The 56,044-nt window shown below is 54.2% G+C and carries 59 protein-coding genes and 2 pseudogenes (1 of these 61 cut by a window edge); 25 read left to right on the forward strand and 36 right to left on the reverse strand.

What is annotated here, in order from left to right; genetic code table 11:
* Window positions 1-72: 72 nt before the first annotated feature.
* From purB to rluE, 5 genes are read right to left on the reverse strand one after another with little or no spacing between them, the layout of a single operon-like run.
* On the reverse strand, window positions 73-1,443 hold the full coding sequence (gene purB / locus KI228_RS09400; RefSeq protein ID WP_044327682.1) for an adenylosuccinate lyase: 1,371 nt from the start codon (window positions 1,441-1,443) through the stop codon (window positions 73-75).
* Between the two features lie 3 nt (window positions 1,444-1,446).
* Window positions 1,447-2,088, reverse strand: a complete 642-nt coding sequence (hflD, locus tag KI228_RS09405) for a high frequency lysogenization protein HflD (protein WP_042320078.1) — start codon at window positions 2,086-2,088, stop codon at window positions 1,447-1,449.
* 36 nt (window positions 2,089-2,124) lie between these two features.
* A complete protein-coding gene (gene mnmA / locus KI228_RS09410; RefSeq protein ID WP_044254911.1) occupies window positions 2,125-3,231 on the reverse strand; it encodes a tRNA 2-thiouridine(34) synthase MnmA in 1,107 nt (368 codons plus the stop codon).
* Between the two features lie 54 nt (window positions 3,232-3,285).
* On the reverse strand, window positions 3,286-3,747 hold the full coding sequence (locus KI228_RS09415) for an NUDIX hydrolase (protein ID WP_044265517.1): 462 nt from the start codon (window positions 3,745-3,747) through the stop codon (window positions 3,286-3,288).
* A 3-nt stretch (window positions 3,748-3,750) separates the two neighbouring features.
* Window positions 3,751-4,416 (reverse strand): 23S rRNA pseudouridine(2457) synthase RluE, encoded by a 666-nt coding sequence (gene rluE / locus KI228_RS09420; RefSeq protein ID WP_061070223.1) that lies wholly within the window; start codon window positions 4,414-4,416, stop codon window positions 3,751-3,753.
* Between the two features lie 171 nt (window positions 4,417-4,587).
* Between rluE and icd the strand changes: the two genes are divergently transcribed.
* A complete protein-coding gene (gene icd, locus KI228_RS09425; RefSeq protein ID WP_043000943.1) occupies window positions 4,588-5,838 on the forward strand; it encodes an NADP-dependent isocitrate dehydrogenase in 1,251 nt (416 codons plus the stop codon).
* A 471-nt stretch (window positions 5,839-6,309) separates the two neighbouring features.
* Entirely contained in the window at window positions 6,310-6,675 is a 366-nt protein-coding gene (locus KI228_RS24580; RefSeq protein ID WP_224267577.1) for a hypothetical protein, read from the forward strand.
* A gap of 43 nt (window positions 6,676-6,718) precedes the next feature.
* Here the strand turns inward: KI228_RS24580 and KI228_RS09440 are convergent, their stop codons facing one another.
* On the reverse strand, window positions 6,719-7,450 hold the full coding sequence (locus KI228_RS09440) for a MerR family transcriptional regulator (protein ID WP_061070222.1): 732 nt from the start codon (window positions 7,448-7,450) through the stop codon (window positions 6,719-6,721).
* Between the two features lie 221 nt (window positions 7,451-7,671).
* A complete protein-coding gene (locus KI228_RS09445) occupies window positions 7,672-8,892 on the reverse strand; it encodes a diguanylate phosphodiesterase (protein WP_043000941.1) in 1,221 nt (406 codons plus the stop codon).
* Window positions 8,893-9,216: 324 nt separating this feature from the next.
* Between KI228_RS09445 and ycgZ the strand changes: the two genes are divergently transcribed.
* The 3 genes from ycgZ (at window position 9,217) to KI228_RS09460 (ending at window position 10,140) form a co-directional block, all read left to right on the forward strand.
* Window positions 9,217-9,456: a regulatory protein YcgZ gene (gene ycgZ / locus KI228_RS09450; protein WP_043000940.1), complete on the forward strand. Its 240-nt coding sequence runs from the start codon at window positions 9,217-9,219 to the stop codon at window positions 9,454-9,456.
* Between the two features lie 70 nt (window positions 9,457-9,526).
* Window positions 9,527-9,832, forward strand: a complete 306-nt coding sequence (locus tag KI228_RS09455; RefSeq protein ID WP_061070221.1) for a hypothetical protein — start codon at window positions 9,527-9,529, stop codon at window positions 9,830-9,832.
* 41 nt (window positions 9,833-9,873) lie between these two features.
* The gene (locus KI228_RS09460; protein WP_043001947.1) at window positions 9,874-10,140 is read left to right on the forward strand and encodes a biofilm development regulator YmgB/AriR family protein; all 267 of its coding nucleotides are present in this window, start codon (window positions 9,874-9,876) and stop codon (window positions 10,138-10,140) included.
* A 543-nt stretch (window positions 10,141-10,683) separates the two neighbouring features.
* Here the strand turns inward: KI228_RS09460 and KI228_RS09465 are convergent.
* Both KI228_RS09465 and fdhF read right to left on the reverse strand, forming a co-directional pair.
* Window positions 10,684-10,889: pseudogene (locus KI228_RS09465) on the reverse strand (site-specific integrase); the annotation flags it as partial.
* A 113-nt stretch (window positions 10,890-11,002) separates the two neighbouring features.
* On the reverse strand, window positions 11,003-13,150 hold the full coding sequence (fdhF, locus tag KI228_RS09470; RefSeq protein WP_061070219.1) for a formate dehydrogenase subunit alpha: 2,148 nt from the start codon (window positions 13,148-13,150) through the stop codon (window positions 11,003-11,005).
* A 462-nt stretch (window positions 13,151-13,612) separates the two neighbouring features.
* Between fdhF and KI228_RS09475 the strand changes: the two genes are divergently transcribed.
* On the forward strand, window positions 13,613-13,861 hold the full coding sequence (locus tag KI228_RS09475) for a GlsB/YeaQ/YmgE family stress response membrane protein (RefSeq protein WP_043000937.1): 249 nt from the start codon (window positions 13,613-13,615) through the stop codon (window positions 13,859-13,861).
* A gap of 62 nt (window positions 13,862-13,923) precedes the next feature.
* Here the strand turns inward: KI228_RS09475 and yoaJ are convergent, their stop codons facing one another.
* Both yoaJ and KI228_RS09485 read right to left on the reverse strand, forming a co-directional pair.
* The gene (gene yoaJ / locus KI228_RS09480; RefSeq protein ID WP_086513017.1) at window positions 13,924-13,998 is read right to left on the reverse strand and encodes a protein YoaJ; all 75 of its coding nucleotides are present in this window, start codon (window positions 13,996-13,998) and stop codon (window positions 13,924-13,926) included.
* A gap of 3 nt (window positions 13,999-14,001) precedes the next feature.
* Window positions 14,002-14,100: a YoaK family small membrane protein gene (locus tag KI228_RS09485; RefSeq protein WP_042287604.1), complete on the reverse strand. Its 99-nt coding sequence runs from the start codon at window positions 14,098-14,100 to the stop codon at window positions 14,002-14,004.
* A gap of 188 nt (window positions 14,101-14,288) precedes the next feature.
* Here KI228_RS09485 and KI228_RS09490 point away from each other — a divergent pair, with 188 nt between their 5' ends.
* Window positions 14,289-14,600 carry a hypothetical protein gene (locus tag KI228_RS09490; RefSeq protein ID WP_044254899.1) on the forward strand — a complete coding sequence of 104 codons (312 nt, stop codon included), beginning with the start codon at window positions 14,289-14,291 and terminating at the stop codon, window positions 14,598-14,600.
* On the opposite strand, the gene KI228_RS09495 is transcribed toward KI228_RS09490, so the two are convergent.
* Together KI228_RS09495 and KI228_RS09500 are read right to left on the reverse strand one after the other, a co-directional pair.
* Entirely contained in the window at window positions 14,586-14,933 is a 348-nt protein-coding gene (locus KI228_RS09495; protein ID WP_043000934.1) for a DUF488 domain-containing protein, read from the reverse strand. The genes KI228_RS09490 and KI228_RS09495 overlap by 15 nt on opposite strands.
* Complete coding sequence (locus KI228_RS09500) at window positions 14,917-15,426, reverse strand: 2-thiouracil desulfurase family protein (protein ID WP_044265507.1); 510 nt, start codon at window positions 15,424-15,426, stop codon at window positions 14,917-14,919. The genes KI228_RS09495 and KI228_RS09500 overlap by 17 nt, the downstream gene beginning before the upstream one ends.
* 154 nt (window positions 15,427-15,580) lie before the next feature.
* On the opposite strand from KI228_RS09500, the gene KI228_RS09505 reads away from it, so the two are divergent.
* On the forward strand, window positions 15,581-16,288 hold the full coding sequence (locus KI228_RS09505; RefSeq protein WP_044254889.1) for a CTP synthase C-terminal region-related (seleno)protein: 708 nt from the start codon (window positions 15,581-15,583) through the stop codon (window positions 16,286-16,288).
* 35 nt (window positions 16,289-16,323) lie between these two features.
* Here the strand turns inward: KI228_RS09505 and KI228_RS09510 are convergent, their stop codons facing one another.
* Entirely contained in the window at window positions 16,324-17,505 is a 1,182-nt protein-coding gene (locus tag KI228_RS09510; RefSeq protein ID WP_141227502.1) for a CynX/NimT family MFS transporter, read from the reverse strand.
* Window positions 17,506-17,604: 99 nt separating this feature from the next.
* Between KI228_RS09510 and KI228_RS09515 the strand changes: the two genes are divergently transcribed.
* Window positions 17,605-18,399, forward strand: a complete 795-nt coding sequence (locus KI228_RS09515) for an AraC family transcriptional regulator (protein WP_061070215.1) — start codon at window positions 17,605-17,607, stop codon at window positions 18,397-18,399.
* Here the strand turns inward: KI228_RS09515 and KI228_RS09520 are convergent.
* A complete protein-coding gene (locus KI228_RS09520) occupies window positions 18,380-18,826 on the reverse strand; it encodes a DUF441 domain-containing protein (protein WP_043000929.1) in 447 nt (148 codons plus the stop codon). The two genes, KI228_RS09515 and KI228_RS09520, sit on opposite strands and share 20 nt — an antisense overlap.
* Before the next feature lie 204 nt (window positions 18,827-19,030).
* On the opposite strand from KI228_RS09520, the gene yoaI reads away from it, so the two are divergent.
* Window positions 19,031-19,135 (forward strand): small membrane protein YoaI, encoded by a 105-nt coding sequence (gene yoaI / locus KI228_RS09525; RefSeq protein ID WP_086512617.1) that lies wholly within the window; start codon window positions 19,031-19,033, stop codon window positions 19,133-19,135.
* Window positions 19,136-19,139: 4 nt separating this feature from the next.
* Here yoaI and KI228_RS09530 read toward each other — a convergent pair whose 3' ends face one another.
* From KI228_RS09530 to yeaG, 4 genes are all read right to left on the reverse strand, one after another.
* Window positions 19,140-19,643 carry a YbaK/prolyl-tRNA synthetase associated domain-containing protein gene (locus KI228_RS09530; RefSeq protein ID WP_043000928.1) on the reverse strand — a complete coding sequence of 168 codons (504 nt, stop codon included), beginning with the start codon at window positions 19,641-19,643 and terminating at the stop codon, window positions 19,140-19,142.
* 40 nt (window positions 19,644-19,683) lie between these two features.
* Window positions 19,684-21,174: a diguanylate cyclase DgcJ gene (gene dgcJ, locus KI228_RS09535; RefSeq protein WP_061070684.1), complete on the reverse strand. Its 1,491-nt coding sequence runs from the start codon at window positions 21,172-21,174 to the stop codon at window positions 19,684-19,686.
* Window positions 21,175-21,311: 137 nt separating this feature from the next.
* Complete coding sequence (locus KI228_RS09540) at window positions 21,312-22,595, reverse strand: YeaH/YhbH family protein (protein WP_061070214.1); 1,284 nt, start codon at window positions 22,593-22,595, stop codon at window positions 21,312-21,314.
* Between the two features lie 205 nt (window positions 22,596-22,800).
* Window positions 22,801-24,735 carry a protein kinase YeaG gene (yeaG, locus tag KI228_RS09545; RefSeq protein ID WP_061070213.1) on the reverse strand — a complete coding sequence of 645 codons (1,935 nt, stop codon included), beginning with the start codon at window positions 24,733-24,735 and terminating at the stop codon, window positions 22,801-22,803.
* A 444-nt stretch (window positions 24,736-25,179) separates the two neighbouring features.
* Between yeaG and KI228_RS09550 the strand changes: the two genes are divergently transcribed.
* Window positions 25,180-25,926, forward strand: a complete 747-nt coding sequence (locus KI228_RS09550; RefSeq protein WP_141227503.1) for a MipA/OmpV family protein — start codon at window positions 25,180-25,182, stop codon at window positions 25,924-25,926.
* A gap of 60 nt (window positions 25,927-25,986) precedes the next feature.
* On the opposite strand, the gene KI228_RS09555 is transcribed toward KI228_RS09550, so the two are convergent.
* Window positions 25,987-26,490: a YqhG/Tai3 family protein gene (locus KI228_RS09555; RefSeq protein WP_061070212.1), complete on the reverse strand. Its 504-nt coding sequence runs from the start codon at window positions 26,488-26,490 to the stop codon at window positions 25,987-25,989.
* Window positions 26,490-26,843, reverse strand: a pseudogene (locus KI228_RS09560) (hypothetical protein). Before KI228_RS09560 ends, KI228_RS09555 begins: the two are co-directional and overlap by 1 nt.
* Window positions 26,844-27,093: 250 nt before the next feature.
* Here KI228_RS09560 and KI228_RS09565 point away from each other — a divergent pair.
* Window positions 27,094-27,948: an aldo/keto reductase gene (locus tag KI228_RS09565; RefSeq protein WP_061070211.1), complete on the forward strand. Its 855-nt coding sequence runs from the start codon at window positions 27,094-27,096 to the stop codon at window positions 27,946-27,948.
* Window positions 27,949-28,054: 106 nt separating this feature from the next.
* Here the strand turns inward: KI228_RS09565 and KI228_RS09570 are convergent, their stop codons facing one another.
* Window positions 28,055-28,939: a D-hexose-6-phosphate mutarotase gene (locus KI228_RS09570; RefSeq protein ID WP_061070210.1), complete on the reverse strand. Its 885-nt coding sequence runs from the start codon at window positions 28,937-28,939 to the stop codon at window positions 28,055-28,057.
* A gap of 85 nt (window positions 28,940-29,024) precedes the next feature.
* Window positions 29,025-30,020, reverse strand: coding sequence for a glyceraldehyde-3-phosphate dehydrogenase (gene gapA / locus KI228_RS09575; protein ID WP_043000921.1), 996 nt, complete (start codon window positions 30,018-30,020; stop codon window positions 29,025-29,027).
* A 343-nt stretch (window positions 30,021-30,363) separates the two neighbouring features.
* On the opposite strand from gapA, the gene msrB reads away from it, so the two are divergent.
* Both msrB and KI228_RS09585 read left to right on the forward strand, forming a co-directional pair.
* Window positions 30,364-30,777: a peptide-methionine (R)-S-oxide reductase MsrB gene (msrB, locus tag KI228_RS09580; RefSeq protein WP_043000920.1), complete on the forward strand. Its 414-nt coding sequence runs from the start codon at window positions 30,364-30,366 to the stop codon at window positions 30,775-30,777.
* A 41-nt stretch (window positions 30,778-30,818) separates the two neighbouring features.
* Window positions 30,819-31,094 (forward strand): YeaC family protein, encoded by a 276-nt coding sequence (locus tag KI228_RS09585; RefSeq protein ID WP_043000919.1) that lies wholly within the window; start codon window positions 30,819-30,821, stop codon window positions 31,092-31,094.
* 54 nt (window positions 31,095-31,148) lie between these two features.
* Here KI228_RS09585 and yajD read toward each other — a convergent pair whose 3' ends face one another.
* From yajD to sppA, 5 genes are all read right to left on the reverse strand, one after another.
* Window positions 31,149-31,493 carry an HNH nuclease YajD gene (gene yajD, locus KI228_RS09590; protein WP_042319478.1) on the reverse strand — a complete coding sequence of 115 codons (345 nt, stop codon included), beginning with the start codon at window positions 31,491-31,493 and terminating at the stop codon, window positions 31,149-31,151.
* 164 nt (window positions 31,494-31,657) lie between these two features.
* On the reverse strand, window positions 31,658-32,911 hold the full coding sequence (gene chiD / locus KI228_RS09595) for a chitinase ChiD (protein WP_141227504.1): 1,254 nt from the start codon (window positions 32,909-32,911) through the stop codon (window positions 31,658-31,660).
* Window positions 32,912-33,094: 183 nt separating this feature from the next.
* Entirely contained in the window at window positions 33,095-33,736 is a 642-nt protein-coding gene (pncA, locus tag KI228_RS09600; protein WP_061070207.1) for a bifunctional nicotinamidase/pyrazinamidase, read from the reverse strand.
* A gap of 10 nt (window positions 33,737-33,746) precedes the next feature.
* Complete coding sequence (gene ansA / locus KI228_RS09605) at window positions 33,747-34,763, reverse strand: asparaginase (RefSeq protein ID WP_043000916.1); 1,017 nt, start codon at window positions 34,761-34,763, stop codon at window positions 33,747-33,749.
* A gap of 56 nt (window positions 34,764-34,819) precedes the next feature.
* The gene (gene sppA, locus KI228_RS09610; RefSeq protein WP_061070206.1) at window positions 34,820-36,676 is read right to left on the reverse strand and encodes a signal peptide peptidase SppA; all 1,857 of its coding nucleotides are present in this window, start codon (window positions 36,674-36,676) and stop codon (window positions 34,820-34,822) included.
* A 165-nt stretch (window positions 36,677-36,841) separates the two neighbouring features.
* Here sppA and KI228_RS09615 point away from each other — a divergent pair, with 165 nt between their 5' ends.
* From KI228_RS09615 to topB, 3 genes are all read left to right on the forward strand, one after another.
* A complete protein-coding gene (locus KI228_RS09615; protein WP_043000914.1) occupies window positions 36,842-37,393 on the forward strand; it encodes an NAD(P)H nitroreductase in 552 nt (183 codons plus the stop codon).
* A 116-nt stretch (window positions 37,394-37,509) separates the two neighbouring features.
* Entirely contained in the window at window positions 37,510-38,553 is a 1,044-nt protein-coding gene (gene selD, locus KI228_RS09620; RefSeq protein WP_043000913.1) for a selenide, water dikinase SelD, read from the forward strand.
* Between the two features lie 4 nt (window positions 38,554-38,557).
* Window positions 38,558-40,501, forward strand: a complete 1,944-nt coding sequence (topB, locus tag KI228_RS09625; protein WP_061070205.1) for a DNA topoisomerase III — start codon at window positions 38,558-38,560, stop codon at window positions 40,499-40,501.
* A gap of 16 nt (window positions 40,502-40,517) precedes the next feature.
* Here topB and gdhA read toward each other — a convergent pair whose 3' ends face one another.
* Complete coding sequence (gene gdhA / locus KI228_RS09630) at window positions 40,518-41,861, reverse strand: NADP-specific glutamate dehydrogenase (protein ID WP_043000911.1); 1,344 nt, start codon at window positions 41,859-41,861, stop codon at window positions 40,518-40,520.
* Between the two features lie 252 nt (window positions 41,862-42,113).
* Here gdhA and KI228_RS09635 point away from each other — a divergent pair, with 252 nt between their 5' ends.
* Window positions 42,114-42,374: a YnjH family protein gene (locus KI228_RS09635; RefSeq protein ID WP_172961335.1), complete on the forward strand. Its 261-nt coding sequence runs from the start codon at window positions 42,114-42,116 to the stop codon at window positions 42,372-42,374.
* Here KI228_RS09635 and KI228_RS09640 read toward each other — a convergent pair.
* Complete coding sequence (locus KI228_RS09640; protein ID WP_071888401.1) at window positions 42,334-42,747, reverse strand: pyrimidine (deoxy)nucleoside triphosphate diphosphatase; 414 nt, start codon at window positions 42,745-42,747, stop codon at window positions 42,334-42,336. The two genes, KI228_RS09635 and KI228_RS09640, sit on opposite strands and share 41 nt — an antisense overlap.
* A gap of 78 nt (window positions 42,748-42,825) precedes the next feature.
* On the opposite strand from KI228_RS09640, the gene KI228_RS09645 reads away from it, so the two are divergent.
* Together KI228_RS09645 and KI228_RS09650 are read left to right on the forward strand one after the other, a co-directional pair.
* Window positions 42,826-43,395, forward strand: coding sequence for a carboxymuconolactone decarboxylase family protein (locus KI228_RS09645; RefSeq protein ID WP_044254855.1), 570 nt, complete (start codon window positions 42,826-42,828; stop codon window positions 43,393-43,395).
* Window positions 43,388-44,005, forward strand: a complete 618-nt coding sequence (locus KI228_RS09650; RefSeq protein WP_061070203.1) for a CDP-alcohol phosphatidyltransferase family protein — start codon at window positions 43,388-43,390, stop codon at window positions 44,003-44,005. The genes KI228_RS09645 and KI228_RS09650 overlap by 8 nt, the downstream gene beginning before the upstream one ends.
* A gap of 39 nt (window positions 44,006-44,044) precedes the next feature.
* On the opposite strand, the gene KI228_RS09655 is transcribed toward KI228_RS09650, so the two are convergent.
* The 6 genes from KI228_RS09655 to xthA all read right to left on the reverse strand — a co-directional run bounded on the left by KI228_RS09655 (window position 44,045) and on the right by xthA (window position 50,236).
* On the reverse strand, window positions 44,045-45,352 hold the full coding sequence (locus tag KI228_RS09655) for a rhodanese-like domain-containing protein (RefSeq protein WP_054176627.1): 1,308 nt from the start codon (window positions 45,350-45,352) through the stop codon (window positions 44,045-44,047).
* An 87-nt stretch (window positions 45,353-45,439) separates the two neighbouring features.
* On the reverse strand, window positions 45,440-46,072 hold the full coding sequence (locus KI228_RS09660) for an ATP-binding cassette domain-containing protein (RefSeq protein ID WP_061070202.1): 633 nt from the start codon (window positions 46,070-46,072) through the stop codon (window positions 45,440-45,442).
* Window positions 46,072-47,607, reverse strand: a complete 1,536-nt coding sequence (locus tag KI228_RS09665; protein ID WP_061070201.1) for an ABC transporter permease family protein — start codon at window positions 47,605-47,607, stop codon at window positions 46,072-46,074. The genes KI228_RS09660 and KI228_RS09665 overlap by 1 nt, the downstream gene beginning before the upstream one ends.
* Window positions 47,580-48,743 carry an ABC transporter substrate-binding protein gene (locus KI228_RS09670; RefSeq protein WP_044254841.1) on the reverse strand — a complete coding sequence of 388 codons (1,164 nt, stop codon included), beginning with the start codon at window positions 48,741-48,743 and terminating at the stop codon, window positions 47,580-47,582. Before KI228_RS09670 ends, KI228_RS09665 begins: the two co-directional genes overlap by 28 nt.
* A gap of 2 nt (window positions 48,744-48,745) precedes the next feature.
* Window positions 48,746-49,420 (reverse strand): TVP38/TMEM64 family protein, encoded by a 675-nt coding sequence (locus KI228_RS09675; RefSeq protein WP_044254837.1) that lies wholly within the window; start codon window positions 49,418-49,420, stop codon window positions 48,746-48,748.
* 9 nt (window positions 49,421-49,429) lie between these two features.
* Complete coding sequence (xthA, locus tag KI228_RS09680) at window positions 49,430-50,236, reverse strand: exodeoxyribonuclease III (RefSeq protein ID WP_061070683.1); 807 nt, start codon at window positions 50,234-50,236, stop codon at window positions 49,430-49,432.
* Between the two features lie 445 nt (window positions 50,237-50,681).
* Here xthA and astC point away from each other — a divergent pair, with 445 nt between their 5' ends.
* The 5 genes in view from astC to astE are tightly spaced (each overlapping or abutting the next) and all read left to right on the forward strand, a layout consistent with a single transcriptional unit that may run on beyond the window.
* Window positions 50,682-51,902 (forward strand): succinylornithine/acetylornithine transaminase, encoded by a 1,221-nt coding sequence (gene astC, locus KI228_RS09685; RefSeq protein WP_061070200.1) that lies wholly within the window; start codon window positions 50,682-50,684, stop codon window positions 51,900-51,902.
* The gene (astA, locus tag KI228_RS09690) at window positions 51,899-52,933 is read left to right on the forward strand and encodes an arginine N-succinyltransferase (RefSeq protein WP_043000900.1); all 1,035 of its coding nucleotides are present in this window, start codon (window positions 51,899-51,901) and stop codon (window positions 52,931-52,933) included. Before astC ends, astA begins: the two co-directional genes overlap by 4 nt.
* Window positions 52,930-54,408: a succinylglutamate-semialdehyde dehydrogenase gene (astD, locus tag KI228_RS09695; protein ID WP_043000899.1), complete on the forward strand. Its 1,479-nt coding sequence runs from the start codon at window positions 52,930-52,932 to the stop codon at window positions 54,406-54,408. Before astA ends, astD begins: the two co-directional genes overlap by 4 nt.
* Window positions 54,405-55,748: an N-succinylarginine dihydrolase gene (astB, locus tag KI228_RS09700; protein ID WP_141227506.1), complete on the forward strand. Its 1,344-nt coding sequence runs from the start codon at window positions 54,405-54,407 to the stop codon at window positions 55,746-55,748. The genes astD and astB overlap by 4 nt, the downstream gene beginning before the upstream one ends.
* On the forward strand, window positions 55,741-56,044 hold the 5' portion of the coding sequence (gene astE / locus KI228_RS09705; protein WP_061070198.1) for a succinylglutamate desuccinylase. Its footprint extends 665 nt past the window's final position; the window shows 304 of its 969 coding nt (coding positions 1-304); the start codon lies at window positions 55,741-55,743; the stop codon falls past the right edge of the window. The genes astB and astE overlap by 8 nt, the downstream gene beginning before the upstream one ends.

Here is a 56,044-nt window from a genome sequence, read left to right on the forward strand (position 1 = left end):
GGGACGTGCCGGGGGGGGGCGCGAGCCATGCGCGAAAGTCGGCCCGGTGACGTCGTGTCACCGGGCAAGTGATTATTTCAGCTCATCCACCATGGCGATGGCTCGACCAATATAATTGGCCGGAGTCATGGCTTTCAGGCGGGTTTTCTCGTCATCCGGCAGCGGCAGGCTGTCGATGAATTGCTTCATGCCTTCCGCGTCGACACGTTTTCCACGGGTTAACTCTTTCAGCTTTTCGTACGGCTTTTCAATACCGTAACGACGCATCACGGTCTGAATCGGCTCTGCCAGTACTTCCCAGTTATGATCCAGTTCGTCCAGCAGATGGTCGCGGTTCACTTCCAGCTTGCTTACCCCTTTCAACGTGGACTGGTAGGCGATCAGCGCATAGCCGATACCCACACCCAGGTTACGCAGAACGGTGGAGTCCGTCAGATCGCGCTGCCAGCGGGAAACCGGCAGTTTGCTCGCCAGATGTTGCAATACCGCATTAGACAGACCCAGGTTGCCCTCGGAGTTTTCGAAGTCGATTGGGTTCACTTTGTGCGGCATGGTGGAAGAACCAATCTCACCGGCAATGGTTTTCTGTTTGAAGTGGTTCAGCGCGATGTAGCCCCAGACGTCACGATCGAAATCGATCAAAATGGTGTTAAAGCGGGCGATGCAGTCAAACAGTTCGGCAATGTAGTCGTGCGGCTCGATCTGTGTGGTGTACGGGTTCCACTGGATACCCAGCGAGGTGACGAACTCTTCGCTGAACTGATGCCAGTCTACTTCCGGGTAAGCGGCGATGTGGGCGTTATAGTTGCCGACGGCACCGTTGATTTTACCGAGAATTTCCACCTGATTAAGCTGGCGGAACTGACGCTCCATACGATAAGCGACGTTGGCCATCTCTTTACCCAGCGTTGACGGCGTAGCCGGTTGGCCGTGGGTACGGGAGAGCAGGGGAATGTCGCGATACTGTACGGACAGATCTTTGACCGCGTCGATCAGTTGACGCCAGTAAGGCAGCACCACTTCATCGCGGGCGGTTTTCAGCATCAGCGCGTGAGACAGGTTATTGATGTCTTCCGAGGTGCACGCAAAGTGAATGAATTCGGATACTGCATGCAGTTCCGGCACATTCGCCACTTTTTCTTTCAGGAAATACTCAACCGCCTTGACGTCGTGGTTGGTGGTGCGCTCGATAGTTTTAATACGCGCGGCATCTTCTTCATTGAAGTTCGCGACGATAGCGTCGAGGAAACCGATTGCGTCGGCAGCAAAAGCAGGAACTTCCTTGATCGCTGCGTGCGCGGCCAGTTTTTGCAGCCAGCGTACTTCAACCTGTACGCGGTATTTCAGCAAACCGTATTCGCTGAAAATCCCGCGCAGCGCGCTGACTTTATCGCCGTAGCGTCCATCGACAGGGGAAACGGCGGTCAGTGAGGATAATTCCATAGATCACAACTCCGGGGTTAAATGAGCAAGAATTTGTTTTGCCTGAGTGGTCAGGCGATTACGAGAAAACATGAGCTGCAGACGTCCACCGCCAACCTGGTGCCAGAGCACGGCAGCGCGAATGCCGGCCAGAAGCGAGGCGCGAACCTTGGCCTGTACCTGCGGGCTCTGCAATACAGCAGGGGAACCGGTCACCTGAATGCGCGGACCGAGCGGGCTGATGACATCGACATAAATTCCGGCCATCGCGCTCATCAGCGTTTCGGATTGCAGATCAAAGTGATCGAGCTGGCGTTGCAGGCCGTTGATCCGCTCGCCCAGTGTATCCAGAGCACCTTTGGCGGCGGTGAGTTTACGCTCGAGTACCATCAGACTTAGCGTGTAGCGGGTCAATTCCGCGTTCAGCCCCTGACGGCTGCTGGCATTCAGTACGCCGAGCAGGGTTTCCAGGCCGAGACGCAGATTCGCCTCGCTGCCGCCGAACACGCCCAGCGTTGAGCTGGGGTTCATATCGATAACGCTGTTCAGTGAGACGTGGAGCGCATCGGCATCACAATGTCCCTGGTGCGCCAGTTGTTGCACCAGGCGTGCAGACTGGCAGATCCCAGCCAGTGCGAGGGTGATGTCATAATAATTCTTTGCCACGGTCACTGCTTCCTTGTATCAGTCTGTTAAGAATAATTATACCGGCAGGGGCAGTCGCTGCTCGATAATACCGCCGCCGAGGCACACTTCGCCGTTATAGAAGACCGCTGACTGGCCCGGCGTGACGGCGGCAACCGGCTCGTCAAACATCACTTCTACGCGTTCGGCGTCCAGCGCTTTGACGGTGCACGGAATATCAGTCTGGCGGTAGCGGGTTTTCACTGTGCAACGCATTGTGCCGGTGAACGGCAGGCGATCAACCCAGTGTAGTTGCTGCGCAATCAGGCCGACGGACATCAGACGCGGATGCTCATGACCCTGAGCGACCACCAGAATGTTGTTCTCAACGTCTTTATCCACCACATACCACGGATCTTCCGTGCCTTCTTTGGTGCCACCGATGCCAAGACCTTTACGCTGACCTAGCGTGTGGTACATCAGCCCCTGATGCTGACCAATCTCTTCGCCGTCCACGGTAATGATTTTACCCGGCTGTGCTGGCAGATAACGGCCCAGAAATTCGCGGAACTTACGTTCGCCGATAAAGCAAATGCCGGTAGAATCTTTTTTCTTCGCGGTAACCAGTCCCAGGTCTTCGGCAATTTTGCGCACCTGCGGTTTTTCCAGTTCGCCGACCGGGAACAGACTTTGTGCGATCTGCTCATGGCCCAGCGTGTAGAGGAAGTAGCTCTGATCTTTATTGCTATCTAAGCCGCGAAGCAGGCGACTTTTGCCGTCGACATCTGCCCGGCGGACATAATGCCCGGTAGCGATATAATCAGCGCCCAGATCTTCTGCAGCGAACTCCAGGAAGGCTTTAAATTTGATCTCTTTATTGCACAGAATATCCGGATTCGGCGTACGGCCAGCTTTGTACTCTTCAAGGAAGAGCTCAAAGACGTTATCCCAGTATTCTGCGGCAAAGTTTACGGTATGCAGTTCAATGCCGAGCTTGTCGCAAACGGCCTGAGCGTCAGCCAGATCGGCGGCCGCTGTGCAATATTCCTCACCGTCGTCCTCTTCCCAGTTCTTCATGAACAGGCCTTCTACCTGATAACCCTGTTGTTGCAACAGCCAGGCGGAAACGGAGGAATCGACACCGCCGGACATGCCGACGATCACTTTTTTTGGGCTTTCTGACATTGGAATACTCACGACATTGAACTTCAAGGCGGCGTATTCTATCACGCACCCCTTTTAGTTGACACCCTCTGTAAACGGCCAGTTAAATGCGCCGATCGTCTCCAGTGGGTAACGCACGCCGTTTTGATAGCAACGAACACTTTCGGCAACCAGCGGAGAACGCAGGTTTGGGGCGGTAAGGATGGTGTCGGCGCTCACCCACCGGCAGCAGTCGATATCGCTGTCATGGGGTTCGGTGTCGCACATATTGGCAAGTTCAATCGAAAACAGGAAACGCAAAAACGGCGTATTGTCCGGCGCAATCCACTGATGCATGCGAATGAAGTGCTGAGGCTGCGCCTGGATGCCGGTCTCTTCCCACAGTTCACGCGTGGCGGCCTGGACTAACGTTTCGTCGGCTTCCAGATGTCCGGCGGGCTGGTTCCACAGCGCTTTACCGTTGATGGTCTCTTCAACGATTAAAAACTTATCCTCTGCATGGACGATGCAGGCGACCGTGACGTGCGGTTTGAACATGATTTATCCTTTCTTTTGATCAGTGACATCGCGCCATTCACCGTTGCTCAGGTTTCCCAGGGTGTAATCACCCATCGCATAGCGGATCAGGCGCAGTGTGGGGAAGCCAACGTGCGCGGTCATTCTCCGCACCTGGCGGTTACGCCCTTCATATAAGGTCACTTTCAGCCAGGCGGTGGGGATGCTTTTACGTTCGCGAATCGGCGGATTGCGCGGCCACAGCCACTCAGGTTCCTCGACGATCTCAACTCCTGCGGGCAGGGTAGGACCATCGTTCAGCGTCACGCCATTGCGCAACGCTTCCAGCGCTTCCACTGTCGGTTCGCCTTCCACCTGTACATAGTAAATTTTCCCGGTGCGCTTGCCGGGTTGTGTCAGACGCGCCTGCAATGCGCCGTCATTGGTGAGCACCAGCAACCCTTCGCTGTCTCTGTCGAGACGACCTGCGGCATATACGCCCTGCACAGGAATAAAATCTTTTAACGTGCGGCGTCCGGCCTCGTCGGTAAATTGTGGCAAAACATCGTAAGGTTTATTGAACAAAACCACGCGTTTTGGCTGGTTTTCTTTCCGGGGCTTAGTGACTTGTCGTTGGCTGAATCGCTCAACCCGGTGATTTCTAAAAGAAGTTTTTTGCATGGTATTTTCAGATCTTATCAATTGCCGCATTATAGCCTAATAACGAGTGTCTTTCATGGCAGCGAACATTAGGGTAGTATTGACATGCTCATTACAAAACATTAACAAAAAATTGCTCTAACGCAGTCGTGCAGCAGGACGCAAAGGCACATGCAGCGCGATGACAGACGAGCAAACCAGAAGCGCTCGAAGGAGAGGTGAATGGAAAGCAAAGTAGTTGTTCCGGCGGAAGGTAAGAAGATCACCCTGCAAAACGGCAAACTCAACGTTCCTGAGAATCCGATTATCCCGTTTATCGAAGGCGACGGTATCGGTGTTGACGTAACCCCTGCCATGCTGAAAGTGGTCGATGCCGCTGTCGAGAAAGCCTATAAAGGCGAGCGTAAAATCTCCTGGATGGAAATTTACACCGGTGAGAAATCTACCCAGGTATACGGCCAGGACGTCTGGCTGCCAGCTGAAACCCTGGATCTGATTCGTGACTACCGCGTGGCGATTAAAGGCCCGCTGACTACCCCAGTCGGTGGCGGTATTCGCTCTCTGAACGTTGCGCTGCGTCAGGAACTTGACCTGTACGTCTGCCTGCGTCCTGTTCGTTACTATCAGGGCACTCCAAGCCCGGTTAAACATCCGGAACTGACCGACATGGTTATCTTCCGTGAAAACTCAGAAGACATTTACGCCGGTATTGAGTGGAAAGCGGATTCTGCAGATGCGGAAAAAGTGATCAAATTCCTGCGTGAAGAGATGGGCGTGAAGAAAATTCGCTTCCCTGAACACTGCGGTATCGGTATCAAACCATGCTCCGAAGAAGGGACCAAGCGTCTGGTTCGCGCGGCGATCGAATATGCAATCACTAACGACCGTGACTCTCTGACCCTGGTGCATAAAGGCAACATCATGAAGTTCACCGAAGGCGCGTTCAAAGACTGGGGTTACCAGTTAGCGCGTGACGAATTCGGCGCTGAACTGATCGATGGCGGCCCGTGGATGAAAATCAAGAATCCAAATACCGGCAAAGAGATCGTGGTCAAAGATGTGATCGCTGATGCGTTCCTGCAACAGATCCTGCTGCGCCCGGCGGAATACGATGTGATTGCCTGTATGAACCTGAACGGTGACTACATTTCTGACGCCCTGGCAGCACAGGTAGGCGGTATTGGTATCGCCCCTGGCGCTAACATCGGTGACGAGTGTGCGCTGTTTGAAGCAACGCACGGTACGGCGCCGAAATATGCCGGCCAGGACAAAGTGAACCCGGGCTCTATCATCCTGTCCGCTGAGATGATGCTGCGCCACATGCAGTGGTTCGAAGCCGCAGACCTGATTGTTAAAGGTATGGAAGGCGCGATCGCCGCGAAGACCGTGACCTATGACTTCGAACGTCTGATGGAAGGCGCTAAACTGCTGAAATGTTCAGAGTTTGGTGACGCGATCATCGCGAATATGTAATAGCGGAAATTGTTAAATCTATTAACGGGAGCGTAACGCTCTCGTTGTTTTTTATTAGTCTGCTAACGGTTATCAAAATTTTATCAAAACTAGTTATCAAAACCCCCTGGTAGTTTGGGGGAGGCTGGTCGATCAGATGACAGCTCCACTGCCCGGTTCCCATTAGGCATTTCTCAGTTTTGGTGGTGGATGCTCGTTAATAGTTAGGTCCGTTCTGTGCCAGGTGCGGACGTCTTAATGTTTGTTCAGCTAACACAAGTTGAGCGTTTCATAATGATATCTCTTTGCGGATCAGCCCAACCTGGAAGATATGTTCACCCACTTCGGTAAACCCAACCTTACGGTAAAAAGAGATGGCATTACGCATTTTACCTTTTCGGGCGAACTACATGGTCGTCTCTCATCATTTGAGGTGTTCGCGCGGTCAAGATCCCTGGCGTCCCGGATAGCCCTGCTGCAGCGACTGAGCGGGTGAATGCGTTACGTCAACATCTGCGCGCTGGCGTAACCATCGCTATCAGTGGCGATACGTATGCGGGGCTGGGATTAAATGCCGGTTGTGAGGTCTGGTACTCCGTATGTGGTGGGGCTGTTCCTGAAATGGCGAAACAAATCACTGAAGCTACGGCGGCAAACGCTCATCAACGCGTTATTGCCCATGTACAAGGGCGCTTGAGCCGAAGTCATTTCCCCGCAGGACTGGCAGTCTGTCGTCCTTTTGAAACCAGGCAGGAGATCGGTCATCTTCGCATGTTTGAAACAACAACTTTAGGCCGTTTTTCGCTCATAAGGAACAATCCTGCTCATCTCTCCCACATTAAGGAGATTGGAGTATGAACAGCGTCACTCAGGGTGAGATCATGGACGAACGGTGATGGCATCAGGGATGGTGAAAGACCAGCGAATAACCCTGCTCGTGCCAATGCTGAAGCAATTCCTGCTGGCGGCGGGTCGGTTCGATGCCGGTCCAGACAAACAACTGTTGTCCAGGAAAGAGTTCCGGACGTGGAGAATCCAGCGGTTCAGCCAGTACGGCGATGTGCCAGCCTTGCTGAGACAAACGCCAGGCTTCCAGCCACAGACGTGCGCGGTCTTCGGTATCCCAGCCAATCAACAACGCATCTTTGCCTGCTTTTTTGCGGGCTTCGGACATACAGGCGGTCACAAATTCAATCAGCACGCCATCAAGCAAGCTGCACATGATGCGGGCTGTATTATGGTCGAGGTTAAGGCGTTGGCGTACGGGAACGAAAATGTGATCGATAAGATCGTCTGAAGTATGCTCACGGGCAAGAGCACCGATTTTGGCCCGTAACCTGTCCGGATGAGCAAAACGCAGCACGCCCATCATTTCTTCCTGCAAAGTGGTCCAGTCATTATGGGTTGCCACAGTGCTTTGTTCCAGCAACACTTTGACCTTGCTTACCGGCACACCGCTTTTAATCCATCGCTTGATCTCTTCAATGCGCTGGATATCGTCTTCATCAAACTGACGATGGCCGCCTTCGCTGCGCCGGGGCTTTAACAATCCATAGCGCCGTTGCCAGGCGCGCAGGGTAACGGGGTTGATACCGCATCGTTCAGCGACATCGCCTATGCTGTAAAATCCCATAGTGTCCCTCATACGTGGACCGAATCGTTCCTTACAAGCTAACGAATCAGCCGTGTTTGTACAATTTATTGTTTATTGTACAACAGCCTCGTAGTAAGCCTAGCTAAAAATAATGAACGTCAGGTAAACAAGACTGATGAGACAGGAAACGTGTACAGCATCCCCTGATGGTGTAGCGAGGTTCACCTGCCGCCATGAATACAGCAGGTGAAATAAGAGGATTACAGCGGTGTTTTTTTCTCAGGCCATGCAACCGGTGGAATTCCACAGAAGCAAGGCGCGGCAAAAAGATGCCCCTGGAACTGAGAAATACCCGCCGATTCCAGCCACATCCATTCTTCGGGCTTTTCAACCCCGACGGCTGATATCGCAATTTCCAGAGACGCACAGCACTTAATCATGGCCTGGATGATGGCCTGTCGTGGGCCGCTTTTATGAACATCGCAAATGAGGTCGCGATTAATTTTGATGCGATCGGGTTGGAACTGCGCCAGCAGCCGCAGACCGCCAAAACCGGCACCAAAGTGATCGAGGGCGATACTGATCCCAGAGGATTTCAGGGTTCTCACCGTCTCCGTAAAGGCTTCAAACTCGGAGATAACCTCGCGTTCAGTGAACTCAACGATGATCTGTTCCGGAACAAGACCACTGTCAGCAATAGCATTGAGCAAATAGCTGGCTGCATCCGGCACCTTCACCAACGTCATGGGCAACAGATTCACGGACAAAACCTGATCGCGCAGACCCAGTGAGGTCGCCAGTGTAAAAGCGACTTTCTTACTTTCCAGGTCGGCCAGATAAATATCGTCGCCCTTAATATTGTCAAAATAGCGCTGTGGCGAATCACCCGAACGGGTTCGCAGCAGCGCTTCCAGAGAGACAATTTCCTGAGCAAAAGGATCGATGATGGGCTGAAAAGCAAAGCTGCAATTGGCCTCCTCACTGACTGACGTCAGGGGAATCGTGCGAGCGGATTCGGTCGCAATAAAATCCCACGTGTCAGAGGGAGGGATCTCAAAATAGTTCTCTTTTTCAGTGGCTTCCACGAAGGTGCGGAAGAACTGCAGCGCACGGTCGTTGTAGGTAAGTTGGTATCGGGATGTGCCCTTATCGAGAATGGTCTGTAATACCTCCTCCCGATCATGTTCTCGTAAATCAAATAGCTCCATTCCCACTTTCCCAAAGCGGCGGGAGGGACCGTGATCGCACAGCAGTTCGACAACATTATAGTGGCGCTTGTCTTCACAAATCGCCTGATAAATAGCCCTTACGTTTTCATCAGGGCCTTCAAGCAGCTGAAAAAAATGTGTGCCGTTAAACAGCAAAATGCCTGTCACGTCAGCACGCCCATTTGTAAGGTTAGCGGCGGCGACCATACTTTCGAGCGCCTTCACCGGGACGTCATCACAGAGATGACTGCGGTAGATAATGGTAGTGAGCATGATTTTCCGGCATTGAGGAATGATGTTTAACCCTAACAGAACGGAGGAGATATAACACATTAAATTAACGAAAGTTTTACTTAAAAGTGGCAGGTGGGGTTGGAAGTGGAGGATAGCGATGGCATCACCAAAAAATGAGCCTCAAAGTAGTGTACAGATAACTATCAGAACAATACCTATGTATAAGTTATAACTTATTGAAAATAAACCATTAGCACTTTTTGTCAAAAATGAAATCATGCATTTGTACAGGTTTTGTGTACAATTTTTCTAACTTTGAATAACGCAGCATTAACCTTTTACTGATTCGCACAGGAGAGACTCATGCAGCAAAATGGTTACATTTCAGATACAGCTAACGCCATTGCGCAGTATTTCAGTAAGGCCAATTTGCCGACTCAGCAGGAAACATTGGGGCAGATTGTGGTGGAAATTCTAATGGACGGGCGCAATCTGAATCGCAAGACACTGTGTACAAAATTACTTGGTCGTCTGGAAAAAGCGACCTGTGTAGAAGAGGAGGGTCATTATAACGCGCTGATTGGTTTGCTTTTTGAGCGCTGAGCCCTCGTATTAAAATCGTGAATCAACATGATGCTGTGTTCCTGTCCCTGGCAACACGGCAGAAGAGAGAATGATGATGAACAGAAGTGACATTGAACAACTCACAGACGAACTTATCGGCCAGGCAGTGTTGACGCTGCTGAAACGTAAAGCGGCGGTGAATTCAATGGCCCTGGTCACTCAACTCCGCGTTATGCAGGAAACTGAAATGGACGCCCGTCGTCGAGAGGTATTTCCGCTAATTATTTCTTACATTGAAGCGGTGATAGCTGATAAAGCAACGTCAACACCGACATCCAGACGTAGCGGTCAAATGGACACCGTCCGCTCACTTTCAGGGGCAACCCTGAAGCCAGGAAAAGGAAAAATTCACTAAACGCTTAACTTTTAATGATGGTGAAAATGATGAACACAGCAATCACACAACAACCTGATATTTATAGTGCTTTGCCTGATCACGTCCTTTCAGATTATTTTCGTCATGCCGGCGACGCCCTTGCTGAAGAAGCAATGGTTTTGGGCGCAGCTATACGCCATATTCTTATAAAGGGTGAGCATATTAATAACAAAAATATCATTTTATCTCTGATACAAACGCTGGAAGTCACGGATGACATCGTACATGCAGATGTGATAAGAAAAACCCTGGAAATTGTTGTCGGACATACTATAGACGATATTTGATGTATTTAACGGGGGAAGTCAATTTTCTGCTCTATTTAAATGCTCAGCGTTGGGTCAGTCGATTATTGCCGACCTTATATTCCTGGTTTTCCTGAACTGGAAAATAAATCATGCGTAGCGAAAACTAGGTGCAGTCAGCGCATGCCGACCTCTGGTTGTCAGATAATTATCTCAGGCGGGGAATGGAAAGCATTTTAGAACACATCTCCTTTGGGAATACTGCAATACGATACGTGTTTTTAACCGAGAACCAATACATTGACGTCCTGAAATATAACTGCGATCGAGGTGGCAGCAAAATTATTCTCATGACGGAAGTGACGTTTGGAACAAACGTGCAGAATGTTCAGGTGGTGCGAAGATTAAAACTCGAGGCGATTCAGTCGCTAATGTGTAATTATCCCAGAGAGCTACATCGGCTACATTTGAATCCCTTTAGAGTCTGGATAAGTCTATGTCTGTTTTTCGCTTATAGCGGACTGTTTAGTTCTTTTTCATGTGTGATGAGATGAAGTTCAAGGTGGCGTTGGGACACTTAAATTTTCACAACGCTACTTTGCTCCATCCTTTGCCGCAGTCATCGTGATAACGATCGGTTTGTTGATGCGTTTTATGGCCAGGTAGTTTTTGTATATCTAACCCTGTACTTTGTACAGACGCTCAAATAATAATCTCTGTTCATGGAAAATTGCCAGCGTTCCTTCTCCCCATTCAATGCCTGCAAGGTCTCTTGCTTTGCTAAAATTGATGCGTCACATGCCGTAGTTCGAAGCCGCAGACGCGATCATCAAAAGCATGTACTCCAGATTCTGGGCTGTATGTGAACGGGAGCCATCAGGCTCCCGTTATTACGTCCGTTCCGTTATCCTATCGCCTCGCAAAGGCGCGTCTTCATGTCACTATAGGCCTGCGCGGCATAGCGTTCAGCCCACGACTGATCGTCGATCTTCTCGATATTAACCGCACAATACTTAGTTTCCGGCGTCTTTGAGATAGGGTCGAGATTATCCTGCGTGAGTTCATTACACGCGCCAATCCACCATTGATAGGTCATGTACACCGCTCCCTGATTGATGCGCCCGGAGACATCCGCCCGACTGATCACTTTTCCCCGACGTGAGCTGACCCACACCAGGTCGCGATGGCGAATTCCTGCCTTTTGCGCATCCTGCGTGCTGATCTGCACATAGCCAGGCTCATCGGCAAGCGCCTGCAGGGCGGCACAGTTGCCGGTCATGGAACGACAGGAGTAGTGACCGACTTCGCGCACCGTACACAGAACCAGCGGATAGGCCTCGTCAGGCACTTCCGCGGGTGCGCGCCACGGTGCAGCAAACAGCTTGCCTTTACCGTCTGGCGTGTCGAAGCGGCTGTTTTCATACAGATAGGGCGTGCCGGGATGGTCGAGGTCGGGGCAGGGCCACTGGATATGCCCCAGGTCGCCCATCTTTTCCCAGGTGACGCCGTAGAACAGCGGACACAGTTCACGCATCTCATCCCAGATCTGTTGATTGTTTTCATAGTGCATGGGATAGCCCATTTCACTGGCGAGCAGGCTGATAATTTCCCAGTCTCGCTTCACGTCGCCAGTGGGGTCAACGGCCTTTTCGAAACGCTGGAAGCCGCGATCGGCGCAGGTGAATACGCCGCCGTGCTCGCCCCAGGAGGTGGCGGGTAAAATGACGTCCGCCATCTCGGCGGTTTTGGTCATAAAGATATCCTGCACCACGACAAAATCCAGCGCCGCGAAACCGTCACGCACCAGCCCCAGATCGGCTTCCGTTTGCAGCGGATCTTCCCCCATGATGTAGTAGGCTTTAATTTTCCCTTCCAGCGCCAGATGCGGGACTTCGGTAATGCGTGTGCCGACCTTGTCATCCATCCGGCTGGCGTCAATGCCCCAGGCTCTGGCGAACTTCTCTCTGACGGCCGCATCGGTGACATCCTGATATCCCGGAAAAAGATTCGGTAATACGCCCATGTCGCAGGCACCCTGGACGTTGTTCTGCCCGCGAACCGGCCCGACGCCGACGTGTGGACGACCCAGGTTACCGGTCAGCAGGGCAAGGCTCGATAATCCACGCACCACGTCCACGGCCTGACCGAACTGCGTCACGCCCATTCCCCACATCACTGTCGCGGAAGGGGCGGCGGCAAAGGTCCGCATCGCCTGACGAACCTGCGACGCCGGAACGCCGGTTAAATGCTCGACTGCTTCCGGCGCATAGTCTTTAACCGTTTGCCAGTAAGCATCCAGCCCCTGCGTGTGCTTATTCACGTACTCCTTGTCGTAAAGCAGTTCGTCAATGAGGACGTAACCAAACGCATTCACCAGCGCCATGTTGCACCCGTTATTCAGTTGCAGATGCTGGTCAGCAATGCGTGCGGTTTCAATACGGCGGGGATCGCAGACGATGATCTTCGCGCCATTCTGCCGCGCTTTGATCACCCGGCGCGCCACAATTGGGTGAGAGTCTGCGCAGTTATAACCGAAGATCAGCAGACATTTTGAGTTTTCGATGTCGCTGATGGAATTACTCATTGCACCATTGCCCAGCGTTTCCTGGAGGCCAGCGACCGAAGGCCCGTGACACACGCGGGCGCAGCAGTCCACGTTGTTGGTGTTGAGAACCGCGCGGGCGAATTTCTGCATCACATAGTTGGTTTCATTGCCGGTACCGCGAGAAGAACCGGTTGTCATAATGGCGCGAGGGCCCGCGTTGTCGCGGATTTCCAGTAAACGTCGGGCGGTATAGCGGATGGCTTCATCCCAGGTGACCGGGGTAAATTTGTCGCCTTTCTGGTAGCGGATCAATGGGCGGGTGAGGCGGGGAGTCAAAAGGCGGGTATCGTTAAGGAAATCCCAACCATAGTACCCTTTCAGACAAAGTTGGTTCTGGTTAGTCACCCCCTCAGCCGCTTCAGCACGGATGATTTTGTTATTTTCAACAACAAGCTTGAGCTTGCACCCGGCCCCACAGTAGGGACAGACACTGGTGATTTTTTTCATCAATAACAGACCTGTTAAAAGCTGAAATAGCGCGAATTGTGACGAAGCCTGAGCGGAGCCGCTGAAGCTTCGGGTTGTCGTCATGACGCAGGGGATAAGCACAATACGTGCCAGAGTGGCAAAGCCTGGGCTGACGCGGAACGAGGCACAAGCTGCAGGAAAAATGACAGCGGATTCGACATAAATGACGAACGGACGTCAAAAAAAAGCCCGCACAGAGGCGGGCAAGACATACTGGAAGCAATGTGAGCAATGTCGTACTGAATACCCGAGTTATTTACTCAACTATTCAGTGATGAGAAAGATAATCTTTATCATCTAAGTTTGCAACCCCATCTTTCATGGGAGAAATCAGCACGTTCAATTAAGTGATGTTCATCACAAACTTCAATTTCCTGACGATGTGCTATCCTTTTTAACGGCGAATAAACCGCTACTGTAAAATCGATAAGTGAGGAAAAAATGGGCATTATTTCATGGATTATTTTTGGTCTGATTGCAGGTATTCTGGCGAAGTGGATTATGCCTGGTAAGGATGGTGGTGGGTTCTTTATGACGATCATCCTGGGGATCGTCGGTGCCGTAGTGGGCGGCTGGATCAGTACGCTGCTTGGTTTTGGGAAAGTCGATGGTTTTAATTTCGGCAGCTTTGTGGTGGCGGTTATTGGTGCTATCGTCGTCCTGCTTATTTACAGAAAAATCAAAAGCTAAGGCGCAATAATTGACTGACAAAAGGCGACCTGAGGGTGGCCTTTGTCATTTCAGACCTGGCGTTACCACCAACCCAGTTCGGTACCCAGCACCACGACTATCGCGACGACAATCATAATCAGCGTCGTTTTTTTCATGATTTACGCCCCCGGTGCGGCATAGCCACCGATAAAAAACCAGGCCAAAAAAACCACGGCCGTAATAAAAATGACGACGGGAAACAGTATGCCCAGTCTCATGCGATCACCTGTCTGAATTATGCAAAGAGCTGCAAGGATAACAGGGGTTAATGGGTGACAAAAGGGGTTTTGTCCTCACGCTTTTCGCTTATTCTGCGAGTCGCCAGGACGTGACAAGTACGCTTTCGGCAGGCTATTATTTCTCAGAATTATCTTAAACACAGTCGCAAGCGCGCAACGAGAGAAGTATGTTCCAGCTAAAGCCGGGCACCCTGGCGCTGATTATTGGTGCGAAAACATCGGCCGGACGCGGCAATATCGGCAAGACGGTGGAATTGTTCCATCTCTGCCAGCCGGGTGAGGTATTTATTAATCCCATAAATGGATTTACCACCATGCTGCCGAAAGAGACGCCACGTGCGCTCTGGCTGGTGACGGGGGAGGTGGTGTCGGCAAACGGGCAGCAGGGTTTTGCCTGGGTCAGAGCGGAACACTTGATGCCTCTGTTGCCGGATATTCAGCCTGAATCGACGGTTACCCGCGAATCACAACTCGCGTAGCCAGTCTGCCAGCACAAGGGCGTGATTTTGTTCGCTGTTTTTGGCGGCGTACAGCAGCGTCAGTGTCTGCTGGCGGGCAATCTGCGCCAGCCGCTCGCCTTCCTTCTTCTGCGTGACAAGTTCCGCGCGGTACTGCTCAGTAAAATGCTGAAAATCGATCGTTTCTGCGTGAAAAGCTTTGCGCAGCTCTGTCGAGGGAGCGAGCGCTTTGACCCACTCATTGAGCACGAGATCCGCTTTTTTGATCCCGCGTGGCCACAGTCGGTCAACCAGCACCCGGTAGCCGTCGCTGTCTTCTGCCGGGTCGTAGACGCGTTTACACTGAATATTCATGTTTGTCATTCTCCTCAATCCAGGCGCAAAACTCATCGAGCTGTTGGTCGGAAAAAACCGTGATTCCGTGCTGGCGTAGCAGCGCGGTGGCCACTCCCATACCGGGATGACGTTGTCCGCTGAAGCTGCCATCGTAGATAAACTGACTGCCGCATGTCGGACTACCGTCGGTGAGTAGCGCAACGTCACAGCCGGTCTCCTGTGCCGTGCGCAGCGCCAGCCAGGCGGCAAGCTGATAGTGCCCGGTGACATCTTGACCGTTCTTTTCCACAATGGATGCGCGCCCGTACATCACATCGTTGCCATCGGCCCGAACAATTTCCGCCGATGGGCGTGGTGTCGGCAAGCCTGCGGCCAGTTCAGGGCAATGGATGACCAGACGCTGTTCTGCCTGCAAACGCGCCAGTATCGCAGCGGGATGCGCTTTCTCGCTGCCGTTATAACGCACTTTCAGCCCCATCAGGCAAGCGCTCACTAAAACCTTACTTTTCATCGCATTTGCCTCGTCCGGCAGAAAAACTGCTCCCGATCACTATATCACTTCGCATGCGTTCATCCCTAAATTAAGGGATTGTGATGGCAGTAAAAGATCGGTAGGCTGAGGTTCCTTATGTTGTCCCCAATTGTTCTGACGTAAGGAATTCTCCATGGAAATATCCCCTGTAAAAGATACGCTGCGTATTGCGCTGGTGGGTGATTACAACGCTGGCATCACGGCGCATCAGGCGATTCCTCTGGCCATCGACGACGCTGCTGCGGTTCTGGAACTGCTAGCGGATTACGACTGGCTGTCCAGCACTGAAATCACCAGTGCAGAAGATCTGGTGGGCTATGACGCCATCTGGGTGGTGCCTGGCAGCCCCTATAAAAATACCGAAGGCGCGTTGACGGCCATCCGTTATGCCCGCGAAAACAGCATTCCTTTCCTGGGAACCTGTGGCGGTTTTCAACACGCCATCCTTGAATATGCGCGTAATGTGCTGGGCTGGTCAGATGCTGCCCATGCGGAAACTGACACAACGGGCCGGATGGTTATTGCGCCACTTGCCTGTTCGCTGGTGGAAAAAACCGACGATGTTGAACTGCGGCCCAATACGCTGATTGCTAAAGCCTATGGTCAGCCGGTGATTTCGGAGGGCTATCAGTGTAACTACGGCATTGCTGAGGCGTTTGCGGCTGAACTGGATAGCGGTGATCTGCGGGTGACCGGCTGGGATGATAACGGGGATATTCGGGCGGTGGAATTGGTGACGCATCCGTTCTTTGTCGCCACGCTTTTCCAGCCTGAACGTGGCGCTCTTGCGGGGAAACCGGTTCCCCTGGCGCAAGCGATGCTGCGCGCTGCGCGAGGCTAATCAGTAGGGCAGACATCACGTCTGCCCTGAGCTTATCAGGCGGTAATCTCTTTATTTCGTCCCGCATAGAAACCGAATATCGCCATCGCTATCGCCAGCGCCGCAACGGTCAGCAGTGGGATCTGCCAGTCTCCCTGGGCGTCATGGATCCTGCCCATCAGCGGCGGCCCGCAAGCGGCTAACAGATAACCGACGGATTGCGCCATGCCGGAAAGCGCTGCCGCCTGATGCGCAGAACTGGCGCGCAGGCCGATAAAGGTCAGCCCCAGAATCATCGTTGCACCGGAGCCGAATCCAAACAGCAGCGTCCATAGCACCGCCTGATCCGGCATAAACCAGAAGCCAGCGGCACCCACAGCGCACATCAACGACACCAGTGCGGCGATGCAGCGCTGATCGTGAAAACGGTGCAGCACCAGCGGAATGAGTAAACCGGGAGAGGCGGTTGCTAACTGGAGCAAACCATGCAGCGAACCGGCCTGCGCCTCGCTGTAGCCGTGGCTAATTAAGATTGCTGGCAGCCAGCCGATAATCACGTAATAGATAAGCGAGTTAATTCCAAGAAATAACGTCACCTGCCAGGCCAGCGGTGAACGCCAGATGCCGCGTGCGTGCAGGGTGCGCGAGGTGGTTACGTTCGCGTGGGCGGCATGACGCCACTGCGGCAGCCAGATCAGCAACGCCAGTAGCGGAAACACCATCAACAGCAGCAACGCCCCGCGCCAGCCAAACCCACTTAGCGCCAGCGGAACCACCAGCGCGGAGCCCAACGCGGCGGCAGCACCCATCGTCAGGGAATAAGCACCGGTCAGTCTGGCGACGTGCTGCGAGAAATCGCGTTTGATAAGCCCTGGCAGTAGCACGTTGCCGAGGGCGATACCGCAGCCAATGATGGCAGTGCCAAGAAACAGTAAAGAGGCGTCCGGCAGTGAGCGCACGGCAACTCCGCCGCAAATCAGCAGCATTGCCGCGAAGAGACTGCGTTCCATGCCAATACGGCGGGCAATGCCAGCGGCAAGCGGAGAAACCAGCGCAAACGCCAACAGCGGCAGGGTGGTTAATAATCCCGTCTGGGCAGTCGTAAGACCATAGTCCGTGCGAATCGCTTCCAGCAAAGGGGCGGCGCCGGTAAACGTCACGCGCAGCGTGGTGGCAATCATCAGGATACCGGCAATCAGCAGGGCACCGTGGTTGCCGCGTGGTGGTGAAGAAGTCATTGTTCTCTCATATCAACAGGTGAGGCCGTACCTTACCGCGTTTATCTGTGTTGTGAATCAAGCTAAAATGACAGTTTATCGCTAAATTCGGACAAAATGATGTACAGCCTGCGACTCGACGGATATGACCCCGATCTGCACCACGATGCCGCCGTGGCGTTTCGTATCCGCGCTCGCCCTGATGAGCTGTTTAGCGCGCAGCACCAGCATCGTAAAGGGCAACTGATTATGGCACTGCATGGGGCTATCACCTGTGATGTTGAGTGCGCTATGTGGATGGTGCCACCGCAGTACGCGGTCTGGATCCCCGGCGGCGTTCCCCACAGCAATCACGTAACGGCAGGCGCGGAGCTCTGCTTTCTCTTTATCGAACCGGAGGCCGTCACACTACCGGGACGTTGCTGTACGTTAAAAATTTCTCCGCTTTGTCGCGAGCTGATCCTCTCGCTGGCGAGGCGTAGTGACGCTCAGCGGGCAGAGCCGCAAACGCAGCGCCTGACACAGGTCTTATTTGATGAACTTCCGCAACAACCGCAGGAGCAGATGCAGCTACCGGTTTCTGCGCACCCGAAGATCCGCCGGATGGTTGACACCATGGCGCGCGAACCGGCGCAATGGCAAACGCTGGGGCAGTGGGCCAGCGTATTTGCGATGAGCGAGCGTAACCTTGCCCGACTGGTGGTGAAAGAGACAGGGCTCAGCTTTCGTCGCTGGCGACATCAGCTACAGCTCATTCTGGCCCTACAGGCCCTGGTCGGCGGGCAGAACGTGCAGCAGGTGGCGCAACTGTTGGGGTATGATTCGACCACGGCGTTTATCACCATGTTCAAAAAAGGCCTGGGACAGACGCCAGGCCGTTATCTGGCGGGATTGACTACTGCCTTCCCACAATAAGCGAGACCAGACCGGCCGCGATAAGCGGACCAACAGGTACACCGCGAAACAGGGCCACGCCAAGCACGGTGCCGACCAGCAAACCGGCGACCAGCTGTGGCTGGCTGCCCATCAGCGTCACGCCGCGGCCGCCGAGCCAGGAGACCACCACGCCAACCACAATCGCCACCAGCGATTTCCAGTTAAGGAAAGAGTGGATCAAGGTGGAAGGTGGCAGTGTCCCGCTGGCGATAGGCGCCATGACGCCGATGGTCAGGATAATAATCCCGATGGTCAGCCCCTGTTTTTCAATCCACGGGAAAAAGGTATTGAGCGGGGTAACGCGGACAATAATCAGCACCAGAATTGAAACGGCGACAGTGGTGTTATGGCTGACAAAGCCCAGAGCTGCCAGTCCGAGCAGGATCAGCAGAGTGACATCAAACATCGTGGTTTCCTTGCCAAAAAAAGTTAAGCCTGTTTACTTTACGCCCAAACGCCACGCAGAACAGACTTTTTTAGAATCTGCTGGCTATTTCGGGCAAATGCCTGACGGCGAAAAACAGGCAATTTTTTATTTTGTCATCAAATTGCCATTATTGCGGACTATCAATAGCAGATGAACCGGTCTCGCTCATTTTGAGGTGTAGCCATGAACGATCAGATGTTTATTGAAACGCTCATTATTAGTTCATCCTTTTTCGCCATCGCCGCCGTTATCGTGATTTCTGTTTTAATTCTCGAACGTGGTAGCTGAACGCTTACGATATGCGGTGAAAAGCCACCAACTCTGGCCGGGCAATACGCAGATAATCGTCAGTATTGAGAATAATCGATTTCGTGAGCACGCCGGCGTTAAAGGCGATTTCACGATAACGTTCGAACAGCAGCGGATCGGCGACCAGCATTAACTGTGGATGAAAACTGAAAGGCGGGATCGCGCCAAATACGCAACCGGTGAGTTCGTCCACTTCTGCCGGGCTGGCAAGGGACGCACGCAGACCGCCAAGATACGTCGCCAGTTGACCAAGATCGGCCTGTTGGTCGGCAGGTAAAATAGCCAGTACATGCTGATTTACCCCATTCCCTTTCACTTTACAGACAAGCGCCTTTGCTCCCTGACCCAGTGCTGTCCCCCGAATTTCTGATACGGCCTCGCATTTCCCGACGGCCTCATGGCTGACGACGCGATAACGGGCGCCCTCCAGAGACAATAAATCGAGTAAACGCTGATGGGTTTCGCTGCCTTTCTCCATTTCGCTCATTTTTTACTCCTGTTTGCGCGAAAAAACACGGTAAAGATTATCATGAACGCTGACGATTTTGGTGCTTGTTGAGGTAGAGTTGCTCGTCAGAAGCGGTGTAGGCATCATGCAGCGAATCGTTCGGCTGCATGCTGTAGCTGCCTGATGAAAAACGAATATCCTTCTCAGGTGCCACGGTCCGCAGGTGGTTGGCTATCCGTTCCGGCAGACGAGCCGCCATATCTGGCTCTGCGTCCACCAGAATGATGCAAAATTCATCGCCGCCCAGACGGATGGCGTAATCACTTTTGCGCACCGACGCCTCAATCGCATTTGCCAGTAAGGTGATCGCCCGATCCCCCTCGTGGTGTCCCTGCGTATCGTTAATCATCTTCAGCTTATCGAGATCGATAGCGATAAAGGTCACTGGCGTTCCGGTGCTGACAAAACGCTGTAATCGCTGCTCAAGCGTCGGAGTTAAAATTTTACGGTTATACAGGCCTGTCATCGCATCGCTGATATTTTCACGGGTAACATTATGGTAAAGGCGAAAATGCAGCCGGACCATATTGAGGAGCAGGGCAGTTGCCAGAAGGTAAAACAGAAACAGCTTCCAGGACGAGACAATGAAATACAAGATATCGAGTGACAGTTCGACGTGCAGACCACCAGGAAGATCGCTGATGTAATTGACGTACGGGAAAAGATTATTCTCGCTTTGATGAATAATAATCGTCTTATCCGAGTCGGTATCGGTGACGCTGGCATTGAGATAACGCCATACCAGTGGGCGGTCGTGGGTAAAAACAATATTTTGCAAGTTGTGCTTATTAATATCCACCATCACGATGCCTTTTAACTTACCGTGCAGATAGACCGGTGTTAAAAAACTCATCACGTTAAGTTCGGTACGATCATCCTGATAGATACTCGACAGCACAGTACGTCCAGAAAACAATTCATCAATATCGGCCTGATGAATACCTAATGAGCCTTTCTGTAAAAAAGCCCAGTGATGCATGGCAAACTGCCGCGTATTGATCGGATCATAGAAATAAATATATTGATTTTGTAAATCCAGATAATAATGAAATTTCTCTTCTGACGTGGCGAGGCCTTTTCCATAATCAACCTGTTCCCGGTTAACCTTCACGGCCTGATCAAAAGCAGGAAGCAACAGCACATCGTCCGCGATACCCGCACAGTCATCAATGGAGGTTTGTAACGTACCGTGGAGCGCGGGATAATTATGCTGCGTCAGATTCAAACCATACACCGAGTTAACACTTTCAAACGACTGGCAAAGGGTATGGCGGGTATCCGCCGGGAGCGTTTTCTCGGGTGTTGCCAGTGTGCGCATCAGATGGGCGGCAATGCTCTGATTCTGGTATTTATCATACAGAAATGAGGAGTCTGCTTTTTCGATGATATAGCGCATATAGCCATTCATTGACTTATAGCTGGCAATAAGTTCATAGATCAAAAAGGAAGATGTCAAAACGACAACGCTTGCGGAAATAAAGAGCCTGAGCGCTTTATGGGGCAATTTCATGATAAACAACAACTCTCCAGGTCAGATAATCTATTTTATCATACGTCACAGGTGCAACCTACCGGCCAGCGGGGATATGGAGTGCAAAAGGCATGAAATGAACCAGCCAGGAGATTATTTTCCTGGCTGGCTGTCGTTTAATTGGTGCTGGTGGCACCTTGTTTATGAAAAAGTTCGCGGAACACCGGGTAAATATCATCCTGCTCGCGAATATGTTGCATTGCAAAATTATCAAACGTGGCTTGCAGATGTTCATATTCGCGCCACAGGGTTTGATGCGCGCGGCGGGTAATTTCGATATAACTGTAGTAACGAACCACCGGCAGCAGTTTCTTCGCCAGAATCTCATGGCACAGCGGAGAGTCATCTGCCCAGTTATCCCCATCCGATGCCTGTGCGGCGTAGATGTTCCACTGCGCAGGATCGTAACGTTCTTTCACAACGTCATCCATCAACTTCAGGGCGCTGGAAACAATGGTTCCCCCGGTTTCCTGAGAGTAGAAGAACTCATGCTCATCGACCTCTTTTGCCTGGGTGTGGTGACGAATATAGACCACTTCCACATTCTTATAGGTTCGGCTCAAAAACAGGTAGAGCAGAATATAAAAGCGTTTGGCCATGTCTTTTGTCGACTGATCCATGGAGCCGGAGACGTCCATCAGGCAGAACATCACCGCCTGGCTGGACGGATCGGGACGCTTCTCGTAATTTTTGTAGCGCAAGTCGAAGGTGTCGATAAACGGCACGCGTTCTATCTTGGCCCGCAGCTCAGCAATCTCTTTGCGTAATCGTTCCTCCTCCAGCAGTTGCGCCGGTTCGCTTTTGCTGATGGTGTCGAGATCCTGTTCCAGCGCGTGTAACTCGCGTCGTTTGCCGGCCGTCATGGCCGTGCGCCGGGCGAGAGAATTTTGCAGCGAACGCACGACGCTGATATTGGCCGGAACGCCGTTGGCGGTATAACCCGCCCGGTGCGTTTTATACTCCGTAAGCTGGCGCTGCTGGTTTTGTTTCAGGTTAGGCAGCGCTAAATCTTCGAAAAGCAGATCCAGGTATTCGTCTTTAGAGATCTGAAAGACGAATTCATCCTGGCCTTCACCGTCCTGACTGGCCTGGCCCTGTCCGCTACCTGAACCGCCGCCTCCGCCCTGCGGACGCTCTATGCGGTCATTTTGTACGAAATGGTCGTTACCTGGGTGAACGCGATGGCGCAGGCCGCCGCGCCCCTGATGAAACATCGGTTCGCTGATATCTTCCGTCGGAATGGAGACAGATTCACCGCTATCTACATCGGTCACCGAACGCTTGTTAATGGCCTCGGAGATCGACTGTTTAATTTGTGCTTTATAACGGCGTAAAAAGCGCTGGCGGTTAACCGTGCTCTTATTTTTGCCGTTAAGTCGTCGGTCAATGAACCAGGTCATATGTCCCCCGTACTGCATTTGCCAACTTTACGCTTCATCCTTCACGTTATCCCGGCGTTGGCTGCATTCGCTCACCCCAGTCACGTACTTATGTACGCTCCTGGGGATTCACTCATTTGCCGCCTTGATACACCTTGAATGATTTCGCGTACAAACGAACTATTTGCCCGGTAAACGGAGAAAATCTTCCGGGTCATTTATGCTGTTAAGACGATTTACGTACGCGCAGATACCATTCGCACAGTAAACGCACCTGTTTACGGGTGTAGCCTTTCTCCATCATCCGGTCGACAAAGTCGTCGTGTTTCTTCTGCTCATCGGTCGAGGTTTTGGCATTGAACGAAATGACCGGCAGCAGCTCTTCGGTATTGGAGAACATTTTTTTCTCAATGACCGTGCGCAGTTTTTCATAGCTGGTCCAGTTCGGATTTCGTCCGCTGTTGTTCGCTCTCGCACGCAGCACAAAGTTGACGATTTCATTACGGAAATCTTTCGGGTTGCTGATCCCCGCCGGTTTCTCAATTTTCTCCAGCTCCGCGTTCAGCGATTCACGGTCAAACAGCTGACCGGTATCCGGATCGCGGTATTCCTGATCCTGAATCCAGAAGTCGGCATACGTGACATAACGGTCGAAAATATTCTGTCCGTATTCCGAGTAGGATTCGAGATAGGCAGTCTGGATCTCTTTACCAATAAACTCGGCGTATTTCGGGATCAGATAGCCTTTCAGGAACTCGAGATAACGCTCAGCTTGCTCCTGCGGGAACTGTTCGCGCTCGATCTGCTGTTCCAGTACATAGAACAGATGAACCGGGTTCGCAGCGACTTCGACATGGTCAAAGTTAAAGACGCGCGAGAGGATTTTAAACGCGAAACGGGTCGACAGACCGTTCATCCCTTCATCGACGCCGGAGTAGTCACGGTATTCCTGATACGACTTCGCTTTCGGATCGGTATCTTTCAGACTCTCACCATCATAGACGCGCATTTTCGAGTAGATACTCGAGTTTTCCGGATCTTTCAGGCGGGAGAGAATCGAGAAACGTGCCAGCGTTTCCAGCGTTCCCGGCGCGCACGGCGCATGCGTCAATTCGCTGTGGTTTAGCAATTTCTCGTAGATTTTGATCTCTTCGGAAATGCGTAAGCAGTACGGTACCTTCACGATGTAAACACGGTCGAGGAAGGCTTCGTTGTTTTTGTTGTTACGGAACGTCACCCATTCCGATTCGTTCGAGTGGGCGAGAATGATGCCGTTAAACGGCAGGGCGGAGATCCCCTCAGTGCCGTTGTAGTTACCTTCCTGAGTGGCGGTCAGCAGTGGATGCAGCACTTTAATCGGTGCTTTGAACATCTCGACGAATTCCATGATCCCCTGGTTGGCCCGGCACAATGCGCCGGAATAGCCATACGCGTCCGGATCGTTCTGAGCGTGATGTTCGAGTTTACGAATATCCACTTTCCCGACCAGCGCGGAAATGTCCTGGTTGTTCTCATCGCCCGGTTCCGTTTTGGCAATCGCGATTTGCGCAAGAATCGACGGCCACACTTTCACCACGCGGAATTTGGTGATATCCCCACCAAACTCATGCAGGCGTTTGGCCGCCCACGGTGACATAATGGTGCCGAGATAACGGCGCGGAATACCGTATTCTTTTTCCAGAATCTGGGTATCTTCCTGCGGATTAAACAGGCACAACGGATGATCGTTCACCGGGCTGCGTTCACCGTTGGCGCTCAGCACATAAATCGGGACACGCTGCATCAACGATTTCAGTCGTTCGGCAAGCGATGACTTCCCGCCACCTACAGGCCCCAACAGATACAGGATCTGTTTCTTCTCTTCCAGCCCCTGAGCCGCGTGTTTCAGATAAGAGACAATCTGTTCGATCGCGTCTTCCATGCCGTAAAACTCTTCAAATGCCGGGTAACGTGCAATGACCCGGTTAGAGAAGAGGCGAGAAAGTCGGAGTTCCTGGGCAGTGTCGACCATGACGGGTTCACCAATAGCCATCAATAGCCGTTCTGCCGCGTTGGCATAAGCACTGCGATCTTGCCGACAAGTGGTAAGAAACTCCTGCAGTGTGAACTCTTCGTCCTTGGCAGCTTCATAACGCTGGCGATAGTGATCGAATATATTCATGATATGCCGTCCTTTCGTTTTTTAGCACAGGTTAAGAGCCGTTCATATGAATAGTAGAGGCTCCCGGAAGAGGTAGACTGAACGACGTCATTTACTGTCTCGTATCAAAAAAACAGCAACTCTCATGCCAGCTTTCACCGCGTGAGACCAACGTGCCCGGCGATACAACTTCTAAACTAAAGCGTAGATGGCATTTGCAAAACTTGCATGCACCCGCAAATGATTTTCAATGGCATATCAATAACTCATCCGCAAAAAGTGCATAGCAAATGTAAATAATGCAGTGGAAGATCACACCGTTTTCACCGCACTGTAAGCCAAGTGTCATCTCAGCCTGCAAAATTAGACGGTTACATTCTTTCATTAATTTGTAAAATGGTTGGGTTGTAACGTATTGGCGGTTACACTTTTGCCGCTGAACATTTGAAAAAGGAAAGATGGATTGTGACCAAACTCAAACTTCTGGCACTTGGCGTGTTAATCGCATCGTCTGCTACCGTGGTGCATGCTGAAAGCAACCTGACGCTTGGCGCTGGCGTTGGTGTGGTTGAACACCCATATAAAGATTACGACGCGGATGTTTATCCGGTTCCGGTGATTAATTACGAAGGCGATAACTTCTGGTTCCGTGGTCTGGGTGGTGGGTACTACCTGTGGAACGACGCCGCAGATAAGTTGTCGATCACCGCCTACTGGTCCCCGATGTATTTCAAACCGGGTGACAGCGACGATCGTCAGATGCGTCGTCTTGATAAGCGTAAGAGCACCATGATGGCGGGCTTATCATACTCTCACCATACCGAATATGGTTTCCTGCGTACCACGCTCGCCGGGGATACGCTGGACAACGGTAACGGCATCGTCTGGGATCTGGCCTGGCTGTACCGCTATACCAACGGCGGCCTGACCCTGACGCCGGGTATCGGTGTGGAGTGGAACAGTGAAAATCAGAACGACTACTACTACGGCGTGTCACGTAAAGAATCCTCACGCAGTGGTATGCGGGGTTACAACCCGGACGATAGCTGGAATCCGTACCTGGAACTGAGCGCGAACTACAACTTCCTCGGTGACTGGAGCGTTTACGGTACCGCACGCTACACCCGTCTGTCTGATGAAATTACCGACAGCCCGATGGTGGATAAATCCTGGACTGGTCTGATTTCTACCGGAATCACCTATAAGTTCTGATTGTGCGTTATCACAGTGCAATCGATAAAAGCCCGCAGCGCGGGCTTTTTTGTCACTGAGTCATTCGACCTCTTTGGCATGTCGCTTTGCTTTTTCAATAGCCTGCCTGTCAAAAATAAAGTGCTCATAGCCATCGGTGACGTTTTTGACTCTGTAGATTTTCCATCTCCTGTCTTCTTTCTTCAGATAGACGCCTAACTGATAGGTTTTGCCGTTTTCGCATCCAAGCCAAACCGTAACGTATTTGCTACCGTCAACGTCTTGTGCTTTGCCCACCTTCAATAAAGGGATCCAGTCGACCGAATAGTCCTGCGCGTACGTATAATAGTCAGTGTCGATGATTTCTTGTTCATAAATATGTGAAATAACATCAAGTTGAATTAACGTTTCGCGGGAGACGTAATCATGCATTTTCTCAGGGTCTGGCTTTATTTTGCCGGGGCTATTGGCAAAAACAGGTAAATAGTAGCGATAAAAATCAGCTACGCGTTTTTCGGCATCATCGCCTCCTGAAACGCAGGACGCGAGTAAATACACCATGGATACGACAAAAAAGAGGCGCATTACTTTTTCCTGTACATTTGATAAGGCGGTTTCGATGAGCGATAGCCAGGTCCTCCCCAGAAGTCCCTTTGTTTGAAGTCAGAGTACCAGTCCTGACCATCGAATATCGCCATGTGGCCAGCGGCATGTCCGCCTTTTTATGGCTGGATAACGCCAACGTCGTGTGTCGGTGTAATTTTTCTAAAGCCAGCCGCCTCCAGCATCGAGCCGTAATCTTTAGCATTATGTGTATTGGTCACAATAACTCCGCCCGCCTGAATTGCTCTACGCATGTATGTTGCGCAGTTATTGGTTGGACCCGGTTCGGCGTGGTTTTTTGCCCAGTTTCCAGCATTCCTGGTATTCCATCCCATAAAGTATTATCCATAGTAAACATGTGGAATAACCAATAGACACCTTTATTAATTAGCAGGGTTAGTCATTTTGTGCCGGGTGGTATTATGGGGATGCTCCTGAAAAATATTGTCCAACATAAATTGCGCTTCCCTGGAAGTGTGAATATGCCTAAGTTTTAACTGAGCCCTGAGAGTGCAATCTGTGCATCAAAACAGGGCACTTGCGCCCTGTTTTGCATTACGGTGGTGCACAGCTAAGGAGAACGTGATGACAGATAAACAGGTTGTCTTCGCTGGTGGAGTTGTTCTACCTGCGATCGGGCAGGGGACATGGTACATGGGTGAAAATGCCGGTCACCGCCGGGCGGAAGTGTCTGCACTTCGCGCGGGCGTGGATCTGGGGCTAACGCTCATCGATACCGCTGAAATGTATGCCGATGGCGGAGCGGAAGAGGTGGTCGGTGAGGCGCTCAACGGACTGCGTGAACACGTGTTCCTGGTGTCGAAGGTTTACCCATGGAACGCGGGTGGGCAAAAAGCGATTGCCGCCTGTGAGGCCAGTCTGCGTCGTCTGAAAACCGACTATCTGGATCTCTATTTATTGCACTGGTCAGGCAATTTCTCCTTCGCCGAGACGGTCAAGGCGATGGAAACTCTGATAGCTCAGGGTAAAATTCGTCGCTGGGGAGTGTCCAATCTTGACGTCGACGATATGCAGGCGCTGTGGCAGATTCCGGGCGGCAGGCAGTGTGCGACCAATCAGGTGCTGTATCATCTGGCTTCACGCGGCATTGAATATGATTTATTACCGTGGTGTCAGCAACATCAGCTTCCCGTAATGGCTTACAGCCCGTTGGCGCAGGCCGGACGTTTACGCAGCGGTTTATTGAATCATCCGGTGGTCAATGAGATTGCGCATGCGCACAATGCATCAGTTGCGCAGATCCTGCTGGCGTGGGTCATCAGTCATCACGGAGTGATGGCGATTCCAAAAGCGGCAAGTGTGGAGCATGTACAGCAAAATGCGGCGGCGCTGAGCATCACGCTTTCCGCTCAGGAACTCGCCGCACTGGATAAGGCGTATCCCGCGCCGAGAGGCAAAACGGCGCTGGATATGGTCTGATGAGGTTTTGACTCGTTGGCCGGATAAGATGCGCTGGCATCGCCATCCGGCAAACAATGCCAGATGACGACCTGTCAGGCCTGTGACATCTCAACCACAATCATGCTTAGCGCTTCGCAACGCGAATGGTTTGCGCCAGGCGAGAAGGTTTTTCTTCGGTGGCCTTCTGTGCGGCGGTGGCATACGCCGTTTCTACGCACACAAAGGTTTTATAGCCATCATCCGGCATATCGCCCATGCTCACAGACAGCGCCGGGCCAGGGTTCCAGCCGACCACGTTGAGGTGGTGATGATGTACAACGTCGATGTTACGGTTCAGTGCGGCATCGTGAATCACGCTGCAGGCTTCCGGGTTCAGATAGACACGGTCAGTACGATCCGGGAACGCCTGTACGCCATCAGTCAGGACGTCTTCTTTCGCATCATTCACTTTATCGATGAAACGATCGCCCAGGCCGCTGACTTTCACCGTCGCGATATCGCCAACGTTGAAATAGGTATGCAGTGCAGAGGTCGTTTCAAATTCACCGTGCGCTTCAAGCTCAATCTCACAGGTTTTGCCTACTTTAAAGCGCGCCAGCAGGGTGAAATCATGTGGCCACAGTTTCAGTGTCTCTTCAGTGTTTTGCAGTTCAAACGTCAGCACTGCGCCGTTGTCGTCTTCATTATGCGCTTTCAGCGTCCACGGCAGGTTACGGGCAAAGCCGTGAGAAGGCAGTCCTTGCTGTGCCGCCGGACCAAACCACGGCCAGCAAATCGGCACGCCGCCGCGCAGCGCGATGCCATTTTTAAACGGAGTGTTGTTGCTCAGCCACAGAACTTCTTCCTCGCCAGCTGGTTTCCAGGAGAGCAGGTGCGCCCCCTGTAAAGCGAAAGAGGCTTTCGCCTGTGGGTGATCGACGACAATCAGTTCCAGATCGTCAAGCTGACGACGGGAGAGGACAGGGGTGAGTTGTTCAACGACAGGGAGAGCGAAAATTTTGTTAATCATGATGCAATCCTTGATTCAACCGTAGCGAAAAGCCATAAAAAAAGGCGACCGAAGTCGCCTTTTTAGATCAGATTCTCATCTCAACTTATTTGGAGATGTGAGCGATCAGGTCCAGAACTTTGTTTGAGTAACCAGTTTCGTTGTCGTACCAGGAGACCAGTTTCACGAAGTTGTCGTTCAGAGCGATACCTGCTTTAGCATCGAACACGGAAGTGCAAACTTCGCCGTTGAAATCGGTAGATACAACGTCGTCTTCGGTGTAACCCAGAACGCCTTTCATCGGGCCTTCGGAAGCTGCTTTGATGGCTTTCTTAATGTCTTCGTAAGAAGCCGCTTTTTCCAGACGAACGGTCAGGTCAACAACGGATACGTTCGGAGTCGGAACACGGAACGCCATACCAGTCAGTTTGCCATTCAGTTCTGGCAGTACTTTACCTACAGCTTTAGCTGCACCGGTAGAGGACGGGATGATGTTCTGAGCCGCGCCACGGCCGCCACGCCAGTCTTTGTGAGACGGGCCATCAACGGTTTTCTGAGTAGCGGTGGTTGCGTGAACAGTGGTCATCAGACCTTCGATGATGCCGAAGTTGTCGTTGATGACTTTAGCCAGCGGAGCCAGGCAGTTGGTGGTGCAGGATGCGTTGGAAACGATGTCCTGGCCAGCATATTTGTCAAAGTTAGCGCCTTTAACAAACATCGGAGTGTTATCTTTGGACGGACCAGTCAGTACGACTTTTTTCGCGCCAGCAGTGATGTGCTTACGAGCAGTCTCGTCGGTCAGGAAGATACCGGTCGCTTCAGCTACTACGTCAACACCAACTTCGTCCCATTTCAGGTTAGCCGGATCGCGTTCAGCGGTAACACGGATTTTTTTACCGTTAACGATCAGATGACCGTCTTTCACTTCAACGGTACCGTCGAAACGGCCGTGAGTGGAGTCATATTTCAGCATGTAAGCCATGTAATCAGCGTCTAACAGGTCGTTGATTGCAACGATCTCGATGTCAGAACGTTTCTGAGCAGCACGGAAAACAATGCGACCGATACGGCCAAAACCGTTGATACCTACTTTGATAGTCATATATTCCACCAGCTATTTGTTAGTGAATAAAAGGTTGCCTGTAAAATTACAAAAACCTTACGCAGCGTCAAGCGGAATCGTGTCAATCATTGCGACAAATCAATCCTCTGTACAAGCTTTGCACGGCTGACTCGCCTCACTCTTCCATTGGGCTTGAAACCACATGGGGGCGGCGCCCCGAATTTTAAAGGGCAACCGAGATAAAAATGTGATTCGCATCACGATTCACAAGCTGCCATTTCGCAAGGATCAAGTTTAGAACAAAAGTCTGCACTCAGGTGTTAATGTTTTGTTAGAATCTGTCGCGCAATGTCAGCGTCATGAAAAGTGAGATGTGAGCAAAATGGCGAACAAACCTTCTGCAGAAGATCTGAAAAAAAACCTGTCTGAAATGCAGTTCTACGTGACGCAGAATCACGGTACAGAACCGCCGTTTACCGGGCAGTTACTGCATAACAAACGTGACGGCGTCTATCATTGTTTGATCTGCGATGCGCCGCTATTTACCTCCCAGTCCAAATACGATTCCGGCTGTGGCTGGCCGAGCTTCTACGAGCCGGTAAGTGAAGAGTCGATTCGTTACATCAAGGACTTTTCACACGGTATGCAACGCATTGAAATTCGCTGTGGAAACTGCGATGCGCACCTGGGGCATGTCTTCCCCGATGGTCCGCAACCCACCGGCGAACGTTACTGTGTCAATTCAGCTTCTCTGAGCTTCATCGACGACGAAAACGGTGCCCAGACGAAAGGTTGAAAAAACGATTCAGCAAATTATTCCATAGGAGCGGACTTATCATGAATCTTGATGAGATAATTAACAGCATGACGCCGGAAGTGTATCAGCGTTTATCCACCGCCGTTGAACTGGGAAAATGGCCGGACGGCGTCGCGCTGACCCCGGAGCAAAAAGATAATAGTCTGCAACTGGTGATGCTCTGGCAGGCGCGCCACAATACGGATGCGCAACATATGACGATCGACACCAATGGGCAGATGGTGATGAAGAGCAAACAGCAGCTGAAAGTGGATTTCGGCATCACGCCAGAACCAATTGCGACGTTCAAATCCTGATAGCGCACCGTGGAAGCCCGGCATTCTGTCGCTCTGCCGGGCTAACGCGGCGGATTATTTTTTATTCAGCATGGCTTTCAGGTCTGCGAAAGGGTTGTACGTGGCTTCGCCGACGCTCTTTTGCGCATCCTCGCCCGCTACAACCGTGGAACCATACTGGTCGGCTTCCGTATATTTGGAATGCTCATGATCGTGGCAGTACAGGCACAACATTTCCCAGTTGCTGCCATCTTCCGGGTTATTGGAATGATCGTGATCGATATGGTGCACCGTCAGTTCGCGAAGGTTTGAGTAAACAAACTCGCGGGAGCATCGGCCGCAGACCCACGGGAAAAGTTTCAGCGCCTTTTCCCGGTAACCTACTTCCAGACGGGCGTAATTTTTAGGGATAAAAGCCATACAATCCCATGCCTCCAGTTGAAAATGAAACGATGCGTCAAACGCTGACGCAACGGGTTGGGGCCATCATAACCGATCCCGTTTCGTGTGACACACTTCATCACACCGCTTACGAAAAAAATGCCCATGCGGACATGCAGGGCATTTTTAATCATGAACGGGGCTTAGTGCGCAATGCTTAAGGATTCCGCCAGTTGTTTTGCAAGCTGGTTATGGTCGTCCGCGCCGTATTCCCAGAACATCGCGCCCGCCAGTCCGCGCTTCTTGATGTAATCTGCTTTGATTGCCACCGAGCGGGGATTCTCATACGAGAGGGCAAACAGCCGCTTACCGTCAGCAGACTGAACGGACAGCCATGGCACTTTTGCCTGATCGTCCCAGTGCTCGGTAAACCGTTTCTGCGGATCGTTAAGAAACGTTTTGACGATGTCGTGGTATTTCACGTAGGTGTCCTTGGTCAAATCGGCACCCAGTGATTTAAACAACGCGATTTCCTGCTCGCCAAAGTAGGGTTGCGTGACGGGATTTTTTTGCGCGTCCGGTTTTGTCCAGTCAATTCCGGGCTCGACAGAACGTTTGGGAACACGGCCATAAAAACCGATCCCCAGATTCATCTGCCGGGGCTTCAGTCCGGCGGCGAGGTAGTTGTTGACCACAAAGTCGACGCTGTATTTATCGGCCGCCGCGACGGTTGGCCAGTCTTTAGAATCATACAGGTTGGCGTTGAAATACTGCGTTCCGTAAGCCATGTCATAGGTCATCAGATTGATGTAGTCGAGCAGCGGTGCAATCGCTTTTACGTCCACCCAGCTTTTTGGACTTTCCGCATTCGCCCCGACGGCAATGGTCACCAGTTTCTGATTGCCGACTGCCTGACGCAGTTCTTTCAGCAGCAGCGTGAAGTTCTCGCGGTCGGCTGGCTGACTGGCGACCAGTCCCCAGGCGCCGTTAACCGGATATTCCCAGTCCAGATCGATACCGTCGAGGCCGTATTTCTGCATGATCTCCAGCGCAGACTGAATAAACACCGCACGCGTTTCCGGTGTTGCGGCAGCGCCTGAGAATCCGCGTGCGCCCCAGCCGCCAACAGAAAGCAGGACTTTCAACTGTGGGTTCTGTTTACGCAGTATCGGGATCAGGGCAAGGTCAGACTCCACTTTTGGCGATAGCCAGATCTGATGCAATTTCGTCGTATCTTTCAGCGCGGCGTTGGTTTCGTCTTTCTCAGCGTTGTAAATCAGGCCGAATGAGTAGTTCAGGTGGGTAATCTGGCGGACATCCAGGGTGTTGATATCGCCACCGGGTCCGGCGGTGACATCTCCGCCGCCATTGAAGTAGCCGACGGACATCATAGAACTGCCAGACGCGACAGATGCGCAAAGCAAGGGTAATGCTGCCAACAAAGGCAAACGTTTCATGGCTAATCCTCTTTGACATTAAAAAATGAAAAGCAAACACGCCACGGAAATGGCGTGGCGAAAAAACATCCATCAAAGCGTAGCACCTGCGCAGCGTCACTGCTGGTTTCGGTTTATTTTATGTGACGGAAGGGAAAAGATTTTTCGCCGGATGACAAGGCAGGTCGTCATCCGGCGAGAGGTTTAGCGCTGAGTTTCTTCCCAGTCAGCGAGGGTATACAACGTAGCGCCTGCTGCTGCCATCTCCATAAAGGCATGGGCACTGTCCTGTGGCTGAATGTTCACGCCGCGACAGCCATCGGTAATGACATTCACCGTATAGCCCAGTTGCAGCGCATCCAGCACCGTAAACCTGACACAATAGTCGGTGGCCAGCCCCATGACGATCAGTTCATGCACGTCATGCTGGCGAAGCCACGCGTCGAGTCCGGTTGTCTGCCGACGTCCGTTATCAAAAAAAGCGCTGTAGCTGTCGACCAGCGGATTCTCGCCCTTATGAAAAACGGCCTCTATTGCCTTGCGGTTCAGCAACGGATGAAACGCCGCGCCGTCCGTATTCTGCACGCAGTGATCGGGCCAGAAGGTTTGCGGCAAGCCGTCGAGTTGACCCTGGCTGTAAGGTTCTGCCCGATGCTGACTGGCGAAGCTCCCGTGGTTCGCAGGGTGCCAGTCCTGGCTTGCGAGGACCGCATCACCGCGGGTCTGGCACCCTGCAATCAGCTGGTTTGCGATATCAACGGTGCTGTCGCCCTCCGGGACCGCCAGCGCGCCGCCGGCGCAGAAATCGTTTTGTAAATCGACCAGTAACAGCGCACGGTGTGTCATTCGATCCTCCTTAGTCGTCCGGCGTGAGTTCGCCACGCAGGTTTTGCGTCATCGCCTCGCGAATCGCATCCGTATCCAGCCCTTTGCTGAGCAGATAATGCAGTTTGGTCAGGGTTGCTTCTACGGTCATATCAGCACCGCCAACGACGCCAGCATGCGCCAGGGCATTGCCAGTGGCATAACCGCCCATGTTCACTTTCCCCGACATGCACTGCGTGAGGTTCACAACCACGATGCCGCGTTCGCTGGCTTCGCTAAGTTCTTTCAGAAACTCTTTATTCTGCGGCGCATTGCCGACGCCGTAGGAACGCAGAATCAGCGCTTTTACCGGCTGGCGCAGGAAGTTGCGCACCACATCGGCGGAGATACCCGGATAAATGGTGACGACCCCAATGGGTTGTGGCGTGATCGGGTGAACAATCAGCTCGCCTTCACTACGGGGAGCCAGCGGCGTCCCCAGACGGCGGATGTGGATACCCGCTTCCAGCAGCGGCTGGAGGTTAGGGGAGGCGAAAGCGTCAAAACCGTCGGCATGCGCTTTTGTCGTGCGGTTGCCGCGAAACAGACGGTTGTTAAAAAACAGCGTGACTTCGTTGATCGGATAATTTGCCGCGACGTAAAGCGCGTTGAGAAGATTGATTTGTCCGTCAGAACGCAGCTCCGCCAGCGGGATTTGTGACCCTGTCACAATCACCGGTTTACCCAAATTCTCCAGCATGAACGAGAGCGCAGAGGCGGTAAACGCCATGGTGTCGGTACCATGTAGGATCACAAAACCATCGTACTCATCGTAATGGGTTTTGATGTCATCGGCGATATGCTGCCAGTCTTCCGGCGTCATATCTGACGAATCCATCAGCGGGGCATATTCATGAATGGTGAAGTCGGGCATTTCAGGACGATGGAATTCAGGCATCAGCGCCAGCTGGCGCTGAAGGTGTCCGGAGACCGGAATGTAACCCTGTTCGGAGCGCTGCATACCAATGGTCCCGCCGGTATAGGCAACGTAAATCGATTTCTTCTGCATGGCTAGTATCTTGTCGCTCAGAGAAAAGCCCTCTTCGCAGGAAGAGGGCGTGAGGATTAACGCACGTTCGCGCAGGTCAGACAGAACGCATAACGGTTTTGCGGATCGTTGAACGCGGCGAGCTTATCGCCTTCAGCTTTGACCGTACTGGCCGCTGAGGCCAGCGGCGCAGGGAGCATCGCCTGAATCGCTTGTGGCAGCATGGCGCGGACAGAACCTGACATACCGTCCATGATCATATCAAAGAAGGTTGGCTCATCCTGATAATAGTCGATATGCCACTCTTTGAGTTTCGCCAGTTCAGCCGCTTTAGCCACCGCATCATCGAAGTCACCCAGGCTGTCGACCAGGCCGTTCGCTTTGGCGTCCTGACCCGTCCAGACGTGGCCCTGCGCGATTTTATCAATCTGCTCAGGTGTGGATTTACGTGCCTGCGCCACCAGGGTGATAAAGCGCTTATAGCCATTCTCAATGCTCAACTGCATCATCTGCTGCGCTTCAGGCGGCAGGGCTTTAGTCAGCGAAATATCGGCCAGCGGTGACGTGGCAACGCCGTCGGTGTGTACGCCGATTGAGTCAAGGCTGTTCTCAACGGTATTAATCACGCCGAAGATACCAATCGAACCGGTCAGCGTGCTCGGGTTGGCCACAATGTAACTGGCAGGCGTAGAGATCCAGTAGCCGCCAGAGGCGGCCATTCCGCCCATCGATACGACCACCGGTTTACCGGCAGCACGTGCAGCGGCCAGTTCCGAACGAATCACTTCCGACGCCGTCACGCTACCGCCAGGGCTGTTGACGCGCAGAACGATGGCTTTCACTTTCGGATCCAGGCGCGCATCGCGAATCTGCGAGGCGGTGGTATCTCCGCCGACATTCCCCGGTGTTTCTTCACCATCCATGATGGCTCCGTTGGCAAAGACCACGCCGATGGAGCTGCCCGTATCCGCAGGCGGATTAAGCGTGTAATCGTAGTAGCTGATCGCGCGATAGTTATTTTCGGCTTTGCTCCAGCCAAACTGTTTCGTCAGCGCTTTTTCCACTTCGGCACTGGAAAGCAGGGCGTCGACCAGTTTGCTGTCGAGCGCATACTTCGCCGTATCGCCATCGGCTTTCGTCAGCGCATCAAGCACGCCCTGAGCGCCAGGGAAGACCTGCTCAGCCGGGATTTGACGGTTGGCGGCAATGGTATTCAGGTAGTTCTGCCATAGTTCGCCAATCCAGCGGCTGTCTGCTTCCCGCGCCGCAGGCGACATGTCGTCACGAATAAACGGCTCGACGGCAGATTTATAAGTGCCCACGCGGAACACATGCGTCGACACTTTCAGCTTATCCAGCAGGGACTTGTAATATAGTCCGTTAGTGGCAAAACCGTGGATATCAACGGAACCCTGCGGCGAAAGCCAGATTTTATTGGCGAAGCTGGCAAGGTAATACTGACCCTGACTAAAATTATCGCCAACGGCATAGACTGGCTTACCGCTGTCGCGGAATTCACGCAGCGCTTTACCGATATACTGCATTGACGGCTGATCGGCACCGGCGAAGTTTTTCAGGTCCATCACAATACCGGTGATATTGCGATCGTCTTTGGCCTGACGAATGGTATTGACGATATCGAACAGGGAGTTTTCCTGTAAGCGGTCGGAACTGGCACCGAGCAGTTGACGGCTAAGAGCGCCAAGACGACTGGTACTGGACGGCTTATCGACGATCACCCCGGAAATATCTAACATCAGGGCACCGCGACCGACTTTATCGCTGGTGTTATTGCTGCTGACCTGCATCCAGATCCCGACACCCACTAGGACAAGGAAGATAAAGAACAGGTTAAGCACCATCTCGCGGACAAAATTAAGCAGTCGCCACGTCCATTTAAAAAAACCGGCAATGAATCGCCACAGGGTTCGCATGTATTCTCCCTACCGTTACCAATACTACACCTGAGTCAGGTGTATGAGATGTGGCTATCCTAATGACCCTGCCGTCTCTTGTCAGCAGGAATCACTGTCGGCGCTGTAACAAAATCTGCTCTCGTGTTAATTTTGTGAATATTCACCCTGACAGGAGTTAACCAAATGGATGCACTTGAATTACTTGTTAACCGCCGTAGCGCTTCTCGCCTGGCCGAGCCTGCACCTGCCGGTGAGCAACTGCAAAATATTCTCCGTGCGGGCATGCGCGCGCCGGATCATAAGACCCTGCAACCGTGGCACTTCTTCGTTATCGAAGGCGAGGGGCGCGAACGCTTCAGCGCGGTGCTGGAAAAGGGGGCGATTGCCGCCGGAAGTGATGAAAAAGGGATCGAAAAAGCGCGTAGCGCTCCGTTTCGCGCGCCTCTTATCATCACCGTGGTCGCAAAATGTGATGAAAATCATAAGGTCCCTGTCTGGGAGCAGGAGATGTCCGCAGGCTGCGCGGTGATGGCGATGCAAATGGCGGCTATCGCACAGGGCTTCGGCGGGATCTGGCGTAGCGGAGCCTTAACCGACAGTCCGGTGGTGCGCGACGCGTTTGACTGTCGCCCACAGGATAAAATTGTCGGATTTCTTTATCTCGGCACACCGCAACTGAAAGCCTCCACCACCATTAGCGTGCCGGATACCGCACCTTTCGTGACGAAATTTTAGTTAATCAGGCAAAACTGTCTGGATTCTGAGCAAAGACGCCGGAATTCGGACACTCTCTCTTATCACGTCATGGAATGAGCGCTACCATAGCCCGATTGCAATGACAGGAGATGTCCATGAGCGAGCATGCTATTCGTTTAACACAGTACAGCCACGGAGCGGGTTGCGGTTGTAAAATTTCCCCGAAAGTGCTGGAAACCATCCTGCACAGCGAGCAGGCGAAGTTTGTCGACCCGAACCTGCTTGTGGGAAATGAAACCCGTGACGACGCGGCGGTGTACGATCTGGGCAATGGTACCAGCGTCATCAGTACCACCGACTTCTTTATGCCGATTGTCGATAATCCGTTTGATTTTGGCCGCATTGCGGCGACCAACGCCATCAGCGATATTTTCGCGATGGGCGGCAAACCGATTATGGCGATCGCGATCCTGGGCTGGCCTATCAGCAAGCTGTCGCCGGAAATCGCCCGTGAGGTGACTGAAGGCGGACGCTTTGCCTGTCGTCAGGCGGGCATTGCGCTGGCGGGCGGCCACTCGATTGACGCGCCGGAGCCGATCTTCGGTCTGGCCGTCACCGGCATTGTTCCCACTGAGCGGGTGAAGAAAAACAGCACCGCCGAGGCCGGTTGCAAACTGTTCCTGACCAAACCGCTAGGCATTGGCGTGTTGACTACTGCAGAGAAAAAGTCGCTGCTAAAACCTGAACATCAGGGGCTGGCGACGGAAGTCATGTGTCGCATGAACATTGCTGGAGCGTCATTTGCCAACATTGACGGCGTGAAAGCGATGACCGATGTCACCGGCTTTGGTCTGCTGGGCCACCTCAGCGAGATGTGCCAGGGTGCAGGCGTCCAGGCGCAGATCCGCTATCAGGACATCCCTAAACTGCCGGGCGTCGAAGAGTACATCCGCCTGGGGGCTGTGCCGGGTGGCACCGAGCGTAACTTTGCCAGCTACGGCCACCTGATGGGGGAAATGCCGCAGGCGGTGCGCTCCCTGCTGTGCGATCCGCAAACCTCCGGCGGTCTGCTGCTGGCGGTAACGCCAGAGGCCGAAGAAGAAGTGAAAGCCACCGCCGCCGAGTTTGGCATTGACCTGACGGCGATTGGTGAGCTGGTTGAAGCCCGTGGCGGTCGCGCCATGGTTGAGATCCGTTAACCCAATGCGGTTGTTTATTGCCGAAAAGCCGAGTCTGGCGCGCGCCATTGCTGATGTGTTGCCTAAACCGCACCGTAAGGGCGATGGCTTTATTGAATGCGGTAACGGCCAGGTGGTGACCTGGTGTATTGGTCACCTGCTTGAACAGGCGCAGCCTGATGTCTATGACAGTCGTTATGCGCGCTGGAACCTGGCCGATCTGCCGATCGTGCCGGAAAAGTGGCAATTGCAGCCGCGTCCTTCCGTGACCAAACAGCTCAACGTGATTAAGCGTTTTCTGCATGAGGCCAGTGAGGTTATCCATGCGGGAGACCCGGATCGCGAGGGGCAACTGCTGGTGGACGAGGTGCTGGATTACCTGCAACTGGCGCCGGAAAAGCGTCAGCAGGTGCAGCGCTGTCTGATTAACGATCTCAACCCACAGGCCGTTGAACGTGCGATTGAACGTCTGCGCTCAAACAGCGAATTTGTGCCGTTATGCGTGTCGGCGCTGGCCCGTGCCCGCGCGGACTGGCTGTACGGCATCAACATGACCCGTGCGTATACCATTCTCGGGCGTAACGCCGGTTATCAGGGGGTGCTCTCCGTCGGGCGCGTACAAACGCCGGTACTCGGGCTGGTTGTCCGACGCGATGAAGAGATCGAAAACTTCGTTGCCAAAGATTTTTTTGAAGTGAAAGCACATATCGTGACCCCTGCAGAGGAACGCTTCACCGCGATCTGGCAGCCGAGCGAAGCGTGCGAACCGTATCAGGACGAAGAGGGACGATTGTTACACCGTCCGCTGGCGGAGCATGTGGTCAACCGCATCAACGGCCAACCGGCGATAGTCACCAGCTATAACGATAAACGGGAATCAGAATCTGCGCCGTTGCCGTTCTCGCTGTCAGCTTTACAGATTGAAGCGGCGAAACGCTTTGGCCTGAGCGCGCAGAACGTGCTCGACATCTGCCAGAAGCTGTATGAAACCCACAAGCTGATTACCTATCCGCGTTCTGACTGTCGCTATCTGCCGGAAGAGCACTTCGCTGGACGGCATGCGGTAATGAACGCCATCGGCGTGCATGCGCCGGATCTGCTGCCGCAACCGGCGGTAAATCCCGATACCCGTAATCGCTGCTGGGATGATAAAAAGGTTGATGCTCACCACGCCATTATTCCTACTGCGCGCAGCAACAGTATCACTCTGACGGACAATGAAGCGAAGGTGTATAACCTGGTAGCCCGTCAATACCTGATGCAATTTTGCCCGGATGCGGTATTCCGTAAATGCGTGATTGAACTGGATATCGCGAAGGGTAAATTCGTCGCTAAGGCCCGATTCCTTGCCGAAGCGGGCTGGCGAACGCTGCTGGGCAGTAAAGAGCGGGATGAAGAGAACGACGGTACGCCGCTGCCGGTGGTGGCGAAAGACGATGAACTGCTGTGTGAAAAGGGCGAAGTGGTTGAACGTCAGACCCAGCCGCCACGCCATTTTACCGATGCCACGCTGCTGTCGGCGATGACCGGGATTGCGCGCTTCGTGCAGGATAAAGATCTGAAAAAGATCCTCCGTGCAACGGACGGGCTGGGCACCGAGGCCACCCGCGCCGGGATCATCGAACTGCTGTTTAAGCGCGGTTTTCTGGTCAAAAGAGGGCGCTATATCCACTCAACCGATGCCGGGAAAGCGCTGTTCCACTCGCTGCCGGAGATGGCGACCCGTCCGGACATGACTGCCCACTGGGAGTCAATTCTGACGCAAATCAGCGAAAAGCAGTGCCGCTATCAGGATTTCATGCAGCCGCTGGTGGGCACGCTGTATCAATTGATCGATCAGGCGCGCAGTACGCCGGTGCGTCGCTTCCGTGGCATTGTCGCGCCTGGTGGTGATGGTGGAGAGAAGAAGAGCGCGCCTCGTAAACGTGCGGCGAAAAAAAGCCCGCCATCAGCAGAGGCGGGCCTGTAATTCGGTTTGGGGGGACTTAAATCACGCCCTGACCAAACATGGCGTCGGCAATCTTCACGAAGGCAGAGATGTTCGCCCCACGGACATAGTTGGTCTGTTTGCTTTCACCGCCGTACTCGACGCAGGCATGGTGAATATCCAGCATGATGTGGTGCAGACGGGCATCCACTTTCTCCGCCTTCCAGCTCAGACGCGCCGCGTTCTGTGCCATTTCCAGGCCGGAGGTGGCAACGCCACCGGCGTTCGCCGCTTTGCCCGGTGCAAACAGCACGCCGGCTTCGAGGAACAGATCGGTCGCTTCGATGGTGGTTGGCATGTTTGCCCCTTCCGCCACCGCTTTCACGCCGTTAGCAATCAGCACGCGAGCCGCTTCGACGTCGAGCTCGTTCTGCGTGGCACACGGCAGTGCGATATCGACTGGCACTGACCACGGCTGTTTGCCTTCCAGATAGGTCAGACCAAACTCACGGGCGTAGTCCGCCACGCGGCCGTCACGGCTGGCTTTAATTTCGCACAGACGCGCCAGTTTCTCTTTCGTAAAGCCGCTTTCATCCACGACGGTGCCGCTGGAGTCGGAGGCCGTCACCACGCGAGCGCCAAATTCCATCGCTTTTTCAATGGCGAACTGCGCCACGTTACCGGAACCGGAAACCGCTACGCGCATCCCTTCAAAGCCCAGACCATGACGCTTGAGCATCGCTTCGGTGAAGTAGACCAGACCGTAACCGGTTGCTTCCGGACGGATCAGACTGCCGCCGAAGGAGAGCCCTTTGCCGGTAAACACGCAGGCGCTGTTGTTGGAGAGCTTACGCATCATCCCGGCCATAAAGCCCACTTCACGGCCACCCACGCCGATATCACCGGCAGGAACGTCAGTATCCGGACCCAAATGACGGTACAGTTCCGTCATCAGCGCCTGACAGAAACGCATCACTTCGCCTTCACTTTTGCCTTTCGGATCAAAATCGCTACCGCCTTTACCACCGCCCATCGGCAGGGTGGTCAGTGCGTTTTTAAAGGTTTGCTCAAAGCCGAGAAACTTCAGGATCGACAGGTTAACGGAAGGGTGGAAGCGCATCCCGCCTTTGTACGGGCCAATCGCCGAGTTGAACTGCACGCGCCAGGCGCGGTTAACCTGGACCTGATTACGATCGTCCAGCCACACGACACGGAACTGAATCACACGCTCTGGCTCAACCAACCGTTCCAGCAACGACATTTCACGATAGCGCGGGTTTTGCTCAATGAATGGCCACAGGGTGGTCATAACTTCACGGACGGCTTGCGCGAACTCGGTTTGATTCGGGTCGCGCTTTTGTACATGGTTGAGGAATGATTCCAGAGAGCATGTCTGATCCATAGATATAAAAACCTCTTATATTTAAATGTGGTTGTAATTGTGTTTTTTGTGGATATGTGTTTGCAGTTTTTGACTATACCATCAGGAATGTGACGGATAGCAAGAAAAAAATGCCGGTGCCAGACAAATTAATAACCAGACGGCTGTCATAACGAAAAACGATGACAGAAGAGAGTAAAGTTTCCCGCGCGGGTTACCGTTATACTAAGAACAGACCCGAAATAGTAAGGAAACCCTATGCGTTTTATCGCGATGGCGGCAGCGTTGATGACACTCTCTTTATCCAGCCTGGCGAACCAAAACCTTCGCCCGGATGTGCAGGTGAACGTGCCGCCGGAGGTCTTCAGTTCCGGTGGACAGCGCGCGCAGCCCTGTAATCAGTGCTGCATTTATCAGGATCAGAATTATTCAGAAGGGGCGGTAATTAAAGCCGATGGCGTGCTGTTGCAGTGCCAGCGCGACGAGAAAACGCTCAGTACGAATCCGCTGGTCTGGCGTCGCGTAAAACCATAAAGGCGTTAAGTAGCGGAATATCAGCGGGGGCGAGCGAATAGTCCAGCGCGACGTGCGGCTCGCACCACACCAGTTGCTGATGCTCATGCGCCATCATTTCTCCGCTGAACGCCGGGACATGCCAGGCATGCAGATGAATCAACCGCCCGGAGACTTCACACTGGTGGCTGGCAATATAGCGCCCCACCGTGGCCTCAATGCCTAACTCTTCGCGCAGTTCGCGGACCAGCGCCTGCGGCTGCGTTTCGCCCGCTTCCACTTTGCCACCGGCAAATTCCCATAAACCTGCCTGATCCGCCTGCGGCGGGCGCTGGGCGAGCAAAATTTTGCCATCACGTTCAATAATCGCGGCAACAACGTCGAGGGTTTTCATCATATTCGTCAATGTTCAACAGCAGAAAGTGACATACTATCGTCATCTTTGATTGACCTGAAGTCCCAGGAGTCTGCCTTGAACGATCCGCAACCGTGGGTAACGCCGTTGACCCGTCTCCCCGCCAGTCTCAATCCTCTCGTGATGACGCAAAGAAAACACTACGGAGAGGTATTACATCCGACGCGCTGGTGGGGGCGGATGCCGTTTTTGTTCTGGCTGGTGGCGCTGTTTGTCGGGTTTCTTGAGCGTAAACGTGCGCGTCTGACGCCGGTGATGCGGGCATTATTGATGACGCGCGTGTCGCAGGTCTGCCACTGCGCATTCTGCGTGGATGCCAACAGCCTGCGACTGGCAGAGCGTAGCGGCGCGATGGACAAAGTGCTGGCCGTGGCGGACTGGCAGGCATCGTCGCTTTTTACACCAGAAGAGCGCGTTGCGCTGGCTTATGCTGACGCGGTGACCGCCACGCCACCGCGGGTAGATGATGCCCTGAAAGCACAAATGAAGCAGCATTTCAGCGATGACGTTATTAGCGAGATGACCGCGCTGTTGGCTTTTCAGAACCTCTCGGCGCGTTTCAATGCCGCGCTGGATATTCCTTCGCAGGGACTGTGCGACAGTCTCAAAGGAGCGCCGCGTGCTTGACCGGCATCTGCATCCACGGCTTAAACCGCTGCTTCACCGTTGCGCAGGCGTGCTCGACAGGCCAGGGGTTTCCCCGGACGGTCTGACGCTGGTTGGGTTTGGCCTCGGCGTACTGGCGTTGCCGTTTCTGGCGCTGGGCTGGTATCTGGCGGCGCTGGTGGCGATTGTCCTGAATCGTCTGCTGGACGGGCTTGACGGCGCGCTGGCGCGACGCAGAGGATTGACCGATGCGGGCGGTTTTCTTGATATCTCTCTCGATTTTCTGTTTTACGCGCTGGTGCCGTTCGGCTTCATTCTGGCCGACCCACAGCAGAATGCGCTGGCAGGGAGCTGGCTGTTGTTTGCGTTTATCGGCACCGGCAGCAGTTTTCTCGCCTTTGCCGCGCTGGCCGCGAAGCACAATATCGACAACCCCGGCTATGCGCATAAATCGTTTTATTATCTGGGGGGATTGACCGAGGGAACGGAAACGATCCTGGTGTTTGTACTGGCGTGTCTTTTCCCGGAGAAGTTTGCCGTGCTGGCGTGGATCTTCGGCACACTGTGCTGGATGACGACGTTGACCCGCGTCTGGAATGGTTATCTGACGCTGAAGGGGTTACAACAGTGAACGCCGGATGGCGCGCAAGCGCCGCCATCCGGCAATCCATTACAGACTGCTGTCCGGGCCGCGCTCACCTGCGGAGACCGGGTTTTTCGGGTCTTTGCTCCATTCGTACCATCCGCCGTCATAAACCGAGACGTTTTTCCAGCCCATCGCCCGGGCGTACATAAACGTCTCTGACGCGCGCCAGCCGGTGCCACAGTAAAAGGCGACGTGCTGATCCGGCAGAATGTGCCACTGCTTCCACATGCTGGCGATGTCATCTGCGCTGCGCATGGTGCCGTCCGGGTTATGGAAATCTTCCATATGCGTCGAGTCGCTACCGGCATGTCCCCAGCGCGCCCCGGCAATTTCACCTTTTGGCTTGATATAGCTGTAGCCGCTGGTGGTGCCGATAAATTCTGGCCAGGAGCGAATACTGACCAGCGACGCATCCTGACGGTGCAACAGTCCGCGCGCCTGTTCCATATTAAGCATCAGCTGGGGTTGCGCCGGAATGGTCACGCCAAAATCGGGCTCCGGTTTAACTTTCGCAGGCGTGCCGCGCTCGACCGGCAGCCCGGCGTCGGACCAGGTCTGCCAGCCGCCATCGAGCAGACGCACGTCTTTCACTCCGGCATACAGCATGATCTGCGCCACCCGCGCGGCCGCGTAAACATCGCGTCCGTACAGGATCACCGTCGTGTCATGACGGATACCGTGTTTCGCCAGCATCGCTTTCAGACTGTCATCAGGCACTTTGTTCCACAGCGGTTCACTTTCCACCTCGTTGGTGTCGATGTAATCCGCGCCTGGAATATGGCTGAGCAGATAAAACTTCGGCGCGCCCCAGGCGGCTTCTATCACTTTCCAGTCGCCGGCCGGTTTCGCGGTAACCGCTTTACCCTGTTGCAGGTCATGCAGCCACTGCGGATAAACCAGTTGCTCGAAATGCGGCAGTCGTTGCAGACGCGCCGGATCCTGCAACGCGTCGCTCAGCGTGGCAACCTGTTGCAGTCCAGCCTTTTTCAGCCGGTTTTTCACCGCCTGCACGTCGCTGTCGTTGCCGTACAGCGCGACAGGGGCGTCGGCCTTCAGTTGATGCTGTTGGATCCAGGTCGCGAGCTGTTCGTCGCTCATGGTATCAAGCCAGCGGGCAGAGAGGTTGAGGGCGGAAGGTTCGTGTCCGGACGGACCGTTTAGTGACTGTGGCCAGCCATTATAAAACGCGGAGGGACGGGTATCGATAGCCGTACCCTGTTTTTGCGCCAGTTGTTGGAAGTTAAGTACCTGCGCCATATCAGCAGCCCAGGTGGAAGCGCAAGCGAGCCCTAAAGCCAGAGCCAGCGCGGTCATTTGAGAAACACGTTTCATCGAATTGCCCGACGTTGAGATAAGGAGGCGCCATTCTGTGCTCGCGGTAGCGGAAAAACTTTGCGTTAACGCAGTATGTAAGCAGTTTCACAAGGCGGAAGATAACGGCAAAACGTGACCGCCCGGCGGAATATCCTGCGCGTCATGGGTGACCTGAACAACGGGAATGTCCAGCCGACGCACTTCATCAAAGACCCACTGACGAAAGTCTGCCCGACGATCAGCATCAAGACGGCTGAACGGCTCATCCAGCAGCAACGCTTTAGGCTGCGCCAGCAGGGCGCGAAGCAGCGCAACCCGTGCGCGCTGACCACCGGATAGCGTGGCGGGATCGCGAGAAGACAATCCCGCCATGCCCGCACGGTCAAGCGCGTGCTGAACCGCATCCTGCCGCGCTGTGCCTTTCAGACTGGCAGGAAGCGCTAATAGCAGGTTTTGTCCCACCGTAAAGTGATCAAACAGCAGGGCATCCTGAAATAAAATACCGATCTGCCGACGGGCGGTGGGGAGCGTATCCAGACGCTGCTCACCCAGCCACAGTTCACCGCGGACATGCAGCGGTGGCGTCAGCGCACCCACCATCCAGGCCAGCAGCGAAGACTTGCCGCAGCCGGAGGGACCCATTAATGTGACAATGTCGCCTTTTGCCACTTCGAAGGTTAACGGGCCAAACAGCGGGGTCTGGTGGAGAAACAGGGAAAGATGGCGAACGGTGAGCATTAGCGCAATCCTTGTCGGCGGTGGCCGACCCATAACGAGAGTCCGGCCATTAGCGTAAACGCGACCAGCGGTAACAGCAATTGCCAGAGCGCCTGCGCGGCCAGAATACCGGTACTGCCGCCGCTGCTGAGGGCCACCGCTTCCGTCGTCAGCGTCGGGAAACGGCCTGCGCCCAGCCACAGGGTCGGCATATACTGCGCGATGCTGACGGAGAAACCGACGGCCAGCGTCACCAGTACAGGACGCAAAATCTGCGGACATTTTACGCAGCAAAAGATTTTCATCGGTGACCAGCCCAGCGTCTGGGCAATCAGCAGCAGACGAGGGTCGATGCGTTGCCAGGCCGGTTTCAGGACAAACAACATCCACGGCACCACCCACAGCAGATGTCCCCAGATGAGCGAGGCAAACTGACCGTCCAGTTCAAGATGCAACGCCAGCGCGTATTGGCCCATCACCAGCGGCAGCGCCGGAAGAAGGATTGGCAGCCAGACCCAACGATGTCCGCGTTGCGGTCCCCATTCCAGCCATAGCAGCAAAATGACCAGTCCCAGCGCGCTGGCGGCCACTCCGATTGTTACGCTGTGGGTTAACGCATCGAGATTGAGCGTAGATTGCTGCGCCAGAAAGGCCAGTAATACCGTGCAGAGCACTCCCGTCGCGGGCAGCGACAATGACAGCGTTTTCCCCGTTAGGGGCGAAACGCGGTGTTGACGTACGCCACTGACGTCAGGAAGCGTGCGTCGCCAGCTACGCCAGAGCTGATAACCCGCGAGGGCAAAAAGGGCGAGCAGCGCCAGCAAGAGCAGGCTTGCCAGTGCGCCTTTGATCTGCTGTTCGCTGTCTCCCTGACTAAGCCATTGCCAGGAGAGGACCGCCAGCGTCGGCGGATTGCCGGGGCCGAGGATAATGGCAACATCCACCGCCGAAATCGTCCACGCCACCACGGCCAGCATTACGGCTCCTAGTGCGGGGGCGATAGTGGGTAAGATCAACCAGCAGAGCGTCTGTCGGCGGTTGTAGCCCAGCGAATCCAGGACGATGATCTGCTGAGCGAGGCGTTTCTCACTCAGTAAAATGGATAAAATCCACAGCACGAAAGCGCTCTCTTTCACGGCCAGCGTCACGCCCAGCCCGATGCCGTAGCGATCAATCGCAGGCGAGAGAAACGGCAGGGCGTGCCAGAGCAGTCCGCCTTCAGCGAAAAGCAGTAGCGCGGCGCTGGCAAACGCGACATGGGGAATCGCCAGCAACCACGGCAGGCGGGTACTCAACCGTCGCCAGCGTAAGCCGGGCCAGAGCGCCACCACGATTGTTAACGCAATAAACAGCGCGCCAGCGGCGGCGATGAATACCGACACCACGGTCGCCAGCAACGCCTGCGGTAACTGCGGATCGGTAAAAAGAGCCTGCCAGTTTGCCAGTGACAGCGCGGGCGCGATCAGCAACATACCGGCAGGCAGTATTGGCGCATAAATCGCCGCCATGCCCAGCCAGGCGAGAAACATTAGCGCGATCCGTAGCGGCGCAGCCATTCTTGCTCCAGTGCGTTAACCCAGGCCGCATGAGGTTCAGGCAGCACGGCGGGCAGCCCGTCCGGAATGCGCGCTTCCAGCGCGGCCTGTTGTGCGGCGGGCAGTTTTTTCGCATCCAGCACCGACGGATCGCCCCAGACTGTTGGATCGGCCTTACGCAGCTGTGCGTCAGGAGAGAGCAGGAAGTTGGCGACCAGTTTCGCTCCGGCGCTGGCGCGGGCGTTAACCGGAATGGCGACAAAGTGCACGTTGCCAATCATCCCCGCGGTAAAACCAAAGCTGTAGCTGTGTTTTGGCAATTCACCGCGGGTGATCTTTTGCTGAGCGTGCGCCGGGTTAAAGGTCAACGACAGGCGCAATGTCCCGCTCTTAAGTAGCGCGTCCATCCGCGCCGGAGATGGCGGGAAATCTTTCCCTTCTCGCCACAGACTCGGATGCAGCGCGTCGAGATAGCGCCACAGCGGCGCGGTTACATCGGCAAAGGTGGCGGCGTCTGGCGCGACGGTGAGCGCGTGCGGATTGTCAGTCAGCGAGATTAATAACTGTTCCAGAAACGCCGTGCCGGTAAAGTCCGGCGGTCGCGGGTAACTGACGGTGCCTGGATGTGCCCGGGCAAATGCCAACAGCGCCTGCGGACTTTGAGGCGGCTGCGGCGTCACGTCGCGATCTGCAATAAACGTCAACTGCGCGCCCCCCCACGGAGACTCAGCCCCGTCAGTGGGAATTGAAAAATCTTCACGTACCGGTTTTTGCGTATCAACATAGCGCCAGTTGGGCAGCGTTTCCGCCCACTGGGTTTGCAGCAATCCAGCCTCTTTCAATGTGCGAAAATTTTCGCCGTTAACCCACAACAGGTCGACAGAACCACCGGTCTTTCGCCCGGCGGCGGCTTCCGTCTGGATGCGCTTCACGGCATCAGCGGCATCGGCGAGACGCACGATTTTAAGATTGACCGCATAGTGGGTTTTCATCTCGCCACTGACCCAGTCAAGATACTGGTTAACGGCGCTGTCACCGCCCCAGGCGTTGAACCAGACGGTCTGGCCTCTGGCCTCATTCTGGATCTGCTGCCAGCGTTGTTCGGCGTGTCCCGGAGCGGCCAGCAACAGACTCGCGAGTAGTAATCCCCAGCGCATAATTACTCCTGAAAAAAATGTGTGACCAGCCAACGGGAGGCCAGTGGTAATAGCCCTAACAGAGCAAAAGCGGTCAGCATAGCGGGAGAAATAATGTCACGTATTGATGTTAACTGGCTTAACTGGCGTCCGGCATTCAGATAAACCACGGTGGCAGGCAGCATCCCCAACTGGCTGACCCACCAGTAGCGGCGCACGCCAACGGTGGTGAGACCTGCAAGCAGGTTGACGACAACAAATGGAAACAAGGGTATCAGGCGTAGCGCAAAAAGATAAAAGACGCCGTCCCGCGCCATCCCGTGATTCACCGTGGCCATATGCCGGGAAAACCGCCGCGCTACCCAGTCACGCAGCAGGTAACGACTGGTGAGCATGGCGAGCGTGGCGCCCAGCGTTGAGGCAAAAGAGACCAGCAACGTGCCTTGCCAGAGGCCAAACAGCGCGCCGCCAAGCAGCGTCAGCAGCGCCGCGCCAGGAATCGACAGCGCCGCGACGACGGTATAGAGCAGAAAATAGAGGCTTGCACTGAGAAAAGGGGACAGGCGTTGCCAGTCCGCCAACAGTGAATGTTCGCGCTTAAGCGTCTCCAGCGTGAGCAGGCCGGGGGGCAACACCCAGAGCACCCCGGCAAGACAGAGGATCAGTGCGCCCGCAAGCCCTATTTTTCTGGCGTTCACGGTTGAGCATCAGACCTTAAATTTCGCCCATACCGGCGCATGATCAGACGGTTTTTCCATGCTGCGAATTTCATAGTCGATACCGGTTTCCAGACAACGGTCCGCCAGCGGCTGGCTTGCCAGCAGCAAATCGATACGCAGACCGCGGTTATCATCAAACCCTTTCGAACGGTAATCAAACCACGAGAATTTGTCGGTGGTTTCCGGGTGCGCGTGGCGGAAGGTGTCAACCAGGCCCCAGTTCAGCAGGCGGCCCATCCATTCACGCTCTTCCGGCAGGAACGAACATTTGCCGGTTCGCAGCCAGCGCTTGCGGTTCTCTTCGCCAATGCCGATATCCCGATCGGACGGACTGATATTCATATCCCCCATGATCAGCACCGGATTGTCGCGCTTCAGTTGGTTGTCGAGATAGTTTTGTAAGTTCTGATAAAACTGCGCTTTGGCCGGGAATTTAATCGGATGGTCGCGGCTTTCACCCTGCGGGAAGTAGCCGTTGATTACCGTCAGGTTGCCCAGCGGAGAGGGGATTTCCGCCATGATGATGCGGCGCTGCGCCTCTTCGCCATCATCGGGAAAACCCCGGCGCACGGCGATGGGGGTCTCTTTGGTCAGCAGCGCCACGCCATAGTGACCTTTTTGCCCGTGGTAGAAAACGTTGTAGCCGAGTTTTGCGACATCTTCGAGCGGGAACATGTCGTCGTGAACTTTTGTCTCCTGCAGGCCAATGACATCGGGTTGGTGTTTTTCGACAATGGCTGTCAGTTGATGTGGTCTGGCGCGCAGGCCGTTGATATTAAAAGAGACAAATTTCATAGTCGCTGCCATTTTACAGGATGAATAGTGCATGGATGGTAGCAGAATTTCCGCAAACTGACTGCCCATAATGGTGAGATTCCGGCAATGGGTGTGAATGGTGTTAACAATGGGGCAATGCTTGCCCTGTTTTAGGGCGGATTGCGTCAAAATGGCGCAGTAATTTCCTGTAAATTTCGTAGATGATCACATTTCCAGAATTATATCTGGACTGTGCATAATATTGCGGTTTTTCCTCTATTTATTCCTCTTTCACGCAAACATATTCACTTTCTATGCACATATAGTGAATATCGCTGGGCTATAACTCGTTGATTTTCCGTTCCACACACCCGTTTATGCATTTTTTCCACTGGCTGGCACGAAGACTGCAATCTACATTTACAGCGCAAACACTACTTTTTATTAACATATAAATAACTATTTATTTACCGATGAGGTCGCTATGTCTCAGTCAATTACGCGTGAAAATTTTGATGAATGGATGATGCCCGTTTATGCACCGGCGCCTTTTATTCCGGTCCGTGGCGAAGGTTCACGCTTGTGGGATCAGCAGGGTAAAGAGTATATCGACTTCGCGGGAGGCATTGCGGTCAATGCCCTGGGACACGCGCATCCGGAACTGCGTGAAGCGCTGAATGTGCAGGCGAGCAAATTCTGGCACACCGGCAACGGCTACACCAACGAGCCAGCGTTACGACTGGCGAAAAAGCTAATCGACGCCACCTTTGCCGATCGCATCTTCTTTTGCAACTCCGGGGCTGAGGCCAACGAGGCGGCGCTGAAACTGGCGCGCAAATATGCGCACGACCACTACGGCAGCAATAAGAGCGGCATTGTCGCGTTCAAGAACGCCTTCCACGGTCGTACGCTGTTCACGGTCAGCGCCGGAGGACAACCGGCCTATTCGCAGGATTTCGCGCCGCTGCCGCCGGATATCCGCCACGCCGTCTACAACGACATTAACTCTGCCAGCACGCTGATTGACGATACCACCTGTGCGGTCATCGTCGAACCGGTGCAGGGGGAAGGGGGCGTTGTACCTGCAACCCAGGCCTTCCTGCAAGGGCTTCGCGAGCTGTGCGATCGACATAATGCGTTGCTGATTTTTGATGAAGTACAGACTGGCGTGGGGCGCACCGGCGAACTGTACGCTTACATGCACTATGGCGTGACGCCGGATCTGTTGACTACCGCCAAAGCGCTGGGCGGCGGGTTCCCGATTGGCGCGCTGTTGGCCAGTGAAAAATGTGCCAGCGTGATGACCGTCGGGACACACGGCACAACCTATGGCGGTAATCCGCTGGCGACTGCCGTTGCCGGGAAATTACTCGATATCATCAATACGCCTGCGATGCTGAACGGGGTGAAACAGCGCCATGACTGGTTTGTGGAGCGTCTGAACGCCATTAACCTGCACACCGGACTGTTCAGTGAAATCCGCGGTTTGGGACTGCTGATTGGCTGCGTGCTGAATGATACGTTCGCCGGAAAAGCCAAACAGATTTCCCAGGAAGCGGCGAACGCGGGCGTAATGGTGCTGATTGCCGGGGGCAACGTGGTGCGTTTTGCACCGGCGTTGAACGTCACGCAGGAAGAGGTCGCCAGCGGGCTCGACCGTTTTGCGCTGGCCTGCGAACAGATTAAAGCCGGAGGTTCATCATGATGGTGATCCGTCCCATTGAGCATGCTGATATTAGCGCGCTGATGCAACTGGCCAGTAAAACCGGCGGTGGGCTGACCTCATTACCCGCGAATGAAGCCACGTTGGCGGCGCGTATTGATCGTTCCCTGAAAACCTGGCGGGGCGAATTGCCGAAAAGTGAACAAGGCTATGTCTTTGTGCTGGAGGATCTGGAAACCGGCACTGTGGCGGGGATTTGCGCGATTGAAGTCGCCGTGGGGCTTAACGACCCTTGGTATAACTATCGCGTAGGGACGCTGGTGCATGCTTCAAAAGAGCTGAACGTTTATAACGCGCTGCCGACGCTGTTTCTCAGTAACGATCACACCGGCAGCAGTGAGCTGTGCACGCTGTTCCTCGATCCCGACTGGCGCAAAGAGGGCAACGGCTATTTGCTGTCGAAATCGCGCTTCATGTTTATGGCCGCGTTTCGCGACCGTTTTAATGAAAAAGTGGTCGCGGAAATGCGCGGCGTGATCGACGAGCACGGCTATTCTCCGTTCTGGCAAAGCCTGGGGAAACGCTTTTTCTCGATGGAGTTTACGCGAGCTGATTTTCTCTGCGGTACCGGGCAGAAAGCGTTTATCGCCGAACTGATGCCCAAGCATCCGATTTATACCCACTTCCTCTCTGACGAGGCGCAGGCAGTCATTGGCGAAGTGCACCCGCAAACCGCTCCGGCGCGCGCGGTGCTGGAGAAAGAAGGGTTTCGCTATCGTAACTACATCGACATTTTCGACGGTGGCCCGACGCTGGAGTGTGATATCGACCGGGTGCGGGCGATCCGCAAAAGTCGTCTGATAGAAGTCGTCGAAGGGCAACCCGCAACCGGTGATTTCCCGGCCTGCCTGGTGGCGAATGAAAACTACCATCACTTCCGCGTCATGTTGGTACGCGCCGATCCTCATACAGAGAGGCTGGTACTGACCGCCGCGCAGCTGGATGCCCTGAAATGTCACGCAGGCGATCGGGTTCGTTTTGTCCGTCTCTGCGCAGAGGAGAAAACGGTATGACTTTATGGATTAACGGTGACTGGGTGACCGGTCAGGGTGAACGTCGGGTGAAGAAGGATCCTGTGCAGGGCAACGTGCTCTGGGAAGGTCACGATGCCGATGCCGCGCAGGTGATGCAGGCGGCTCGTGCTGCCCGCACCGCGTTTCCGGCCTGGGCCAGACGCCCCTTCAGCGAGCGGCAGGCGATTGCGGAAAAATTCGCCGGGCTGCTGGAGAGCAATAAAGCGGATCTGACCGCCATTATCGCCCGTGAAACCGGCAAGCCACGCTGGGAAGCGGCGACGGAAGTGACGGCGATGATCAACAAAATCGCGATTTCCATCAAGGCCTATCACGCCCGCACCGGCGAGCATCAGAGTGAGTTGCCCGACGGCGCGGCGACGCTTCGTCACCGCCCGCATGGCGTGCTGGCGGTATTTGGCCCTTATAACTTTCCGGGACATCTGCCGAACGGACACATTGTGCCGGCACTGCTGGCGGGTAACACCATCCTCTTTAAGCCCAGCGAACTGACGCCGTGGACCGGAGAAGCGGTGATGCGGCTCTGGGAACAGGCCGGTCTACCGAATGGCGTGCTGAATCTGTTGCAGGGCGGTCGGGAAACGGGACAGGCACTGAGCGCGCTGGATGCTCTCGACGGACTGCTGTTTACCGGCAGTGCGAATACGGGCTATCAACTGCATCGCCAGCTTGCCGGACAACCGGAAAAAATCCTTGCTCTCGAAATGGGCGGCAACAACCCGCTGATTATTGAGGATCCAGAGGATATCGATGCGGCGGTGCACCTGACTATTCAGTCCGCGTTTGTGACGGCGGGACAGCGCTGTACCTGCGCACGTCGCCTGCTGGTAAAAAAAGGCGCGCAGGGTGACGCATTTCTCGCCCGGCTGGTGGCCGTCAGCCAGCGTATCCAGCCAGGTCGCTGGGACGATGAGCCACAGCCGTTTATCGGCGGTCTGATCACCGAACAGGCGGCGCGTCATGTGTTTGATGCCTGGCAACAGCTTGAATCTCTCGGCGGACAGACGCTGCTGGCGCCGCGTTTGTTACAGGCCGGTACCTCACTGCTGTCACCTGGCATTATTGAGCTGACGGGCGTGGCAAATCTGCCTGATGAAGAGGTTTTCGGTCCGCTGCTTGGCGTCTGGCGCTATGAGCGCTTTGACGAGGCGATCGCGATGGCCAATAACACCCGCTTTGGTTTGTCCTGTGGACTGGTTTCGCCCGATCGTGCGCAGTTCGACCAGTTACTGTTGGAAGCGCGCGCGGGGATCGTCAACTGGAACAAGCCGCTCACCGGCGCTGCCAGCACCGCGCCGTTTGGTGGCGTAGGCGCTTCCGGAAACCATCGCGCCAGCGCGTGGTATGCCGCCGATTATTGCGCCTGGCCGATGGCCAGTCTGGAATCCCCGGCGCTGACGTTGCCAGCCACGCTGAGCCCCGGCCTCGATTTTTCGCGTGAGGAGTCCGTATGAAAGCACGTGAGGTCAATTTCGATGGGCTGGTAGGGCTGACGCATCATTATGCCGGGCTGTCGTTCGGCAACGAGGCGTCCACCCGGCATCGTCATCAGGTTTCAAATCCCCGTCTGGCGGCGAAACAGGGACTGCTTAAAATGAAGGCGCTGGCGGATGCGGGATATCCGCAGGCGGTGATTCCGCCGCACGAGCGGCCTTTTATTCCTGCATTACGCCAGTTGGGATTTAGCGGTAGCGATGAGCAGGTGATTGAGAAAGTGGCGCGTCAGGCGCCGCACTGGCTCTCCAGCGTCAGCTCCGCGTCGCCGATGTGGGTAGCCAACGCGGCGACGGTGGCGCCGTCGGCGGATACGCTGGATGGCAAAGTGCACCTGACGGTCGCGAACCTCAATAATAAATTCCACCGTTCACTCGAGGCGCCCACCACGGAGGCGTTGCTGCGGACGATCTTCCGCGATGAACGTTATTTCGCCGTGCATTCCGCGCTGCCGCAGGTGGCGATGCTCGGCGATGAAGGGGCGGCTAACCATAATCGCCTCGGCGGGGAGTATGGCGAGCCGGGGATGCAGCTGTTTGTCTACGGGCGTGAAGAGGGGAGCAATACGCGACCTTCCCGCTATCCGGCGCGTCAAACCCGTGAAGCCAGCGAGGCGGTAGCTCGCCTGAATCAGGTGAATCCACAACAGTGTATTTTTGCTCAGCAGCATCCGGATGTCATCGACCTTGGTGTGTTTCATAACGATGTAATTGCGGTCGCGAACCGGGAGGTGCTGTTCTGTCATGAACAGTCCTTTGCGAGACAACATGAGGTTATGAATCAACTGCGCGCCCGGGTGCCCGGCTTTACCCCTGTTGTGGTGCCAGCAGCTGACGTGTCGGTGCCGGATGCGGTCGCGACGTATCTGTTTAACAGTCAATTGTTGAGCCGCGATGACGGTTCGATGATGCTGGTCCTGCCACAGGAGTGCCGCGAACACGCGGGCGTATGGCGCTATCTGACGAACCTGCTGGAAGCCGATAACCCGATCCGCGACATGCGGGTGTTTGACCTGCGCGAGAGCATGTCAAACGGCGGTGGGCCAGCCTGCCTGCGGCTGCGGGTGGTGTTGACCGCAGAAGAATACCAGGCGGTCAATCCGGCGGTAATAATGAATGACGTTCTGTTTACGACGCTCAACGACTGGGTGGATCGCTACTATCGCGACCGCCTGACCGCCGCGGATCTCGCCGACCCGCAACTGCTGCGTGAAGGGCGCGAAGCGCTGGATTCACTGACTCAACTGTTGCAGCTTGGTTCTGTCTATCCGTTCCAGCAATCGGGAGGCGGGCATGGATGATTTCCTCGCCGCCACGCTGGCGGGAACGATGCCGGAGGTTCGGGAAGGCGAAGGCGCGGGATTTCGCTGGCATTGGGTTGACGCCGGTATTCTCGAACTCACCCCCGTCACGGTGACCGACCGTACGCTGGTGATCTCCGCCGGTATTCATGGCAACGAAACCGCGCCGGTGGAGATGCTCAATACGCTGCTGTTGGCGTTGTCTAAGGGGGAGATAACGCTACGCTGGCGGCTGTTGGTGATCCTCGGCAACCCACAGGCGTTGGCTGCCGGGAAGCGCTACTGCCACAGCGATA

The organism is Citrobacter amalonaticus, from assembly GCF_018323885.1.
Lineage (GTDB): Bacteria > Pseudomonadota > Gammaproteobacteria > Enterobacterales > Enterobacteriaceae > Citrobacter_A > Citrobacter_A amalonaticus.

Coding starts and splice junctions, on each gene's coding strand:
- purB (WP_044327682.1), bottom strand. CDS start 1,443: ATGGAATTATCCTCACTGACCGCCGTTTCCCCTGTCGATGGACGCTAC.
- mnmA (WP_044254911.1), bottom strand. CDS start 3,231: ATGTCAGAAAGCCCAAAAAAAGTGATCGTCGGCATGTCCGGCGGTGTC.
- KI228_RS09415 (WP_044265517.1), bottom strand. CDS start 3,747: ATGTTCAAACCGCACGTCACGGTCGCCTGCATCGTCCATGCAGAGGAT.
- rluE (WP_061070223.1), bottom strand. CDS start 4,416: ATGCGGCAATTGATAAGATCTGAAAATACCATGCAAAAAACTTCTTTT.
- icd (WP_043000943.1), top strand. CDS start 4,588: ATGGAAAGCAAAGTAGTTGTTCCGGCGGAAGGTAAGAAGATCACCCTG.
- KI228_RS09440 (WP_061070222.1), bottom strand. CDS start 7,450: ATGGGATTTTACAGCATAGGCGATGTCGCTGAACGATGCGGTATCAAC.
- KI228_RS09445 (WP_043000941.1), bottom strand. CDS start 8,892: ATGCTCACTACCATTATCTACCGCAGTCATCTCTGTGATGACGTCCCG.
- ycgZ (WP_043000940.1), top strand. CDS start 9,217: ATGCAGCAAAATGGTTACATTTCAGATACAGCTAACGCCATTGCGCAG.
- KI228_RS09455 (WP_061070221.1), top strand. CDS start 9,527: ATGATGATGAACAGAAGTGACATTGAACAACTCACAGACGAACTTATC.
- fdhF (WP_061070219.1), bottom strand. CDS start 13,150: ATGAAAAAAATCACCAGTGTCTGTCCCTACTGTGGGGCCGGGTGCAAG.
- KI228_RS09475 (WP_043000937.1), top strand. CDS start 13,613: ATGGGCATTATTTCATGGATTATTTTTGGTCTGATTGCAGGTATTCTG.
- KI228_RS09485 (WP_042287604.1), bottom strand. CDS start 14,100: ATGAGACTGGGCATACTGTTTCCCGTCGTCATTTTTATTACGGCCGTG.
- KI228_RS09490 (WP_044254899.1), top strand. CDS start 14,289: ATGTTCCAGCTAAAGCCGGGCACCCTGGCGCTGATTATTGGTGCGAAA.
- KI228_RS09495 (WP_043000934.1), bottom strand. CDS start 14,933: ATGAATATTCAGTGTAAACGCGTCTACGACCCGGCAGAAGACAGCGAC.
- KI228_RS09500 (WP_044265507.1), bottom strand. CDS start 15,426: ATGAAAAGTAAGGTTTTAGTGAGCGCTTGCCTGATGGGGCTGAAAGTG.
- KI228_RS09505 (WP_044254889.1), top strand. CDS start 15,581: ATGGAAATATCCCCTGTAAAAGATACGCTGCGTATTGCGCTGGTGGGT.
- KI228_RS09510 (WP_141227502.1), bottom strand. CDS start 17,505: ATGACTTCTTCACCACCACGCGGCAACCACGGTGCCCTGCTGATTGCC.
- KI228_RS09515 (WP_061070215.1), top strand. CDS start 17,605: ATGTACAGCCTGCGACTCGACGGATATGACCCCGATCTGCACCACGAT.
- KI228_RS09520 (WP_043000929.1), bottom strand. CDS start 18,826: ATGTTTGATGTCACTCTGCTGATCCTGCTCGGACTGGCAGCTCTGGGC.
- yoaI (WP_086512617.1), top strand. CDS start 19,031: ATGAACGATCAGATGTTTATTGAAACGCTCATTATTAGTTCATCCTTT.
- KI228_RS09530 (WP_043000928.1), bottom strand. CDS start 19,643: ATGAGCGAAATGGAGAAAGGCAGCGAAACCCATCAGCGTTTACTCGAT.
- dgcJ (WP_061070684.1), bottom strand. CDS start 21,174: ATGAAATTGCCCCATAAAGCGCTCAGGCTCTTTATTTCCGCAAGCGTT.
- KI228_RS09540 (WP_061070214.1), bottom strand. CDS start 22,595: ATGACCTGGTTCATTGACCGACGACTTAACGGCAAAAATAAGAGCACG.
- yeaG (WP_061070213.1), bottom strand. CDS start 24,735: ATGAATATATTCGATCACTATCGCCAGCGTTATGAAGCTGCCAAGGAC.
- KI228_RS09555 (WP_061070212.1), bottom strand. CDS start 26,490: ATGCGCCTCTTTTTTGTCGTATCCATGGTGTATTTACTCGCGTCCTGC.
- KI228_RS09565 (WP_061070211.1), top strand. CDS start 27,094: ATGACAGATAAACAGGTTGTCTTCGCTGGTGGAGTTGTTCTACCTGCG.
- KI228_RS09570 (WP_061070210.1), bottom strand. CDS start 28,939: ATGATTAACAAAATTTTCGCTCTCCCTGTCGTTGAACAACTCACCCCT.
- gapA (WP_043000921.1), bottom strand. CDS start 30,020: ATGACTATCAAAGTAGGTATCAACGGTTTTGGCCGTATCGGTCGCATT.
- msrB (WP_043000920.1), top strand. CDS start 30,364: ATGGCGAACAAACCTTCTGCAGAAGATCTGAAAAAAAACCTGTCTGAA.
- KI228_RS09585 (WP_043000919.1), top strand. CDS start 30,819: ATGAATCTTGATGAGATAATTAACAGCATGACGCCGGAAGTGTATCAG.
- yajD (WP_042319478.1), bottom strand. CDS start 31,493: ATGGCTTTTATCCCTAAAAATTACGCCCGTCTGGAAGTAGGTTACCGG.
- chiD (WP_141227504.1), bottom strand. CDS start 32,911: ATGAAACGTTTGCCTTTGTTGGCAGCATTACCCTTGCTTTGCGCATCT.
- pncA (WP_061070207.1), bottom strand. CDS start 33,736: ATGACACACCGTGCGCTGTTACTGGTCGATTTACAAAACGATTTCTGC.
- ansA (WP_043000916.1), bottom strand. CDS start 34,763: ATGCAGAAGAAATCGATTTACGTTGCCTATACCGGCGGGACCATTGGT.
- sppA (WP_061070206.1), bottom strand. CDS start 36,676: ATGCGAACCCTGTGGCGATTCATTGCCGGTTTTTTTAAATGGACGTGG.
- KI228_RS09615 (WP_043000914.1), top strand. CDS start 36,842: ATGGATGCACTTGAATTACTTGTTAACCGCCGTAGCGCTTCTCGCCTG.
- selD (WP_043000913.1), top strand. CDS start 37,510: ATGAGCGAGCATGCTATTCGTTTAACACAGTACAGCCACGGAGCGGGT.
- topB (WP_061070205.1), top strand. CDS start 38,558: ATGCGGTTGTTTATTGCCGAAAAGCCGAGTCTGGCGCGCGCCATTGCT.
- gdhA (WP_043000911.1), bottom strand. CDS start 41,861: ATGGATCAGACATGCTCTCTGGAATCATTCCTCAACCATGTACAAAAG.
- KI228_RS09635 (WP_172961335.1), top strand. CDS start 42,114: ATGGCGGCAGCGTTGATGACACTCTCTTTATCCAGCCTGGCGAACCAA.
- KI228_RS09640 (WP_071888401.1), bottom strand. CDS start 42,747: ATGAAAACCCTCGACGTTGTTGCCGCGATTATTGAACGTGATGGCAAA.
- KI228_RS09655 (WP_054176627.1), bottom strand. CDS start 45,352: ATGAAACGTGTTTCTCAAATGACCGCGCTGGCTCTGGCTTTAGGGCTC.
- KI228_RS09660 (WP_061070202.1), bottom strand. CDS start 46,072: ATGCTCACCGTTCGCCATCTTTCCCTGTTTCTCCACCAGACCCCGCTG.
- KI228_RS09665 (WP_061070201.1), bottom strand. CDS start 47,607: ATGGCTGCGCCGCTACGGATCGCGCTAATGTTTCTCGCCTGGCTGGGC.
- KI228_RS09670 (WP_044254841.1), bottom strand. CDS start 48,743: ATGCGCTGGGGATTACTACTCGCGAGTCTGTTGCTGGCCGCTCCGGGA.
- xthA (WP_061070683.1), bottom strand. CDS start 50,236: ATGAAATTTGTCTCTTTTAATATCAACGGCCTGCGCGCCAGACCACAT.
- astC (WP_061070200.1), top strand. CDS start 50,682: ATGTCTCAGTCAATTACGCGTGAAAATTTTGATGAATGGATGATGCCC.
- astA (WP_043000900.1), top strand. CDS start 51,899: ATGATGGTGATCCGTCCCATTGAGCATGCTGATATTAGCGCGCTGATG.
- astD (WP_043000899.1), top strand. CDS start 52,930: ATGACTTTATGGATTAACGGTGACTGGGTGACCGGTCAGGGTGAACGT.
- astB (WP_141227506.1), top strand. CDS start 54,405: ATGAAAGCACGTGAGGTCAATTTCGATGGGCTGGTAGGGCTGACGCAT.